At 72.9% G+C, this 55,144-nt stretch carries 52 protein-coding genes and 1 pseudogene (2 of these 53 cut by a window edge); 23 read left to right on the forward strand and 30 right to left on the reverse strand.

Features of this window, described 5'->3' with window-relative positions; genetic code table 11:
- Positions 1-2,436 carry the 3' portion of a S8 family serine peptidase gene (locus ACFYO8_RS08635; RefSeq protein WP_354867505.1) on the forward strand. The gene continues 1,962 nt to the left of window position 1, outside the view, so the window shows 2,436 of its 4,398 coding nt (coding positions 1,963-4,398); its start codon lies off the left edge, out of view; the stop codon is at positions 2,434-2,436.
- Positions 2,437-2,619: 183 nt separating this feature from the next.
- On the opposite strand, the gene ACFYO8_RS08640 is transcribed toward ACFYO8_RS08635, so the two are convergent.
- Complete coding sequence (locus tag ACFYO8_RS08640; RefSeq protein ID WP_354867507.1) at positions 2,620-3,111, reverse strand: winged helix-turn-helix domain-containing protein; 492 nt, start codon at positions 3,109-3,111, stop codon at positions 2,620-2,622.
- A gap of 268 nt (positions 3,112-3,379) precedes the next feature.
- Between ACFYO8_RS08640 and ACFYO8_RS08645 the strand changes: the two are divergent.
- A pseudogene (locus tag ACFYO8_RS08645) lies at positions 3,380-3,586 on the forward strand (hypothetical protein); the annotation flags it as partial.
- A gap of 30 nt (positions 3,587-3,616) precedes the next feature.
- Here ACFYO8_RS08645 and ACFYO8_RS08650 read toward each other — a convergent pair.
- Positions 3,617-4,651, reverse strand: a complete 1,035-nt coding sequence (locus ACFYO8_RS08650; RefSeq protein WP_354867510.1) for a sigma-70 family RNA polymerase sigma factor — start codon at positions 4,649-4,651, stop codon at positions 3,617-3,619.
- 96 nt (positions 4,652-4,747) lie between these two features.
- On the opposite strand from ACFYO8_RS08650, the gene ACFYO8_RS08655 reads away from it, so the two are divergent.
- Together ACFYO8_RS08655 and ACFYO8_RS08660 are read left to right on the forward strand one after the other, a co-directional pair.
- The gene (locus ACFYO8_RS08655) at positions 4,748-5,569 is read left to right on the forward strand and encodes an alpha/beta fold hydrolase (protein ID WP_354867512.1); all 822 of its coding nucleotides are present in this window, start codon (positions 4,748-4,750) and stop codon (positions 5,567-5,569) included.
- 73 nt (positions 5,570-5,642) lie between these two features.
- On the forward strand, positions 5,643-5,870 hold the full coding sequence (locus ACFYO8_RS08660; RefSeq protein WP_269700829.1) for a hypothetical protein: 228 nt from the start codon (positions 5,643-5,645) through the stop codon (positions 5,868-5,870).
- A 48-nt stretch (positions 5,871-5,918) separates the two neighbouring features.
- Here ACFYO8_RS08660 and surE read toward each other — a convergent pair whose 3' ends face one another.
- From surE to ACFYO8_RS08675, 3 genes are read right to left on the reverse strand one after another with little or no spacing between them, the layout of a single operon-like run.
- Positions 5,919-6,749: a 5'/3'-nucleotidase SurE gene (surE, locus tag ACFYO8_RS08665; protein ID WP_354867514.1), complete on the reverse strand. Its 831-nt coding sequence runs from the start codon at positions 6,747-6,749 to the stop codon at positions 5,919-5,921.
- Positions 6,739-7,665 (reverse strand): 1-phosphofructokinase family hexose kinase, encoded by a 927-nt coding sequence (locus ACFYO8_RS08670; RefSeq protein ID WP_387187906.1) that lies wholly within the window; start codon positions 7,663-7,665, stop codon positions 6,739-6,741. Before ACFYO8_RS08670 ends, surE begins: the two co-directional genes overlap by 11 nt.
- Before the next feature lie 56 nt (positions 7,666-7,721).
- Positions 7,722-7,934 (reverse strand): hypothetical protein, encoded by a 213-nt coding sequence (locus ACFYO8_RS08675; RefSeq protein WP_262012149.1) that lies wholly within the window; start codon positions 7,932-7,934, stop codon positions 7,722-7,724.
- Positions 7,935-8,115: 181 nt separating this feature from the next.
- On the opposite strand from ACFYO8_RS08675, the gene ACFYO8_RS08680 reads away from it, so the two are divergent.
- Entirely contained in the window at positions 8,116-8,820 is a 705-nt protein-coding gene (locus tag ACFYO8_RS08680) for a hypothetical protein (RefSeq protein ID WP_354867518.1), read from the forward strand.
- Between the two features lie 40 nt (positions 8,821-8,860).
- Here ACFYO8_RS08680 and ACFYO8_RS08685 read toward each other — a convergent pair whose 3' ends face one another.
- The 6 genes from ACFYO8_RS08685 to ACFYO8_RS08710 form a co-directional block, all read right to left on the reverse strand.
- Positions 8,861-9,049, reverse strand: coding sequence for a hypothetical protein (locus tag ACFYO8_RS08685; RefSeq protein ID WP_354867520.1), 189 nt, complete (start codon positions 9,047-9,049; stop codon positions 8,861-8,863).
- A gap of 360 nt (positions 9,050-9,409) precedes the next feature.
- Complete coding sequence (locus tag ACFYO8_RS08690; protein ID WP_354867522.1) at positions 9,410-9,910, reverse strand: hypothetical protein; 501 nt, start codon at positions 9,908-9,910, stop codon at positions 9,410-9,412.
- Positions 9,911-10,015: 105 nt separating this feature from the next.
- A complete protein-coding gene (locus ACFYO8_RS08695; RefSeq protein WP_354867524.1) occupies positions 10,016-10,960 on the reverse strand; it encodes an FAD-dependent oxidoreductase in 945 nt (314 codons plus the stop codon).
- A 67-nt stretch (positions 10,961-11,027) separates the two neighbouring features.
- Entirely contained in the window at positions 11,028-11,924 is an 897-nt protein-coding gene (locus ACFYO8_RS08700) for a hypothetical protein (RefSeq protein ID WP_354867526.1), read from the reverse strand.
- Positions 11,925-11,972: 48 nt separating this feature from the next.
- Positions 11,973-12,587: a dihydrofolate reductase family protein gene (locus tag ACFYO8_RS08705; protein WP_354867528.1), complete on the reverse strand. Its 615-nt coding sequence runs from the start codon at positions 12,585-12,587 to the stop codon at positions 11,973-11,975.
- Between the two features lie 82 nt (positions 12,588-12,669).
- On the reverse strand, positions 12,670-12,852 hold the full coding sequence (locus ACFYO8_RS08710) for a hypothetical protein (RefSeq protein WP_354867530.1): 183 nt from the start codon (positions 12,850-12,852) through the stop codon (positions 12,670-12,672).
- A 90-nt stretch (positions 12,853-12,942) separates the two neighbouring features.
- Here ACFYO8_RS08710 and ACFYO8_RS08715 point away from each other — a divergent pair, with 90 nt between their 5' ends.
- A complete protein-coding gene (locus tag ACFYO8_RS08715; protein WP_354867532.1) occupies positions 12,943-13,320 on the forward strand; it encodes an ADP-ribosylation/crystallin J1 in 378 nt (125 codons plus the stop codon).
- 5 nt (positions 13,321-13,325) lie between these two features.
- Here the strand turns inward: ACFYO8_RS08715 and ACFYO8_RS08720 are convergent, their stop codons facing one another.
- Complete coding sequence (locus tag ACFYO8_RS08720) at positions 13,326-14,063, reverse strand: VOC family protein (protein WP_354867534.1); 738 nt, start codon at positions 14,061-14,063, stop codon at positions 13,326-13,328.
- Between the two features lie 144 nt (positions 14,064-14,207).
- On the opposite strand from ACFYO8_RS08720, the gene ACFYO8_RS08725 reads away from it, so the two are divergent.
- The 3 genes from ACFYO8_RS08725 (at position 14,208) to ACFYO8_RS08735 (ending at position 16,490) form a co-directional block, all read left to right on the forward strand.
- Entirely contained in the window at positions 14,208-14,633 is a 426-nt protein-coding gene (locus ACFYO8_RS08725) for a hypothetical protein (protein ID WP_354867536.1), read from the forward strand.
- A gap of 126 nt (positions 14,634-14,759) precedes the next feature.
- Positions 14,760-15,899, forward strand: coding sequence for a zinc-dependent alcohol dehydrogenase (locus ACFYO8_RS08730; protein WP_354867539.1), 1,140 nt, complete (start codon positions 14,760-14,762; stop codon positions 15,897-15,899).
- Between the two features lie 18 nt (positions 15,900-15,917).
- Positions 15,918-16,490, forward strand: a complete 573-nt coding sequence (locus ACFYO8_RS08735; protein ID WP_354867541.1) for a hypothetical protein — start codon at positions 15,918-15,920, stop codon at positions 16,488-16,490.
- Here the strand turns inward: ACFYO8_RS08735 and ACFYO8_RS08740 are convergent.
- Positions 16,487-17,203: a hypothetical protein gene (locus ACFYO8_RS08740; RefSeq protein ID WP_354867543.1), complete on the reverse strand. Its 717-nt coding sequence runs from the start codon at positions 17,201-17,203 to the stop codon at positions 16,487-16,489. The genes ACFYO8_RS08735 and ACFYO8_RS08740 overlap by 4 nt on opposite strands.
- 239 nt (positions 17,204-17,442) lie before the next feature.
- On the opposite strand from ACFYO8_RS08740, the gene ACFYO8_RS08745 reads away from it, so the two are divergent.
- The 3 genes from ACFYO8_RS08745 to ACFYO8_RS08755 are packed head-to-tail and all read left to right on the forward strand — an operon-like array spanning position 17,443 to position 18,582.
- Positions 17,443-17,775, forward strand: coding sequence for a metalloregulator ArsR/SmtB family transcription factor (locus tag ACFYO8_RS08745; RefSeq protein WP_354867546.1), 333 nt, complete (start codon positions 17,443-17,445; stop codon positions 17,773-17,775).
- Entirely contained in the window at positions 17,772-18,242 is a 471-nt protein-coding gene (locus ACFYO8_RS08750; protein WP_354867548.1) for an SRPBCC domain-containing protein, read from the forward strand. Before ACFYO8_RS08745 ends, ACFYO8_RS08750 begins: the two co-directional genes overlap by 4 nt.
- Complete coding sequence (locus ACFYO8_RS08755; RefSeq protein WP_354867551.1) at positions 18,220-18,582, forward strand: nuclear transport factor 2 family protein; 363 nt, start codon at positions 18,220-18,222, stop codon at positions 18,580-18,582. The genes ACFYO8_RS08750 and ACFYO8_RS08755 overlap by 23 nt, the downstream gene beginning before the upstream one ends.
- Here the strand turns inward: ACFYO8_RS08755 and ftrA are convergent.
- Positions 18,555-19,544 carry a transcriptional regulator FtrA gene (gene ftrA, locus ACFYO8_RS08760; protein WP_354867554.1) on the reverse strand — a complete coding sequence of 330 codons (990 nt, stop codon included), beginning with the start codon at positions 19,542-19,544 and terminating at the stop codon, positions 18,555-18,557. The genes ACFYO8_RS08755 and ftrA overlap by 28 nt on opposite strands.
- A 62-nt stretch (positions 19,545-19,606) precedes the next feature.
- Here ftrA and ACFYO8_RS08765 point away from each other — a divergent pair, with 62 nt between their 5' ends.
- Entirely contained in the window at positions 19,607-20,071 is a 465-nt protein-coding gene (locus ACFYO8_RS08765) for a rhodanese-like domain-containing protein (RefSeq protein ID WP_354867557.1), read from the forward strand.
- A gap of 54 nt (positions 20,072-20,125) precedes the next feature.
- Positions 20,126-20,704, forward strand: coding sequence for a dihydrofolate reductase family protein (locus ACFYO8_RS08770; RefSeq protein WP_354867559.1), 579 nt, complete (start codon positions 20,126-20,128; stop codon positions 20,702-20,704).
- Here ACFYO8_RS08770 and ACFYO8_RS08775 read toward each other — a convergent pair.
- Positions 20,686-21,396 (reverse strand): helix-turn-helix domain-containing protein, encoded by a 711-nt coding sequence (locus tag ACFYO8_RS08775; RefSeq protein ID WP_354867561.1) that lies wholly within the window; start codon positions 21,394-21,396, stop codon positions 20,686-20,688. The two genes, ACFYO8_RS08770 and ACFYO8_RS08775, sit on opposite strands and share 19 nt — an antisense overlap.
- 151 nt (positions 21,397-21,547) lie before the next feature.
- On the opposite strand from ACFYO8_RS08775, the gene ACFYO8_RS08780 reads away from it, so the two are divergent.
- Positions 21,548-22,012: a VOC family protein gene (locus tag ACFYO8_RS08780; RefSeq protein ID WP_354867564.1), complete on the forward strand. Its 465-nt coding sequence runs from the start codon at positions 21,548-21,550 to the stop codon at positions 22,010-22,012.
- Positions 22,013-22,018: 6 nt separating this feature from the next.
- On the opposite strand, the gene ACFYO8_RS08785 is transcribed toward ACFYO8_RS08780, so the two are convergent.
- Positions 22,019-22,921: a sulfotransferase domain-containing protein gene (locus ACFYO8_RS08785; protein WP_354867567.1), complete on the reverse strand. Its 903-nt coding sequence runs from the start codon at positions 22,919-22,921 to the stop codon at positions 22,019-22,021.
- Between the two features lie 242 nt (positions 22,922-23,163).
- On the opposite strand from ACFYO8_RS08785, the gene ACFYO8_RS08790 reads away from it, so the two are divergent.
- Entirely contained in the window at positions 23,164-26,433 is a 3,270-nt protein-coding gene (locus ACFYO8_RS08790) for a hypothetical protein (RefSeq protein WP_354867625.1), read from the forward strand.
- Between the two features lie 3 nt (positions 26,434-26,436).
- Here the strand turns inward: ACFYO8_RS08790 and ACFYO8_RS08795 are convergent, their stop codons facing one another.
- A complete protein-coding gene (locus ACFYO8_RS08795) occupies positions 26,437-27,432 on the reverse strand; it encodes a DUF3800 domain-containing protein (RefSeq protein WP_354867569.1) in 996 nt (331 codons plus the stop codon).
- Between the two features lie 76 nt (positions 27,433-27,508).
- On the reverse strand, positions 27,509-28,078 hold the full coding sequence (locus ACFYO8_RS08800) for a DUF4240 domain-containing protein (RefSeq protein WP_354867572.1): 570 nt from the start codon (positions 28,076-28,078) through the stop codon (positions 27,509-27,511).
- Between the two features lie 93 nt (positions 28,079-28,171).
- Here ACFYO8_RS08800 and ACFYO8_RS08805 point away from each other — a divergent pair, with 93 nt between their 5' ends.
- A complete protein-coding gene (locus ACFYO8_RS08805; protein ID WP_354867575.1) occupies positions 28,172-29,113 on the forward strand; it encodes an ATP-binding cassette domain-containing protein in 942 nt (313 codons plus the stop codon).
- On the forward strand, positions 29,110-29,856 hold the full coding sequence (locus tag ACFYO8_RS08810) for an ABC transporter permease (protein WP_354867577.1): 747 nt from the start codon (positions 29,110-29,112) through the stop codon (positions 29,854-29,856). Before ACFYO8_RS08805 ends, ACFYO8_RS08810 begins: the two co-directional genes overlap by 4 nt.
- Here ACFYO8_RS08810 and ACFYO8_RS08815 read toward each other — a convergent pair.
- From ACFYO8_RS08815 to ACFYO8_RS08830, 4 genes are read right to left on the reverse strand one after another with little or no spacing between them, the layout of a single operon-like run.
- On the reverse strand, positions 29,840-32,977 hold the full coding sequence (locus tag ACFYO8_RS08815) for a BTAD domain-containing putative transcriptional regulator (RefSeq protein WP_354867628.1): 3,138 nt from the start codon (positions 32,975-32,977) through the stop codon (positions 29,840-29,842). The genes ACFYO8_RS08810 and ACFYO8_RS08815 overlap by 17 nt on opposite strands.
- Before the next feature lie 51 nt (positions 32,978-33,028).
- Positions 33,029-33,715: a hypothetical protein gene (locus tag ACFYO8_RS08820; protein WP_355096482.1), complete on the reverse strand. Its 687-nt coding sequence runs from the start codon at positions 33,713-33,715 to the stop codon at positions 33,029-33,031.
- Positions 33,712-34,539 carry an ATP-binding cassette domain-containing protein gene (locus tag ACFYO8_RS08825; RefSeq protein ID WP_355096484.1) on the reverse strand — a complete coding sequence of 276 codons (828 nt, stop codon included), beginning with the start codon at positions 34,537-34,539 and terminating at the stop codon, positions 33,712-33,714. The genes ACFYO8_RS08820 and ACFYO8_RS08825 overlap by 4 nt, the downstream gene beginning before the upstream one ends.
- A complete protein-coding gene (locus ACFYO8_RS08830) occupies positions 34,536-34,874 on the reverse strand; it encodes a PadR family transcriptional regulator (RefSeq protein WP_355096486.1) in 339 nt (112 codons plus the stop codon). Before ACFYO8_RS08830 ends, ACFYO8_RS08825 begins: the two co-directional genes overlap by 4 nt.
- Positions 34,875-35,020: 146 nt before the next feature.
- On the opposite strand from ACFYO8_RS08830, the gene ACFYO8_RS08835 reads away from it, so the two are divergent.
- Positions 35,021-35,944 (forward strand): hypothetical protein, encoded by a 924-nt coding sequence (locus ACFYO8_RS08835; RefSeq protein ID WP_355096488.1) that lies wholly within the window; start codon positions 35,021-35,023, stop codon positions 35,942-35,944.
- 59 nt (positions 35,945-36,003) lie between these two features.
- Here the strand turns inward: ACFYO8_RS08835 and ACFYO8_RS08840 are convergent, their stop codons facing one another.
- Together ACFYO8_RS08840 and ACFYO8_RS08845 are read right to left on the reverse strand one after the other, a co-directional pair.
- Positions 36,004-38,076, reverse strand: a complete 2,073-nt coding sequence (locus ACFYO8_RS08840) for an N-acetylmuramoyl-L-alanine amidase (protein ID WP_387256888.1) — start codon at positions 38,074-38,076, stop codon at positions 36,004-36,006.
- A 20-nt stretch (positions 38,077-38,096) separates the two neighbouring features.
- Positions 38,097-39,545 carry a VCBS repeat-containing protein gene (locus ACFYO8_RS08845; protein ID WP_354874972.1) on the reverse strand — a complete coding sequence of 483 codons (1,449 nt, stop codon included), beginning with the start codon at positions 39,543-39,545 and terminating at the stop codon, positions 38,097-38,099.
- Positions 39,546-39,846: 301 nt separating this feature from the next.
- Here ACFYO8_RS08845 and ACFYO8_RS08850 point away from each other — a divergent pair, with 301 nt between their 5' ends.
- Positions 39,847-40,905: a LacI family DNA-binding transcriptional regulator gene (locus ACFYO8_RS08850; protein WP_354874974.1), complete on the forward strand. Its 1,059-nt coding sequence runs from the start codon at positions 39,847-39,849 to the stop codon at positions 40,903-40,905.
- Here ACFYO8_RS08850 and ACFYO8_RS08855 read toward each other — a convergent pair.
- The 6 genes from ACFYO8_RS08855 to ACFYO8_RS08880 are packed head-to-tail and all read right to left on the reverse strand — an operon-like array spanning position 40,895 to position 51,691.
- Positions 40,895-42,529: a fucose isomerase gene (locus ACFYO8_RS08855; RefSeq protein WP_354874976.1), complete on the reverse strand. Its 1,635-nt coding sequence runs from the start codon at positions 42,527-42,529 to the stop codon at positions 40,895-40,897. The genes ACFYO8_RS08850 and ACFYO8_RS08855 overlap by 11 nt on opposite strands.
- 53 nt (positions 42,530-42,582) lie before the next feature.
- The gene (locus ACFYO8_RS08860) at positions 42,583-43,575 is read right to left on the reverse strand and encodes a substrate-binding domain-containing protein (protein ID WP_354874978.1); all 993 of its coding nucleotides are present in this window, start codon (positions 43,573-43,575) and stop codon (positions 42,583-42,585) included.
- A gap of 25 nt (positions 43,576-43,600) precedes the next feature.
- Entirely contained in the window at positions 43,601-44,695 is a 1,095-nt protein-coding gene (locus tag ACFYO8_RS08865) for an ABC transporter permease (RefSeq protein ID WP_354874980.1), read from the reverse strand.
- Positions 44,692-46,290 (reverse strand): sugar ABC transporter ATP-binding protein, encoded by a 1,599-nt coding sequence (locus tag ACFYO8_RS08870; protein ID WP_354874982.1) that lies wholly within the window; start codon positions 46,288-46,290, stop codon positions 44,692-44,694. Before ACFYO8_RS08870 ends, ACFYO8_RS08865 begins: the two co-directional genes overlap by 4 nt.
- Entirely contained in the window at positions 46,287-48,410 is a 2,124-nt protein-coding gene (locus ACFYO8_RS08875) for a family 43 glycosylhydrolase (protein WP_354874983.1), read from the reverse strand. The genes ACFYO8_RS08870 and ACFYO8_RS08875 overlap by 4 nt, the downstream gene beginning before the upstream one ends.
- Entirely contained in the window at positions 48,410-51,691 is a 3,282-nt protein-coding gene (locus ACFYO8_RS08880; protein WP_387256890.1) for a DUF2961 domain-containing protein, read from the reverse strand. The genes ACFYO8_RS08875 and ACFYO8_RS08880 overlap by 1 nt, the downstream gene beginning before the upstream one ends.
- Before the next feature lie 362 nt (positions 51,692-52,053).
- Here ACFYO8_RS08880 and ACFYO8_RS08885 point away from each other — a divergent pair, with 362 nt between their 5' ends.
- The 3 genes from ACFYO8_RS08885 to ACFYO8_RS08895 all read left to right on the forward strand — a co-directional run.
- Positions 52,054-53,574, forward strand: coding sequence for an FG-GAP-like repeat-containing protein (locus ACFYO8_RS08885; protein WP_387256892.1), 1,521 nt, complete (start codon positions 52,054-52,056; stop codon positions 53,572-53,574).
- A gap of 32 nt (positions 53,575-53,606) precedes the next feature.
- Positions 53,607-54,605 (forward strand): esterase family protein, encoded by a 999-nt coding sequence (locus ACFYO8_RS08890; protein WP_354874097.1) that lies wholly within the window; start codon positions 53,607-53,609, stop codon positions 54,603-54,605.
- A gap of 150 nt (positions 54,606-54,755) precedes the next feature.
- A protein-coding gene (locus ACFYO8_RS08895; RefSeq protein ID WP_355094987.1) for an XRE family transcriptional regulator crosses the window boundary here: on the forward strand, positions 54,756-55,144 show its 5' portion. The gene runs 247 nt beyond the window's last position; only the first 389 of its 636 coding nucleotides appear in the window; the start codon lies at positions 54,756-54,758; its stop codon lies off the right edge, out of view.

The following is a 55,144-nucleotide window of genomic DNA, read 5'->3' on the forward strand; positions in this document are numbered from 1 at the left end:
CCGGAGGCGTGCGCCACAGCCCCCGGCTACACCGTCAGCTCCGACGGTGAGTACGAGACGTTCGACGGCACCGATGTGCCGGACGGCTGGACCGTGGTGGACAACGCCGGCACCGGCCAGGTCTGGGAGTTCACCGACACCGGTGAACGCGGCAACCGGACCGGCGGCAGCGGCAACCTCGCCGTCATCGACAGCGACAACTACGGCAGCGGCGGGCGGCAGGACACGTCGCTGGTCAGCCCGGTGGTCGACCTGACCGGCGTGACCGCGCCGGTGGTCCGGTTCAACCAGGACTACAACTGGCTCAACAGCGACCGCGCGGACGTCGACCTGAGCCTGGACGGCGGCACCACCTGGAGCAACGTGCTCCGGCAGGCCACCGACGTACGCGGACCCCGGGTGACCGAGGTGCCGATCCCGCAGGCGGCCGGCCAGTCGCAGGTGCAGGTGCGCTTCCACTACTACGAGGCGAGCTGGGAATGGTGGTGGCAGGTCGACAACGTCCTCATCGGCAGCAAGCTCGTCTGCAAGCCGGTCAAGGGCGGCCTGGTCCTCGGCCACGTCCGGGACAAGAACGACAACGGCTACGTCAACGGCGCGACGGTGACCAGTAAGGACAACCCGGCGGACAAGGCCACCACGGTCGCCACGCCGGACGATCCCGAGCTGCCCGACGGCTTCTACTGGATGTTCTCGTCGCTGACCGGGACACACCCGTTCACCGCCAGCGCCGGCAACTACGTGAGCCAGACCAAGCAGGTCACTGTCGAGGAGGACTGGGCGACCGCGGCCAACTTCCAGCTCGCCGCCGGCCGGCTGTCGGTGAAGCCGACTTCGATCACCGGCACGGTCCGGATGCCCAGCGGGAAGGTCAGCAAGACCTTCACCGTCACCAACACCGGCGGCGCACCGGTCACCGCCGAGTTCAGTGAGCGCGACGGCGGGTTCGTGCTGCAACGGGCCGACGGCTCCCGGCTGTCCGAGCAGGCGATGCTCGGCTCCACTGGCGCGCCGGTGCAACGGCTGAACGTCGCCACGTCGTTCGCGGCGCGCTCGTCGGGCAAGTCGTCGAACGCGACCGTCGCGGCCGCACCGCAGGCGGATCCGTGGACCACCATCCCGGGCTACCCGGCGAACGTGATGGACAACCGGGTCGTCAACGTCGACGGCGTCGTCTACTCCATCGCCGGTGGTGACGGCACCACGTCGAGCGCCAAGAACTACAAGTACGACCCGATCGCCCAGGCGTGGACCGGGATCGCCGACCTGCCCGGCGCGCGTAACGCCATGACCGTCGGCGTGCTCGACGGCAAGATCATCGCTACCGGTGGCTGGGGTGCCGCCGGTCCGGACGTCGCCACCTTCTCGTACGACCCGGCGGCGAACACCTGGACCCGCAAGGCCGACAACCCGGCGCCGCGCTCGGCGGCCGGCCAGGCGGTCGCGGGCGGCAAGCTGTACGCGATCGGTGGCTGCACCACCGCGAGCTGCACGCCGATGTCGAACTCGGTGGTCCGGTACGACCCGGGCGCGAACACCTGGGAGACGCTGCCGGCGTACCCGAAGTCCGTGGCGTTCCTGTCCTGCGGCGGGATCGACGGCACCGTCTACTGCACCGGCGGTAACGACGGGTCGGTGTCGCAGAAGGTCGGTTACGCCTTCGACCCGGGTGCCAACGCGTGGACCGCCATCCCGGACGCGCCGGCCGACAGCTGGGCCGCCTCGTACGCGGTGGCGAACGGCAAGCTCCTGGTCGTCGGCGGGTCGCAGGGCGGCGCCATCACCAACGCCGGCTTCGCCTTCGACCCGGCGACCAACTCGTGGGCCAACCTGCCCAACGCCAACGCCCCCCGCTACCGGGGTGGCGCGGCCTGCGGGTTCTACAAGATCGGCGGTTCGTCGGGCGGCTTCACGGCCACCAAGGACAGCGAGGTCCTGCCCGGCTTCGGCGAGTGCGCCGAGGGTGGGGCCGACGTGAGCTGGCTGACCGTCGACAAGTCGAAGGTCACGCTGGCGCCGGGTGAGACGGTCACAGTCACTGTCGGCATGACCGCGAGCGTGGACCAGCCGGGCACGTACTCCGCGTCCGTGGTGATCAAGGAGGACACCCCGTACACGGTGGAGCCGGTGGCGGTGACCATGATCGCGCAGCCGCCGACCACCTGGGGCAAGCTGTCCGGCACGGTCTCCGGCAAGAGCTGCCAGGGCGCCACCGCGCCGCTGGCGGGCGTGACGGTGCAGGTCGACTCCTGGGCGAGTTCGTACACCTTCACCACCGACGCCCAGGGCCGGTACGCCTACTGGATGGACCGGCGCAACAACCCGCTGACGCTGATCGTCGCCAAGGACGGCTGGAAGCCCCAGACGCGCCAGACGAAGATCAACAGCAGCACGCCCACGGTAGAGGACTTCACCCTCTCCCCCACCCGCTGCTGACCCAGCACCCGACAAGGACGGCCCGCCCGGTGCACGCACCGGGCGGGCCGTCCCATGTCCACCCCCTTTCCCGCCGATCTCGCACTTGCCGCCCCGGCAAGGGCACACAAAAGCCCCACCCGAGGGGCCGGAACTGCAAGATCGACGGCGCGAGCGGGTGGGGCGGGGAAGGGCGGGGCGGGGTTAGGGGGTGAGACGGAAACCCACGCCTCTTACGGCGTGGATTTCGGCGGGGGCGTCGAGGCGGCCCAGCTTACGGCGTAGACGGCGGACCACCGAGTGCATGTCCGAGCCCCGTCCGAGGTGGTCGTTGCCCCAGACGGCGCGGTGCAGCCGGGCGTACGTCCACACCTGGCCGGGCGTGTCGGTGAGGCAGACAAGCAGGTCGTGCTCCAGCGGCGTCAACCCGATCTCCCGCTCCCGCCAGCGCAGCACCCGCCGGTCGGAGTCGACCGCGAGCTCCCGCCGGGGCGGCTCGGCCGGCGCCTCGTCATCCACGGGCGGGTGCGGCGCCACGGCGAGCGCCGGCCGGCGCACCATGTCGAGGAAGCGGCGGGCCTGATGGGCGCTGGACACGATCAGGAACGACTCGGTGCCGCCGAGCAGTTGGGCGAGCTGCCGGCGCTCGGCCGACGAGGTCGCGATGCCGATGACCAAGGACGGGATCCCTGTCATCCGTTCCCACCTTTCCGGCAGGTTGAACCACAACGCCGGGCGGTCGCCAGGCACGGCGATGCGGAGGCACCTGGCTTGCGGAGTTCGACCCGAGGGATGCGGGAGCTGCGGTTTCGTGAGGCTTCGGGGTGAACTACCGGGATCATATAGCCGGGCACCGATGATTGGTATAGCAGTTAACGTCTATGTAACTGCGTGCGACAAGGTGTTCGAGGCGCATTGCGCCGACGCGCGCGTACCGATGAGAGCCGGGACGTACGGCGGTCCAATGCCTGTGATCACCCACCTGCTCCGCCTGGCCGACGGGACGCCGACCCGCGCGGAGATCGCGGCCCGCTGCGCCGAACTGGCCGAGGCGCTGCGCGGCCGCGACCGGGGCGTGGTGGTGTGCGACGTGTCCGCGGTGACCGCGCCCGACCTCGTCACGGTCGAGGTGCTGGCGCGGCTACGCCTGACCGCCCGGCGGTTCGGCTGGCGGCTCGAGGTACGCGGCGCGTGCGAAGGCCTACGCGAACTGGCCGGCCTGCTCGGGCTGGCCGGCGTCCTCCTCCAGCCGGGCGGGCAGCCCGAACAGCGGGAACAGCCGGTCGACGTCGTGGAAGTTGTTGAGCGACGTGATCCGCCCCCGGGAGACGCCGATCACGATCAACGCCCACGGCACATGACCTGAGCCGTCGGGGTCGCACCGGTACTGGCCGAACGCCGGCATGCCGTTGGCGGCCGTCGGCACCAGCCGGGAGCCGCGGCAGCCGCTGCCGGTGCCGGCCATCCACGCGGCGATGTGCTCGGGACCGCGCAGCCACAGCGGCAGCGGCGGCATCGACAGCGTCGCGTCCTCGTGCAGCAACGCGGTGAGCGCCGCCAGGTCGTACGCCTCGAAGGCGCGCACGTAGCGGGCGAGCAGGGCCTGCTGCTCGCTGTCGAGCGGACGGCGCACCTCGGCCCCGGTGTCGGCCGAGGCGAGCGTGGCGCGCGCCCGTTGCAGCGCGCTGTTGACGCTCGCCACCGACGTGTCCAGCAGTTCGGCGGCCTCCTGGGCCGACCAGGCCAGCACCTCGCGCAGGATCAGCACGGCCCGCTGTTTCGGCGGCAGGTGCTGCAACGCAGCGACGAACGCCAGCCGGACCGACTCCCGGCCGGCGACCACCTCGGCCGGGTCGGCGGCCTCGGGCAGCACCCGGTCGTCGGGCGCCGGACCGAGCCAGATCTGCTCCGGGCGCGGCTCGCCGGGATGGGTGGCGGCGCCGACGCCCGCCGGACCGAGGTCCATCGGCCGGATCCGGCGCTGCGCGCTCGTGGACATGGTGAGGCAGACGTTCGTGGCGATCCGGTAGAGCCAGGTCCGCAGGGCGGACCGCCCCTCGAACTTGTCGAAATTGCGCCAGGCCCGGACGAACGTGTCCTGCACGGCGTCCTCGGCCTCGAAGGCCGAACCCAGCATCCGGTAGCAGTAGCCGGTCAACTCCGACCGGTACGCCTCGAGTTGCGCCTCGACGGGAACACTCGCCACCTCGCTCACCTCGCCGAACCTAGCCCACATGCAGCGACAATGCGAGCACGTTCGATCCCGCGCCGATGATTCCGTGCCGCCCGCCCGGTCCACCAGCCGTCAGGTCACCACGTCCGAGGAGCACCGATGACCACAGCGCAGCGCGACGAGACCCACGCCCCCGGGCGGTACGCCGACGTCAACGGCGTCCACCTCTACTACGAGACGCACGGCGAAGGCCGGCCGATGATCCTGCTGCACGGCGGCCTCACCTCGGGTGAGATGTTCGCGCCGATCCTGCCCGCGCTCACCGCGCGGCACCAGGTGATCCTGGTGGATCTCCAGGGGCACGGCCGCACCGCCGACGTGGACCGTCCGCTCGACATGGCGCTGATGGCCGACGACGTGGCCGCGCTGATCGACCACCTCGGGCTGGACCGGCCGGACGTGGTCGGCTTCTCCCTAGGCGGCGGCGTCGCGCTGCACACCGGGTTCCGGCACCCGGAGAAGATCGGCCGGCTGGTCGCCGCGTCCGCGCACATCCGCCGCGACGCCGTGTACCCGGAACTGCTGGCGCAGCAGGGCCAGGTCGGCGCCGCGGCGGCCGAGTACATGAAGGACACCCCGATGTACGAGCTGTACCAGCGGGTCGCGCCCCGTCCGGAGGACTTCCCCCGGCTGCTCGACAAGATCGGCGAGGCGATGCGGACGGACTTCGACTTCACCGAGCAGGTCCGGGCCCTGCGGGTGCCGACGCTGGTGGTGGCCGCCGATGCGGACATGGCCCCGCCGAGCCACTTCGTCGAGGTGTTCGGGCTGCTCGACGGCGGCCGGCGCGACGGCGGCTGGACGGGCGAGGGCCGTCCGGCGGGCGGGCACGCGCTGGCGATCCTGCCCGGCCTGACCCACTACGACATCGACCAGTCGCCGCTGTTCGCCGCGGTCACCCTGGACTTCCTCGACCGCTGACGCCGGCCCCGCGCGGTTGCCGCGTCCCGTCCCGGGGTACCGCTTGCGCAGAAGCACCGGTGAGGAGGACGAGATGACCGACCCCAGGTACGCACCGATCGGGCTGGCCACTGCCGGGCAGCTGGTCCCCGACGACGGGGAGACCGGCGGCGGTGAGGTCGTCGGCGCTGACGACGCGGCTGCCGACGCCGCCCGCGCCGGCGCCGACGTGGACCTGTCCCGGGCCGACCGGGACAGCGACGGCACCCCGGTGGGCGCCGCCGACGCCGAGGCCGACCGCCGGCGCGCGGCAGGCGAGTGACGCTCTCCGCCCCGCCACCCGTACGACGGTGGCGGGGCGGAGCCGTCCTCAGCCGTCGACCGGCAGCTCCACGTCGGGCAGGTGCCCGAGCGCCCGGATCGCGGTGACCGCGGCGTACCCGTCGGCCAGCCAGGCGATGTCGGTGCCGGGGACCGCGCGGACCGCGTTCTCCTCCACCGCCGTACGCACGAAGCCCTCGCCGCGCTCGGCGACCGACACCTGCACCTGACCGAACGGCGCCAGGGTCGCCCGGCGCAGCCCGGCCACCTGGGCAGCCGGCAGGTCGGGCACGTTGAGGTTGAGCACCGTGCCCGGGGCCGCGTCGGCCAGCCAGGGCAACAGCGTCCCGGCCAGCTCGGCGGCGCTCGACCAGTGGCGGGACTCGTCGTCCACGCTGTCCAGCACCGCGATCGCCGCACCGCCGCTACCGGCGCTCGCCACCGCCGCGGTGAGCACGTCGAGCGACACGGCGAGCGCGCGGATGCCGTTGTTCCCGGCGGTCAGCGCCGCGCCGACGGTGCCGGAGTGCAGCACCGCGTGGCCCGCGTTGGCGCCCCGGTTGATGCCGGACAGCAGCAGGTCCGGCACCGGCCCGAACACGCCGAGCCCGGCCAGCACCGCGATGTACGCCGGGGAGGCGGCCACCGCGTACGCGGGCACGCCGGGCAGCCCGTCCAGCTCGGTCTCGCGGAACACCACCCGTCCGTCCTCGGTCACCGCGGACAGTGCCGCGCTCATCCCGCTCGCCTCGTGCCGCGGCGCGGCGACCACCACGTCCAGCCCGCGTTCGTACGCGGCGCGGGCAAGCGCGCGGATGCCGGGGGCGTGCACGCCGTCGTCGTTGGTCACCAGCACCCGGGGTCGCCGGTCAGCTGTCATCGTCACCACCGTCCAGCGGGGTCAGCCGTACCCGGCCGGCCAGCTCGCGTACCGCCTCGGCCCGGCCGGTGCCGAGGCCGTGCCGGGTCACGTTCAGCGCTCCGGCGGCGGCGCCGACGTGCAGCGCCTCCCGCAGGTCTCCGCCCCGGGCCAGCACCGCCGCCACCCCGGCGGTCATCGAGTCACCGGCGCCCCGGTGGTCGGCCAGCTCCAGCGGCGGGGCGTGCACCAGCAGCGGCTCGCCGTCCTCCGGCAGCGCCAGCGCGGGCTCCCCGGCCCGGCTGATCAGCACCGTACGCGCGCCGCGCTCCTGACACCGGCGGCCGGCGTCGCGCAGCTCCTCCACGCTGTCGTCCTTCGCCAGTCCGTCGTCGAGCAGTTCCTCGTGGCTGACCTTCAGCACGCTCACCCCGCCGTCGAGCACCGCCTCCAGGTACGGCCCGGACAGGTCCGCCACCACAGTTCCGCCGTTGGCGCTCAGGTCGGAGGCGAGCCGGCGGTAGATGTCCGGGTCCACCACCTGCGGGTCGGCCGGCCCGCTGAGCACGCTGACCGGTGCGCGCAGCCCTTCGGTGAGCGTCACCGTGTACAGCTCGTCGATGTCGTGCCGCACCATGGGCGCGCCCGGGTGCTCGGCGATCTCGGTCCGCTCGCCGTCGCGCCGGTCGTGCACGTACCAGCCGGTGCCGGACTCCCGCCGCACCACCCGTACCGTGACGTCCTCGTCGTCGAGCAGCTTGCGGACCGCGTCGCCGACCTCGCCGCCGAGGCCCACACACATGGTCACCGGCACACCGAGCGCGGCGATCATCCGGGTCTGCCACACCCCCTGCCCACCGGGGTGCAGATGCAGCTCGGACGCGTCGCCCTGCTGCTCGATCGTCACCGTCAACAGCGGCGCCGGGGCGAACACCATCACCTTCTGGTCCATCCGCCAGTGTTGCCCGCTGACCGGCCCGGTAATCACCCAGGTCAGCGCGGGCGTGCGGCGGCACGGCGACGCCGCAGGTACGGCAGCGCGAACAGGTAGAGGCCGCTGATCAGGAGCAGGGCGAGCGGGAGCAGCGGCACGTAGGAGACCCACACGATCGGGTCCTTCTGGGCCAGCGCCACGAACGTGACCACGACGGTCACGGTGAAGGCGACGGAGAACCAGCGGTGCAACTGGCGGATGCGCGTGTCCATCGGTCGACGACCTTTCCCGGTGGCCGCCCCGGCGGGTGGCCCGTGCCGGCAACGCTAGGTCCGCCCGCCCGCGCGATGCTTCTCGATTCCTGACCGGTACACGCTGTCGCGCCGCGCGTGGGACGGATTGACCGGTCGCCCTACCCTGCCGACAAGAGCAGCCGATGCCACGGGGGCAGGCATGCAGATCATCGAACACAGCATCATCGGCACCCGCTCCGCCGTGCTCCGTCTACGCCGGCCCGGCAGCCGGTTGGAGTTCCTGGTGTTCCCGATGCTCCACGTGGCGAGCCCGGGGTTCTACGCGGCGGTCACGAAACGGCTCCGCGAATGCGACCTGCTCGTCGTCGAGGGCGTCAGCGGCCGCTCGGTGGTCGGCTCGGCGTTGACACTCACCTACCGGGCCATGCCGGCCAACCGGCGCTCCGGCCTGGTGACAGACCCCATTCCGTACGCGTCTCTCGGGGTCGAGGTGCTCAACCCGGACGTGTCGGCGGAGGAGTTCAGCAAGAGCTGGCGGACGATGCCGCTGCGGTTGCGCCTCCAGATGTGGCTGGTGATCCCGTTCGTGACGGTGATGCAGTTCTTCGGCGGCACCCGGCGTCTGCTCTCACCAGAGATCGAGATGAACGACCTGCTGTCGGCCACCGACGAGCGGTACGCCGACCACGAGTTCACCGAGCACGCCGAGCGCGCGTTCGGCGGCGAACGCGACGAGCGGCTGCTCGCCGAGTTGTCCGAGCTGATCCGTGCCCGGTCGGCGGAACGCATCGACGTGGCTGTCGTGTACGGCGCCGGGCACGTACCGGCGATCGTGCGCGGGCTCTTCGAGCTGCATGGATACCGTCCACGCGCCGCCGAATGGCTGACCGTCCTGGAACGGTGACCACCTCGCTCGGGCGGCGTGGCCCCGCATGCGAACCCGCTCAGTCAGCGGCCAGCTCGGGCCGATGCTCCTTGATCCATTTCCGCACATCCGACTTCAGCCAGACCTTGCCCTGCACCAGGTCGGCCACCGGCTCCGGGAAGTTGCGGTGACTGGTGATCACGTAGACGCGCTGCTTGCTGATGCCACCCAGCATCACGCGGATCTCGGCTGCGCCCACCAGCTCCATAAGCCGGACGCTAGACAGTTGCCCCGGCTCCTTGACTCAGGTCAACGCCTCGGTCACCGTATGGGGTATGCCGACTTCCTCGCCGACACAGGGCCGCCCACCCAGAGCGATCCGGCCCCACGTGGCGATCCGGCCGCTGTGGCTGTGCCGGGTCTGCGCCGGGCCGTGGCCGTGTCAGCCCGCGCGCCTGTTGTTGCTGCTGGAGTACCGGCGCGACCGGGTGGCACTGTCGATCTACATGGCCGGCTGCCTGTTCGACGCCGCCGCGGATCTGCTGAGACTCAACCCCGCTCCGGGCCTCCCCCCGACGAACTGTTCCACCGGTTCGTCGCGTGGACGAGACACTCCTGACCGGACGGGTCACTCCCGTCCCGCCGTGCCCGCGGACCAGTGGTCCACCCGCATCCGCGGCGACGGCGGGCTCGCCGTGTCGGAGCGCCGCACGAACCCGGCGACCGCGAGCGCGCTCATCGTGGTGGCCACGGCGGCGGCGAGCACCAGGAGGGTGGTCTCCACCTGCACCGTCCGCATGTACTCGCCGCCCTCGGCGGTGGCGGACGCGTAGCGCACGACCGCGAGCGGGTTGAGCAGCACCGCCGCGATCCCGGCCACCCACGCCGCCGCCGGTAGCCGCTCGGCGTCGGAGCCGGTGACCCGCCGGGCCGCCCACCCACCGAGGGCCGCGAACGTGACGAGCAGCGTGACCGTCAGCAGCCAGAGCACGGCGGGCAGCAGGTCACGCAGGGGCACCACGGCGTCGAGCAACTCCACCAGGAAACCGGAGCCGTCGTGGGTCACCAGGCCGATCCGGTGGCTGTAGGCGGCGAGCGCGACGAGCGTGCAGCCGATGTGAACGGTCATCAGGGCGACGAGGGCGGACAGTGCAGCGCGGCGGGCGGACACCGGGCCGAGGTTACCGCCCACCCGGTGCGGCGGTGGACCGGCGACGTGCCTGCGCCGGGACGGTCAGACACTCAGGGCCAGGTCGGCCACCTCGGCGGCGCAGCCCCAGGACAGCGTCACCCCGGCACCGCCGTGCCCGTACGCGTGCACCAAGCGCCCGTCGGCGGCGTCCACCTCGACCCGGGGGCCGCCGTGCCGGGCGGGCCGCAGCCCGATCCGCTCCCCCAGCACCGGCGCGTCCGCGAGCTGCGGCACCAGCGCCACACACCGGCGCCGGATCGCCGCCGCCTCCTCCGGGTCGGGACGGGTGTGTCCCACCCCGGCCTCGTAGGTGCCGCCGAGCACCACGTCGTGGCGGCGCGGATGCACGTACGTGACGCCCGCCGGGTCGTCCTCGTCGCGTACCGAGACGGTCAGGCCGGGGTTCGCCACCAGCAGGACGTGCCCGCGCGCCGGGTACACGCCCGGGTCGGCAGCGAGCCGTCCGGCGGCCAGGCCGGTCGCGTTCACCACGACCGGCGCGAACTCGTACGCCTCGGCGAGCGTGCCCAGCGCGCGGCGGACGACCCGGCCGCCGCCCGCCTCCAGGCGCTGCCGCAGCCAGGTGAGGTAGCTGGTCATCTCCACCGACGGGGCGGTGAACCGCAGCAGCGCGGTGTACGGCGGCTCCGCCGGTTCGATCGTCAGGTCGCCGCAGGCGTCGGCCCACCAGGGCGGTCCGGCGCAGGGGTGGCGCAGCCACATCCGGGTGGGCCGGTCGACCACCCCCGGCACGCTGTCGGCCGCCTGGCGGCGCAGCTCGGCGTGGGTGTCCCGCGCCCAGCGCAGCACCCGCGGATCCTCCTCCGTGTGGCTCGGGTACCAGACCGCGGCGGCCACCGCCGAAACCGTGTCGGCCGGGTCGTGGGCAGTCAGCACGGTGACCCGCGCGCCGCGCCGCTGGAGCGTCAGCGCGGTCGTCATCCCGACCACCCCGCCGCCGGCCACCACCACGTCCGCCTTCGTCATGACCCGCTCCCGTCGCCCGTACCGTCGTTGCCGGCCACGCTCATGATGACGGAGGTCCCGCAGGACGTCAGCCGGCCGATTCCGGGGCGGGCACCGCCGGTGCGGTGCGGTCCGCGCCGGTCAGGCCGGCGACGAGGAGCAGGTACGCGGCCAGCTCCACCGCCGCCGTGAGCGCCGGCACCGGTTGCGGCATCGCCGACGTGGGGGTGATGACGTACCAGGCGAACAGGGCGGTGCTGTCGGCCGGGTACGGCAGCGGCACGGCCTCGATGCCCGCATCGAGCAGCGACAGCGCGAGCACCGCCAGCAGCGTCGCGCCGGTCGCGGCGAGACGTCGGCCCCGCCCGGCCAGCAGCACGGCGAGCCCCAGCGCGGCGAGCGCGAGCGCCAGCGGCGGCAGCACCGCGAGGACGAGCGCCGCCACGACGTCGGCCTGGTCGTAGTACGCCGGGCCCTCCACCCGGGTCAGCGTGGTCTCGGTGCGCGTCTCCACGATGTGGGCGGCGACGGCGAAGCCGATGTCGGTGAGCCGGACGGCCGCGTACCCGACGACGGGCGCGGCGGCCGCCGCCGCGACGATCAGGTGCCGGCGCCGCCCGCGGCCCCGGAAGACGACCAGCAGCACCGCCACCGCGACCAGCGCCGCCCAGCTGCCGGCGAACGTCGCGTCGAAGCCGGCCGTGCGGTCGATGACGGTGTAGCCGCTGCCGTACACCGTCCAGCCGATGTCTGCGGCGCCCGGCTCGGCCGGCATGGTGCGGACCGCGTCCACGATCAGCGGCGCGAGCGCCACCGGCACCACCCAGCGCGGAGGTGGCAGCCCGGCGACGACGGCGTACGCGAACAGCAGCGTCAGGCTCAGCACCTCGGCGCCGCGCCAGAGGGGTGCGGCCACCAGGACGCCGACGACGTGGGCGACGGCGGACACCGCCGCGAGGAGCAGCAGCAGCGGGGCGCGACGCACGCGGCGGATCCTTTCACGACACACCGATCCGCCGCCGCCCCGTGCTCGTCAGCCTCCCGCCGGCACCTGGTCCTTGACGTCGTCGTAGCCGACCGCGCCCGGCGCCGGGGCCGGGGTGTAGATCACCCGGATCACGCCGGTCGGGTACGCCTCGGTCGCGGCCACCCGCAGGTGGTACGGCGCGTCGCCCTCGTCGAACAGCCGGCGGCCCTTGCGGGCGGCCACCGGGTGCACCAGCAGCCGCAGCTCGTCCACCAGGCCCGCGGCGAGCAGTTGCTGCACCACCGAGATCGACCCGGGGATGAGGATGCCCTTGATGCCGGCGTCGGCCTTGAGCGCGGTGACGGCGTGGATCAGGTCGCCCTGGATCAGCTCGGAGTTGCGCCAGGAGAACTCCAGCGGCTGGCGCGACACGACCACCTTGCGCATGTCGCCGAGCTGCTTGGCGAACGGCGCGTCCTCACCGCCGGCGGCCTCCCGGTCCGGCCAGGCGCCGGCGAAGCTGTCGTATGTCTCCCGCCCGATCAGCAGCACGTCCGAGGTGTCGTAGTCCTCGGTGACGGCCCGGCCCATGTTGTCGTCGAAGTACGGGAAGTGCCAGTCGGGGTCGATCTCGGCGACACCGTCGGCCGAGATGAACAGCGTGGAGATGACAGTGGCCATCGTGGTTCTCCTTCGCAGTGGGTTCGACGGTTGACCGCCGCAACTGGTCAAACTCATCTGCCCCCGACGACGTCACCCGGGATCAGAACGCGAAATCCGGTGGGGCGCCCTCGCCCACCCGCCCGAGCGTCATGGTGCTGGCGGCGATGACCGCACGCAGGCCCGTCTCGTCGAGCCCTTCGGTCTTCCAGGCGAAGGTCCGCCGGTTGCGCTCCAGGACGGCCAGCAGCGCCTCGGCCTCGGTCTCGCTGGTCACATCGTCCATCTCCGAAGCATAGGCAGCCGGCGAAATCCGCGGGGGGCGGCGACGGTCCGTCCGGTACGGTTCGCGGACGAGACGCGAGAGGGGCACGCGATGACGGAGACGACGACGCTGTGGCGCCCGACCGGCCCGCGGGAACTCGACCTCGTCCGCGTCTCCAGCTGGCGGGCCTGGCCACCCCGGCTGCCGGACCAGCCGATCTTCTATCCGGTCCTCAACGAGCAGTACGCCGTGATGATCGCCCGGGACTGGAACGTGGCGGCCTCCGGCGTCGGCTACGTGACGCGTTTCCACGTCGACAGCGCGTTCGTCGCCCGCTACCCGGTCCGGCAGGCCGGCGGCCGGGACATCCTGGAGCTGTGGGTGCCGGCCGAGGAGCTGGACGAGTTCAACCGGCACATCGTCGGGTCGATCGAGGTGGTCCACGAGTTCCGGCCGGACGGGACGGGTCGGCCGGCCGTCGGCCCGTGATCCCGTCAGGCCGGGGTGAGCAGGCAGAACTCGTTGCCCTCCGGGTCGACGAGCACCCGCCACCGGAGGTCGGCCCCGCCCAGGTCGGCGTCGGTGGCGCCGAGAGACCGCAGGCGGGCGGCCTCGGCGTCCAGGTCGTCGGACGGGTACGGGCGGACGTCCAGGTGGACCCGGTTCCACCCGGTCTTCGCGTCGGGTGTGCGGACGAACCGCAGGTAGGGGCCGACGCCCTTGGCGGAGCGCAGCACCGCCTCCTGGTCGGTCATCTCGTGCACGGTCCAGTCGGTGGCGCGGCCCCAGAAGCCGGCCATGGCGCGCGGGTCGGCGCAGTCGACCACCACGGCGCCGACGAGACCGGTGTCCGCGTACCGCGGGTTCGGCTCCCGTACGCAGAACTCGTTGCCCTCCGGGTCCGCCAGGACCGTCCACGGCACGTCGCCCTGGCCCACGTCGGCGGGGGTGGCGCCGAGAGCGGTCAGGCGCGCGACCAGCTCCGCGTGGTGCGCGGCCGAGGTGGTCGCGAGGTCGACGTGGACCCGGTTCTTCGCCGTCTTGGGCTCCGCGGAGACGACCAGGTCGACGTACAGGGTGCTCGGATCCGGGTAGGTGAGGCCCTCGGGTTCGAGGTTGGTCACGCCGGGGCCCTCGCTGGACATCTCCCAGCCGAGCACCTTCGCCCAGAAGCCGCCGAGCGCCACCTCGTCGTGGGCCTTCATGTTGATCTGTACGAACCGGGTTGCCATGGCGGCGATGGTAGGCGGCACGCCAGGTTGCCGTGGCCCCGGCAGGTGATCAGGAATCGAGAAGCACACCGTCACCGCCGCGCCCTAGCGTTGTCGTCGGGCGGTCGGCACCACGCGGACCGCGAGTCACGAGGGGGAATCGAGATGTCCGACGGGTTCAGCGCCGAGGAGCGCGCCGCGATGAAGGAGCGCGCCGCCGAGCTGCGCGCCGAGGGCAGGAAGGGCGCGAAGAAGGCCGACGACCTCCAGGCGGTGCTCGACCGGATCGCGCAGATGGCGCCGGAGGACCGCGAGCTGGCCGAGCGCGTGCACATGACGATCACCTCCGCCGGGCCGGAGCTGTCGCCGAAGACCTGGTACGGCATGCCCGCGTACGCCGACGCGGCCGGCAAGATCGTCGTGTTCTTCCAGGACGCGGGGAAGTTCAAGTACCGCTACTCGACTGTGGGCTTCCAGGAGGCGGCGAACCTCGACGACGGCGACATGTGGCCGGCGTCGTTCGCGCTGCTGCGGTGGAGCCCGGAGGTGGAGAAGAAGCTCACCGAGCTGGTACGGGCCGCCGTGTCCTGACCGCGCGGCCCGGTGATCCCCCTCCCGTTTGCCCCTCGTCCTCCGGGGTAGCCCTTCCAGTGCACCGGACGACCCGGGGCGAGTCGAACAACGGCACGGGCATCCGGGAGGCGTCGAGTGCGAGCAATGGTCTACCGCGGTCCGTACCGGGTGCGGGTGCAGGAGAAGGACCGGCCCGTCGTGGAGCACCCCAACGACGCGATCGTGCGGGTGACGCGGGCCGCCATCTGCGGCTCCGACCTGCACCTCTACCACGGCATGATGCCGGACACCCGGGTCGGGATGACGTTCGGTCACGAGTTCGTCGGCGTGGTGGACGAGGTCGGGCCGTCGGTGCGCAACGTCAAGCCGGGCGACCGGGTGATGGTGCCCTTCAACGTGTACTGCGGGTCCTGCTTCTTCTGCGCCCGGGGCCTCTACAGCAACTGCCACAACGTGAACCCGAACGCCACGGCGGTGGGCGGCATCTACGGCTACTCGCACACCTGCGGCGGCTACGACGGCGGCCAGGCCGAGTACGTCCGGGTTCCGTTCGCCGACGTCGGGCCGAGCCCGATTCCGGAGTGGATGGACGACGACGACGCGGTGCTGCTCACCGACGCGCTCGCCACCGGCTACTTCGGCGCGCAGCTCGGCGACATCGCCGAGGGTGACGTGGTGGTGGTCTTCGGCGCCGGCCCGGTGGGCCTCTACGCCGCCAAGTCGGCGTGGCTGATGGGCGCCGGCCGGGTGATCGTCATCGACCACCTCGACTACCGGCTGGAGAAGGCGGCGTCGTTCGCGCACGCCGAGACCTACAACTTCGCCGAGTACGACGACATCGTCGTGCACATGAAGAAGATCACCGACCACCTGGGCGCGGACGTGGCGATCGACGCGGTCGGCGCGGAGGCGGACGGCAACCTGCTGCAGCACGTCACCGCGACGAAGCTGAAGTTGCAGGGTGGTTCGCCGGTGGCGCTGAACTGGGCCATCGACTCGGTACGCAAGGGCGGCACGATCTCGGTGATGGGCGCGTACGGGCCGATGTTCAGCGCGGTGAAGTTCGGCGACGCGATGAACAAGGGGCTCACGCTGCGGATGAACCAGTGCCCGGTGAAGCGGCAGTGGCCGCGCCTGTTCGAGCACATCCGCAACGGCTACCTCAAGCCCAGCGACCTCGTGACCCACCGGATCCCGCTGGAGCACGTCGCCGAGGCGTACCACATCTTCTCCGCCAAGCTCGACGGCTGCATCAAGCCGCTCATCGTCCCGAACGCCGCCTGAGAGGACCGGGAGCCGACCATGCCGTACACGCCGGACAAGCCCAAACTCGCCGAGTCCCCGGACGAGCTGCGTGCCCGCATCCCCGGGTGGGGCGCCGACCTCGACCCGGCGGACCGGCCCGCCGTGCCGAAGGAGCGCTTCGCGCCGGAGGTCACCGGCGCGCACTGGGAGTTCCCCGAGCGGCAGCCGGAGAAGTGGCCGCGCGAGCGGTCGATCGAGCACGCGTTCCTGACGCCCGTCTTCGGCACCTCGTGCCCGCCCAAGGGGCTCTCCGGCGTGATCCGCCGTTACTCGTACCGCCGGTTCAGCGAGGGACGCGCGGCACACTGGCTGCTGCTGCTCGCCGCCGACCGGGTCGACACGGCGGAGAGCAGACTGGGGTCGCTGTTCAGCCGCCACCCGGACAACCCGGTCACCGAGACCGGCGTGCTCAGCGAGGTCACCCACCACGGGCTCTCCTCCCGGCTGCGCGGCAACCGGGTCGACCGCGTGCATCACCCGCTCGACCCGGTCGTGGTCGCCGCGCCCTGGGTGCTGGCCGGTGGCGTCGCGTACCTGCTCGTACGCCGGGCGACGCGCCGCCGCCGCTAGCGCTGCCAGGAGTCGAGGCCGCGGACCGCGGCCTGGGCGATGTCGTCGGCCAGGCCGGGGTCGGCGCTGGTGCCCTCCCAGCCCTGGTCGTGCACGACAGTGACCGCGTCGGCGACCCGGATGACGATGATCTGGCTGGTGCTCCGCCCCTGGGCCGGGCTTCCGTCCGGGTCGGTCGCCGGCCGGCTCACGGTCATCAGCAGCGCCTCGTCCCCGGTCCCCGCCATCGGCCGGGACGCGACGGTGACGCTGCCGCCCGCGGCCGGGAACGACCGGCACTCCGCGACCGCTCCCCGGACCCGGCGCAGGTAGTCGGCCGCGCCGGCGCCCTCGAAGGCGAAGACGGTCTGGTGCAGCGTGCCGTAGGGGACGTTCTCCGGCGGATCCTTCGGCTGCTTGTAGGTGCTCATCATCGCGGCGCTCGCGGTGACCGACCGTCCACCGCTGCGGAACTCCTTGTCGCACAGCTCGGGCAGCGCGCCGGCGACCTCCGTCGGCTGGGCGGCGGTCTTGCGCAGCTCCGGCGGCAGGTCGGCGAACGCGGACGTCGGAATCGTCACGGGCCCGCCGGACGACTGTGACGCCGACGGCGTGACGGCCGTCGGACCGGAGGTCGGCGCCGAGGTGCGTCCCCCGGCGCCGCCGTCGTTCCCCCCGCCGTCGCCACACGCGCCGGCCAGCAGCGCGGTGACGAGCAGGGGTACGCCACGCATCCGCCTACGGCGACCCGGTGTCCTCACGTCGACCTCCGTCCCGTGCCCGTCCCGACGACGTTCCCGGCGCGGCGGCGCCCGAAACAGCACCGCCACTCCCCCGACGCCCGGCCCCGCCACCGGTTTCCGGCCGCTCCGACGAGCCGACAGCGGGGCTGTGCGGCTGCCGGTGCGACACGACGACACGACATTCGCAAAGATGTGCTTGCGCAAATGATTGTTTGCGCTAGCGTGCGGGCATGCGCTCCGACCCGGACCTCGACCTCGCCTTCGCCGCCCTCGGCGACCCGGTCCGCCGCGCCCTGGTGACCCGCCTCGCCCGCGGTGAGGCCACTGTGGGCGAGCTGGCCGAGCCGTTCGACCTGACGCCGCAGGCCGTCTCCCACCACGTCGGCGTGCTGCGCCGGTGCGGCCTGGTCGAGCAGCGACGGGAGGGCACGCGCCGACCGTGCCGGCTGCGCGGCGACCGGCTCGCCCGCCTGAGCATGTGGATCGACGAGCAGCGCCGCGCCTGGGACGACCGCCTCGACGCGCTGGAGACGCACCTCTCGGGCCCGGAGGCGACCCGGTGAGGGCAGTCACCGAACGGCACGGCGACGAGCTGATCGCGCGGCGCCACCTGCCCGCCGCGCCGGACCGGGTGTGGGAGGCGTTCACCTCGCCGGCCGGCATCGCGGCGTTCTGGGGCGGCTCGCACGCCACGGTGCCGCAGGCGTCGGTGATCGTGGACCTGCGGCCCGGCGGGGAGTTCGCGCTCGACACCCGGGCCCCGGACGGCCGGACCGGGCGGCTGCGGTTCGTCTACGTACGTGCCGACCGGCCGCGTGAGCTGGTGTTCGACGAGCCGGTCACCGGCCTGCGCACGACGGTGACGCTGCGGCCTGCCGGGGACGGCACCGACCTCACCGTGCACCAGCGCAAGCTCCCGCCCGAGCTGCGCACCGACCAGGCGGCCGACGGGCTCGCCTCGATCCTCGACGCCCTCGCCGCCCACCTGCGACACGAAGGAGACAGCAGTGACCCGACCAACCCAGCGTGAGCTGGTCGCCGAATACTTCGACGGCTTCCGGACCAGTGACCACGAGCGCATCCTCGCCACCCTCACCGACGACGTCGAGTGGGTCATCCACGGCCACCGGACCACCCGGGGCCGGGCGGAGTTCGACGGCGAGATCGAGAATCCGGCCTTCACCGGCAGCCCGCACCTCGACGTCGAGCGCGTGCACGAGGACGGGCCGGTCGTCGTGGTGACCGGCGAGGGCCGGGGCGTCACCGTCGAGCACGGACCGTTCCGGTTCGCCTTCAACGACCTGTTCACGTTCCGGGACGGGCTCATCGCCCGCGTCGACTCCTACGTCGTCCCGCTGCCCGGGGCGTGAGCCCCGGACGTCCTGGTGAAGGTCCGGCGGTACGCCGACGGCGAGGTCCGCATCGCGGCGGTGAAGTGGTGCCGAAACGTCACCGCCGTCTCGAACCCGACCGTCGCGGCGACCTCCCCGATCGGCGCGGTGGTGGTCTCCAGCAGCGGCAGGCTGGCCTGGACGCGCCGGTCGATCAGCCACCGGATCGGGGTGGTGCCGGTGGCCCGCGCGAAGTGCCGCAGGTAGGTGCGGGACGACATGTGCGCCCGCCGCGCCAGCCGGGCCACCGTGATCGGGGCGTTCAGGTTCGCCAGCGCCCAGGACATGCTCGCGGCGAGCCGGTCGTCCTCCGGGTCGCCGGGCACCGGCGCCTCGACGAACTGCGCCTGGCCGCCGTCGCGGTGCGGCGGCACGACGAGCCGGCGGGCGACGGCGTTGGCGATCGTCGGGCCGTGGTCGCGGCGTACCAGATGGACGCAGAGGTCGAGACCGGCCGCGCTGCCGGCGCTGGTCAGGATGTCCCCGTCGTCCACGTAGAGCACGTCCGGGTCGACGCGTACCGCCGGGTGGCGCCGGGCGAGCAGGTCGGCGTACCGCCAGTGGGTGGTGGCGCGACGGCCGTCGAGCAGGCCCGCGCCGGCCAGGGCGAACGCGCCCGAGCAGATCGACACGATCCGGGCGCCGCGCCGGTGGGCCGCGCGGAGCGCGCCGGTGAGCGCGGGCGACGGGTCGGCGTGCACGTCGGCGACGCCGGGCACGATCAGCGTGCCGGCGGCGGCGAACGCGTCGAGGCCGTGGCGGGTGTGCAGCGTGGCGCCGCCGACCAGCCGCACCGCGCCGGGGGTCTCTGCGCAGACGGTCAGCTCGTACCAGGGCACGTCGAACTCCGGACGGGGCAGGCCGAAGACCTCGGTGACGATCCCGGTCTCGAACACCGACATGCCCTCGTACGCCAGCACCGACACGGTGGCACGGTTCATGGCGGGATCTTAGCGAAGGGCGTCGCTCGCGCCACTGGAGCGGCCGGGCGGCGGCCAGCACGATGGGTGCCATGTCGAACGTCCTGCGCATTCCCGCCGCCCGTCCCGCCGACGCCCTCGCCCACTTCGCGGCCCGGCTCTCGTTCGAGGCCGACGTGAGCGACGTGCACGCCGATCTGGAGGCGGGCGTACCGGGCCTGGTCGTGGTCGACTCGCGCTCCCTGCCGGCGTGGCGGCAGGGACACCTCCCCGGCGCGGTGCACCTGCCCACCGCGGAGATCGCCGCCCGGGCGGGCGAGCTGGTCCCGCCGGACGCCACAGTGGTCACCTACTGCTGGGGGCCGGGCTGCAACGGCGCCACCCGGGCGGCGCTGGAGTTCGCCCGGCTCGGCCGGCCGGTCAAGGAGATGATCGGCGGGTACGAGTACTGGGTGCGGGAGGGCTTCCCGGTACGCACCGAGGCGGGGCTGATCCGGCGGCCCGCCGACGACCTCACCGCCCCGGCCGGTGCGTCGTGCGGCTGCTGAGGCGTGTCGGTTCCGTACAAGACGGCAGCCGGCGGCCGTTCCTAGCATGGCCGCATGCGTGATCTTGTCTACACCGGATTCATGTCGCTCGACGGCGTGGTGGACTCCCCCGGCGGCGGGCCGGGCGAGGACCACCGCAGCGGCGGCTGGGTCGTCAAGGACGTCGAGTTCCTGCCGGAGGCGTTCTCGCTCAAGGGCGAGGAGTTGGAACAGACCACGGCGCTGATGTTCGGCCGGCGCAGCTACGAGGCGTTCGCGCCCACCTGGCGCGACTCCGAGGACCACGCCGCCTACCGGGACCTGCCCAAGTACGTGGTGTCGTCCAGCCTGCCCGAGGACGCCCTGGTCGACGGCTGGGGGCCGACGACGGTCCTGCGGAGCACCGCCGACGTGGCCGCGCTCAAGCAGGGCGACGGCGGCGACGTCTTCATCCACGGCAGCGCGGAACTCGCCCGCCGTCTCGCCGAGGCGGACCTGATCGACAGGTACCACCTGCTCGTCTTCCCGGTGCTGCTCGGCGCCGGCAAGAGCCTGTTCAGCCAGGCCGACCGGGACAAGCAGGCGCTGCGTCTGCGCGACTGCGCCGCCTACCCCAACGGCGTCATCAAGCTGATCTACGACGTGACCCGCTGAGCCGGGTCCAGCGCGATCGCGCCACCGGCGCCCGCGCGCAGCTCACCGGCCGTCCGCCCGACGTACCGGCGCAGCGCGCGGGCCAGGTGCGGTTCGTCCACGTACCCGAAGGTGGTGACCGCGTCGGCGGGCGGGCTGCCGGCGGCCAGCAGCACCGCGGCCCGGCGCACCCTGTCGATCTGCCGCACGGCGCCCCGGGTCAGCCCGGTCGCGGCGCGGAACCGGCGTTCCAGGGTGCGTGGTGAGGCCGGCGGACGGCCGCCGCGAAGCACCTCGGTGACGAGCGGGTCGCGGACCACCACACCGGCGCGGACCAGCCGTTCGACGAGCGATTCGGCGTCGTCCGGGCCGGGCGTCTCCCACCGGCCGCCGTCGAGCCGGAACGTCCGGCGCGTCGCGTCGGGCAGTTCGGCGCCGCTGTCGACGAGCGCCGGCGTGGGTACGAGCCGCAGCGAGGTGCCCACCGCGAACTCGATGCCGACGAACGTCGCGCCCTCGGGCACCGGTGCCGCGCCGGTGGCGGTCTCGGGGCCGGAGACGGCCGCGTACGAGTGCCCGTCACGCCGCCAGAAGACCAGGCCCCAGCACGGGCTCGCCACCGAGGTCATCTCGGTGACCCGTTCGCTGGTGCAGGTCCAGACGGTGTCGATCCAGGCCGAGTCGGACGGGCGCGTGGTGAACCGCAGCTCCACAGCAGGAGCATAAGGCGATCCAGGTGCGGACCATCCGCTCACCGCCTCGCGGGATCCTTCGCATTCCGGAGAGGATGGTCGAGATACGGAGGTCGAACGGACAGGTTGGGCGAGCGTTGCGCGCAGTGTGCCGAATCGCTAGCGTCGCGGGATGACCGACGAGCCACCGGTACGGGTCGCGCTGCGGGTCAGTGACGTCACGGCAGCCTCGACGTTGTATCAGAGTTTCGGTTTTGTCCCGGTGGGCACGGTGCCTGGCGCTGATGGTGGTCTCGTCATGGCAATCCTCCGGCGGGGCCCGTTGCAGTTGCTGGTCGACGCGCTGGTTGGCATCCCGTTCCCGGACAGCGCCCGGGAACGTCGGACGAAGACCGGCCCGCGCGGGCTCGGCGTTGTCATCGGGCTCGAGGTTGACGACATCGACGAGGCGGCCCTGCGGTGTGAAGCTGCCGGCTGCGTCATCAGTGCCGGTCCGGAGAACGCACCGTGGGGAGAGAGGTACGTCGAGTTCGAGGACCCGTTCGGCTATGCGTGGAAGTTCTTCCGGGTGACCGACTCGACGCATGACGGCTTGCAGTCCGTCCACGATCTGTGGTTCGGGCAGGCAGGCTCGTGACGCGCCCTACCGGGTAGCGGACCCCTGGCCGTTCCGCTCGTCGGTCACGTCGTCGCGGGCGGGATAGCCGAGGATCTCGGCGAGGTCACCGGCGGCGGCCGTGTACGCGGCGTAGACGTCGTCGTCGAAGTGGTTGCGCCAGTCGCCGGACGCGCCCTTGCGGTAGTGGGAGATCCGCCCCGGGGTCTCCTTGCTCTTCTTCATCTTGCTGAAGCTGTAGCGGGCCAGGAGGGCCTCCAGCTCGGCCGGCGGCAGGGTGATCCCGCAGTGCCGCATGAGCTGGTCGACCTCCTCGGTCTGCCGTTCGCCGGTCAGGTCCTCGTAGCGGAACAGCCGGAACGTCTCGTCGCTCGGTGCGACCCCCCAGGACCGCATCTGCGCGAACTGCTTCTTGTCGCGCAGCCGGTCGATGACGTAGAGCATCCCCTCCTTCTTCGGCAGTTCCTGGAGGGCCTTGCGCGCCTGGGGGATGTCGCCCATCGGGGCGTGCGAGTTGCGCAGGGAGAAGTAGCTGGACACCACCACGTCGCGCGGATCACGGATCACGAAGAACGCGCGGTAGCTGCCGGCCTTGGGCACTGCCTCGAACCGCTTGTGGGAGAGGAAGATCGCCAGGCCGATGCGGCCGGCGGGCACCGGCGCGGTCGCCCCGCCGGAGTAGAAGCGCGGGTCGTAGGGCAGCAGCCCGCAGTGACGGTAGACGGCCGGGTCGCTGAACAACGCCTTGATCCACTGGCTGCCGGTCTTGCGGACCGTGCAGTGGAAGATGTTGTCGAATTCGCTGCGTTCCACCACCGGCACGGCGAGTCGCATGCGGGCGTTACGCGCTTCCATCTGTGCCCGCCGGGCCTTTACGCGCAGGGAATTCGGCGAATTGTGCTTGGCGAATTCGACGGCCCGGTTAATCATCGTCCAACCTCATCAGGACCCTGCGGAGCAGGGGCGACACGAACACGTTTCCGCACGTCACGCAGGTGAAATCCGCAGCCTTCGCCTGCTCCGCCCCGCGCCCCGACGCGCCGCTAGGAATATCCCCGACGGTCCGATTAATGTCAATCCCGGGCGGCTGAGAGTAAGCTGAAAATCTACAATTTCCATAGGAATTGCGGAATGGTTTGACGGGGCGGCAGCGGTGGCCGGCCACCGGCACAATGATCACCGTGCTCAAAGCCACCCGCGCTCTCCTGACGTCACTCGATCCGCTGTCCCACCGCGACCGGACGCGACGCCTCGTGGCGTGGGCACGCACCGCGCCCGACCGTGCTCAGGTCTGCGCCGACCTGCGCGAACGCGGCACCTACGAGCGGCGTCTCGCGTTGCTCGCCGCGTTGGCCACCCAGGACACCGACGCCGTCCTGGCGGCGACGCACGACCCGGAGCCCTCGATCGGCGCCACCGCGCTGAACGCGGCCGTGCGGGCCGGCGTGACGCCCGCCGACCTGACCGACCGGCCGGCGAACGCGCGGCGGCGGGTCTACCGGGGGCTGCGCCGCCGCCCGGCACCGGCCGTCGCCGACGCGCTGATCATCGGGGTACGCGAGCGGTTCGGTGACCACGAGGCAGCCGCGCTGCTGCCGGCCTGCGGCCCGGAGACGGTACGGACCCTGCTGCCCGACCTGGAACACGCGCTGAACCCGGAACGGCTGATGCGGTGGCACGCCGGCATCGTGCTGGCGCGCACCGGTGAACGGCTGGCCGCGGCCCCACCGGAGTCGCGCAGGCGGATCTGGACCGAGGTCGCCGGCGCGGTGCTGCGCGGCGATCCCGCGCGGGCGCTGGACCTGCTCGACGAGTACGCGCCGGAGGAGTCGCTACCCGGCCCGCTCGTCGCGTACGGGCGGCTCGCCGCACACGACGCCCGCCGTGTCGTACGCCTGCTCACCTCGCCCGGCCGCGCGACCTGGCTGGCACGGATCGTGCTGCCCCGCGCGCTGCTGGGCCGCCTCGCCGCGCTGCCCGTGGACGATCTGATCCCGCTGGCCGCCCGGTTGCGCGAGCACGACCGGGCGCTCGCCGCGTTGCTGCGCGCCGTGGCGCCGAGCCGCCGCGCCGAGCTGTACCACGGCGCGCTGGCCGACACCGACACCACGGCGCTGCTGCCGGGCGCCGAGGTGATGGAGGTGCTGCCGGCGCCGGTACAGGCACGCGAGGCGACCCGGGTGCTGGTCCTGCCGTCGGTCCGCGAGCGGGAGGAGCAGGTGCGGTTCTGGAGCGCGTACCTGCCGTGGCCGGCGGCCTCCGCGTCGGCGAGCGCGGCACTGCGCTCGGGCGACGCGGACGAACGGGCGGACGGCTGGCGGCTGCTGGTGGCGGCCGCGCGGCGCTCCCGCGACCCGCGGACGGTGGCCCAGGTGGTGGTCCGCCTCGGCCGGCTGCGCAACGAGCAGGACCCGGTACGCGCGGCCGCGCTCACCGCGCTGGCCACAGTGGCGCCGCTGCTCACCGCCACGAGCGCGGCCGGGCTGACCGGGCTCACCACCGACGCGGTGGACGCGCGGGACACCTCGGCGGCCACCACCACGGCGTTGAGCCGGCTCTCCGTCGACGTGCTCACGCATCACGTGGACGTGCCCGAGCTGGTGGAGTGGGCACTGCTCACGATCGACGTGGTGAGCAGCGACGCGACGGTGCCGGTGCTGCGCCGGCTCGACACGGTGCTGCGCCACGGCCAGGAGAGGGTGGTGTTCGACCGGCTGCGCGGCCGGATCGAGGGCGGCATGGCGCGCGGCCGGTACGGGCTGCTGTTCGCGCTCACCGAAGCGCTCGGCCGGCGGGCCTGGCGGCTGCCGGAGCTACAGGACATGCTGCGCCGGGCGATCGGGCCGGACACCCTGCCCTCGGTGGCCCGTGCCGCGGTGGAGCTCTGGCTCGCCGATCCGCGTACCCGCTCGCGGCGCGTCGCCGAGGTGCTGGACGTGGACGCGTCGGCGGTGGCGATCCACGGGGTGTGGACGACCGTCTGCGCGTCCCGCACCGACCTGCTCGACCGGGCGCTGGACCGGCCCCCGCGCGGCCGGTTCGTGGAGCGCGGCCTGCGGTGGGTGCCCGACACGGCGCCGTACGCCCAGCGCTGGCTCCCCCGCCAGCAGGAGCGCTTCGTGGCGCTTCAGGCCCGCGTCGTCGCCGACTCCGGGCAACGGGTCTGGCGGCGGGCGGGGGCGATCCGGGCCGCCGCCGGGGCCGGACCGGCCGGACGTGAGCTGGTGCTGCGCCACCTCGACGCGTCCCAGGTGCCGGTCGCCGAGGCGGCGCTCGGCGCGCTGGTCTGGACCGACCGGCCGGACGAGGCGTTCCCGGTGCTGCTGCGGTACGCCGACGGAGAACGGGCACGTGTCGCGCTGTACGCGGCCGGACGGGCCGCCCGGTACGTCCCGCCGGCCCGCCTGGCCGAACTGCTGGGCGGGGTGCTCACCGGCGCCGCGAAGGTCACCAGCCGCAAGGAGGCCGCCCGGCTCCTGGCCCGCTACACCCACACCGACGTGATGGTGACGCTCGGCGCGGCGTACACCGATCCGGACACGCACCGCGACGTGCGCGCGGCGATCGTCTCCGCCGCCCGGCAGCGGCTGGGGTCGGAGGCGGCCTGGGCCGTGTTGCGGGCGGCGGTGCACGCCAGCCGCGAGGAGCGGCGGGCGGTGCTCGGCGCGTTCCCGTCCGGGATCTCGGAGCGTCACCGCCGCGCCTACGCCGACCTGGTCGCGGCGGCGTGCCGGGCCGAGGACCGGGAGGTCAGCCGCGCCGCGTTCGCCGCGCTCGGTGAGTGGTGGCCGTGGCTGACCGGCGTCACCGACCTGATAGTGGACCGGCTCACCGACCCGGACGAGACGACGCCGAGCATCGGCGTGGCGAACCTGCTGCGGGCCGGTGGCGACGCGGCGTTCCGGGCCGCGCTGACCCGGCTGGTGGAGCGGGACGCGGCCGACGACGACCCGGGCGGCCCGGTGACCGACCGGCCGGCCCGGCGGCGCATCGACGTGCTCGCCGTCGGCGCGGCCCTGTGGTCCCGCAGCCGGCCGGCCGACGTCGACCGGGCCGGACTGGTCGAGGCCGCGCGGTGGCTCGCCGGCCGGGACGGCTTCCTGGGTACGGCCACCGGCCTTCTCGTCGGCATCGGCCGGATGGACAACCTGGACGAGGTCGCCGCGCTCTGCGCGGGCCGGCCCCTGGTCGCGGTCCGCACTGCCGAACACGTCGGCGCGCGCCTGCGCGACAGGCGGCGGCCCGACCCGGCGGCGCTCGCCGACACCATCGCCCGCCTCGCCGGGCGCGGAGACCTCGCCGGTGGGCTGTTCGCGGTGGCGCTCGTCGCGCACGGCTCGGAGTTCGGCTGGAAGACGCCGTGGCGGGAGCTGCTGACCGGGCTACGCCGTCACCCGGACGCCGACGTGCGGGAGGCCGCGTACGCGCTCGACATGAGCTGACGGCTACCCGGCGTCGGAGGCCGGGGCCAGCAGCGGGCGCAGCGGCCGGTCGCCGGGGACGCCGGGCATCCGGCGGGCCACCCCGGCGAGCAGGTCGGCGGCCTGGACGCGCGGGTCGTCGCGCGAATCGGTCATCACCAGCCCGGCCAGCGGTGACGGGCCGGCCGGGTCGCCGGCAGCCAGCGCCGCCTGGAGGCGGCGCAGCCGGTCCTCGGTGAGCGCGCTCTGCTCGTCGTGGATCACCAGCACCCGCCGCCGTCCGGCGCTCCAGTGCAGGACGGTCTCGGCCAGCGCCGGCAGCAGCGGCTCCAGCGGCGGCGGGATCGTCCGGTCGCCCGCGTACAACCGGGCCTGCACGGCTGCTACCCGGGCCGGATCGAGCGCGTCGAGAACCGCGCCGACCTGTGCGTCGCCGACGTGGCGACGCAACGCGTCCCGCGCGGCGAAGAACCGCTCGACGCTCCGGTCGTCCGCCCGGTCCCGCCGCTTGGTGCGCAGCATCTCGACCACGGCGGCGAGGAAGACCGCCCAGCCGGGTCCGGCCGCCCGCCCGGCCCGGTGCAGCGCCGTCGCGGCCGGACGCCGGTCACCGGCGAGGCGGGTGCCCGCCGCGTACGACGGTTCGGCCAGCAGCAGGTCCACGACCCGGGTGGCGAGGAAGAACTCCTTGTCGACCAGGTGCACGTGCGCCCGGCCGCGCAGCGCCGCCAGGAGCCACGCCGTCACCTCGGCGGCTTCGCGCCGGCGCAGGAACTGCCGGGACTTGACCTCGTCGGGGGAGAACCGGAACCCGGACCGCAGCGTACGGATCAACTCGGCGGCCTCGTCGCGGCTCAGGTCGACACTGGCGTGGACGATCACCGGGGTGGCCGGGTCGAGCAGGTTGGTGCCGGAGAAGCCGGACTCGTCGCAGGCGATCTCCAGCACCGCGCCGGTCAGCGCCTCGCCGGGTGGCAGCCCGCCCTGGAGCGGCAGCCTCGCACCCGTCGACCCGGCCATGCCGACAATGCTCGCCCACCGGCCCGCGGCGGACCAGCGGTTAACCCGGATCGGGTCGGAGGCGGTGCGCACCGCCTCATTCCACCGGCCGGTAGATCGCCGCCAGGCGCGGCAGGCGGGCGTGCATCTGCTCGTCGTCGTCGAAGTCGAAGTCGTCACCGGCCGGGTCGGCCGGCGTGCGGTCGGGAGCAGCGCGGTCGGCGGCGTCGAGCGCCTCCCAGAACGCATCGGTGCCGCCGCCGGTCGCCACGGCGTACGCGTCGCCCGCCGCGCTCAGCACCGCCTCGCACTCGACCGCGTCGTCGTCCGGGTCGACACCGGCCCCGGCGAGTGAGTCGGGATCGGCGACGGCCCGCTCCCAGACCGCCCGCCCCTGCGCGACCAGCCAGCCGCGGAAGTAGTCGAACCCGTCGTCCGAGCAGCCGCCACGCATCAGGTAGGCGGCCGCCCACAGGTCCCAGCGCCATCCCTCCTCGGTCACGTCGTCGTATGCCTGCTGGAAGCCCACGATCGCCGCCGGACTCCGCGCCGACAGCTCCGCGACCAGGTGCCCGGCCACCGCGTCGGCCCCCTCGGCGGTCACCGTCTCGCGCCCCGCGGCGCGACGTGCCCGCTCCACGATCTCCCAGAACGTCTCCCGATCCACGGCGGGACCGTACGCCGGCCCACCGACAAACTGTCAGCGGTCGTGTCAGCGCCGTGTCAGGGCGGTGGCGGCACGGCCGCGCACGGTGGTCGCATGACGAGTTCAGCGATCGCGGTCTCCGGATTGCGCAAGGCGTACAAGGACCGGGTGGTGCTCGACGGCATCGACCTGGACGTCCCCGCCGGGACGATCTTCTCGCTGCTCGGCCCGAACGGGGCCGGCAAGACGACAGCCATAAACATCCTGACCACCCTGATCCGCGCCGACGCCGGGTCGGTGCGTGTCGCCGGGCACGACGTGGCCACCGAGGCCGGGTCGGTACGCGCGGCGATCGGGGTGACCGGGCAGTTCGCGGCGGTGGACGAACTGCTGACCGGGCGGGAGAACCTGCAACTCATGGCCGACCTCGGCCCGCGTGACCGGGTGATCGGCAAGCGGGTCATCGCCGAGCTGCTGGAACGGTTCGACCTGGTCGAGGCCGCCGGCAAGCTGGTGTCGACGTACTCCGGGGGCATGCGCCGCAAGCTGGATCTGGCGATGACGCTGGTCGGCGAGCCGCGGATCATCTTCCTGGACGAGCCGACGACCGGGCTGGACCCGCGCAGCCGCCGCACCATGTGGTCGATCATCAGGGAGCTGGTGGCCGACGGCGTGACGGTCTTCCTCACCACCCAGTACCTCGACGAGGCCGACCGCCTCGCCGACCGGATCGCGGTGCTGGACCAGGGCCGGCTGGCCGCCCAGGGCACGCCGGAGGAGCTGAAGCGCCGGATCCCCGGCACGCACGTGCGGTTGCGGTTCGGCAGCGTCGCCGAACTCGACGCGGCGGCGCTGGTGCTGCCCGACGCCGTACGCGACGAGGAGGCGCTGGCGCTGAGCGTGCCGACCGACGGCGGGACCGCGGCGCTGCGCGCCCTGCTCGACCGGCTCGACGCGCACGCGATCAGCGCCGGCGACCTGTCCGTACAGACCCCCGACCTCGACGACGTCTTCCTGGCCCTGACCGGCCGTACCCCGGAGGTGGCCGCGAAATGAGCAGGAACCACTCGGTCGTCATGCTGCGCCGCAACCTGACGCACCTGCGCCGCAACCCCACCTCGGTGTTCAACGCGGTGCTGATGCCGATCATCGTCATGCTGATGTTCGTGTACATGCTCGGCGACGCGTTCTCCGTCGGCGTCGACTACGTCGACTACGCGACGCCGGGCCTGATGCTGCTGGCGGTCTGCTACGGCCTCGGCGGCACCGCGACCGCGGTCAGCTCCGACATGACCAAGGGCATCATCAACCGGTTCAAGGTCATGCACGTCTCCCGGGGCGCGGTGCTGACCGGCCACGTCGTCGCCACCGTGCTGACGAACGTCATCGCGGTCGCGGCCCTGGTCGGTGTGGCGTTCCTGCTCGGCTTCCGCCCGGCCGCCGGTCCCCTGCACTGGCTCGGTGCGGTCGGCATGGTGGTGCTGCTCAGCGTCGCCGTCAGCTGGTTCACCGTCGCTCTGGGCCTGTTCGCCAAGTCGCCCGAGTCGGCGGGCATGGCCGCCGTGCCGCTGATCCTGCTGCCGTTCTTCAGCAGCGCGATCGTGCCCGCGGACAAGATGGGGCCGGGGCTGCGGCAGTTCGCCGAGTACCAGCCGTTCACGCCGATCATCGAGACGCTGCGCGGCCTGCTGGGCGGCGCTCCCTCGGCCGGCGACGTGGTCCCCGCGATCGTCTGGTGCGCCGGCATCGCGGTGGTCGGCTACCTGTGGGCGCGGTCCACGTTCACGAAGCGAGCGTGACCTCGGCCAGCCGCTCCCAGCCGGTCTCCCGGCCCTGTGCGACCGCCTCGGCGAACCCCGCGTCGCCGAGGCGGTCGCGCGCCGCCGCCTCGATCCGGGACGCGTCCGGGTGGGCGAGGTCGGGCAGCCCGCGTACCGCGACGGCGGCGCCGAGCAGCCGCGCCGCCTGGTCCGGCCGGTCCAGCCGCAACGCCAGGTCCGCCACACCGACGAGCACCTGCGCGGTCAGCGGCGCGTAGCCGCCCTCGCGCGCCGCCCGGCACGCCGCCGCCCGATGGGTACGGGCCTGCTCGACGTCCTCGGCCAGGTAGCCCAGCAGATCCTGGGTGCCCGCCCGGACGCCAGCCAGGTCCGCCTCGTCGCCGAGCAGCGCCGACACGGCCCGCAGTTGCGCGTACGCCTCGTCCGCGTCGCCGTCGTGGCGGGCCAGGTACGCCCGGACCAGCGCCAGCTCGGCCAGCGCGCCCGGCCACGCGACCCCTGCGGCGAGCCGTTGCGCCTCGGCCACGGCGGCGGCGCTCGCGGCCTCGTCACCGCCCAGCCGGTACAGCCAGGCCAGCCGCGCCCGCATCCGGATCACGTCCTCGACGGCGCCGACCTCGGTGACCGCCGTGACGGCCTGCTCGTAGTAGTCGCAGGCGGCGGCGACGTCACCGCGCACGGCGATCAGCTCGGCCAGCTCGCTGAGCGCGAACGAGATCCCGAACCGTTCACCCACCGCCCGGAACTCGGCCAGCGCCTGCCGCAGGCACGCCTCCGCCTCCGCCGCCTCGATCCCGAGGATGACCCGCAGCTTGCCCAGGTGCAGCCGGGCCAGCGCGCGTACCCACGGGTCCTCGTGGTCGAGCAGCGACTCCCAGGCGGGCAGCAACGCGTCCGGCTCCCGCAGCATGCGCTCCATCGGCACGACCAGGGCCAGCTCCGGGTGCCTGCCCCGGCCCGCCCGGCTCAGCCGGTACGCCCGGTGGATCCACTCGGCCGCGTGCTGCCCGTCGCCCGGCCCGGAGCTGAGGAACAGCACCACCAGCGCGTACACCACGGCGCGGTTGTCGTCGGGCACCTCACCCGGCACCTCGGTGGCCGCGACGACCAGCTCCATGCCCTCGGTGCGGTGGCCGCCGAGCCACCAGTACCAACCGGCGCCGGCCGCCAGCCGCATCGCCTCGCGCGCCTCGCCGGCCGCCAGCGCGCCGCGCATCGCGGCGGTGATGTTGTCGTGCTCGGCGTCGAGCCGGGCGAGCCAGGTGAGCTGATCGGCGCGGCGCAGCCACGGCTCGGCCGCCTCGGCCAGTTCGGTGAAGTACGCGAGGTGCGCGTGGCGGACGAGGTTCGTCTCCCCCGCCTCGGCGAGCCGCTGCGCGGCGTACTCCTTGATCGTGCCGAGCATGCGGTAGCGCGGCGCGACGCCACCGGCGGCGACCAGCAGCGACTTCTCGGTCAGCGCGGTGAGCAGGTCGAGCACCTCGCCCGGCTCGACGGCGCCGCCGGCGCAGACCCGCTCGGCCGCGTCCAGGCTCGCCCCGCCGGAGAACACCGACAGCCGGCACAGGACCGCGCGTTCGGCGTCGGTGAGCAGTTCCCAGCTCCAGTCGACAATCGCGCGCAGCGTCCGGTGCCGGGGCAGGGCGGTCCGGCTGCCGCCGGTGAGCAGCCGGAACCGGTCGTCGAGCCGGGTGGCGAGCTGGTCGACGGACATGCTGCGCAGCCGCGCCGCGGCCAGCTCGATCGCCAGCGGCATGCCGTCGAGCGCACTGCAGACCCGCGCCATCGTCATCGCCGTGCCGGCGTCGGACGCGAGGTCCCGGCGGACGGCGGCGGCCCGGTCCCGCAGCAGGCGGACTGCGGGCGACGACTCGACCTCGGCGACCGTGGCGTCGCCGTCCGGCAGGCCCAGCGGCGCGACCGGCCACAACGCCTCCCCGGTGATGCCGAGCGGTTCCCGGCTCGTGGCCAGGATCCGCAGCCGCCGGCACTCGCCGAGCAGCCGGTGGGCCAGCGCGGCCGCCTGCTCCACGACGTGTTCGCAGTTGTCCAGGATCAGCAGCATGTCCCGGTCCCGGATCGCCGCGACCAGCCGGTCGGCCGGCTCCGCGTTGCCCGGGTCGCCGAGCAGCGCGTCCCGCAGGCCGAGCCCGGAGATCGTCGCCTGCACCACGTCCCCGCCGGCGCTGACGGCGGCGAACTCCACCAGCCACACGCCGTCCGGCAGGTCGCCCGTCATCCGGCGCCCGGCCTCCGTGGCCAGCCTGGTCTTCCCGGATCCGCCGGGGCCGGTGAGCGTGGTGAGCCGGTGCGCGGTCACCAGCTCGCCGACCGCGACCAGATCGGCGTCCCGGCCCACGAAGCTGGTCAGTTCGGCGCGCAGGTTGGTGCGGCGGGTGTCCTCGCGGCGTACCGTCCCGCCGCGCAGCAGGGTGACGTGCAGCGCCGACAGCTCCGGCGACGGGTCGACGCCCAGGGCGTCGGCGAGCGCGTCGGCGGTGCGCTGGTAGACGAGCAGCGCCTCGGTGTCCCGGCCGGCCGCGGCGAGCGCGCGCATCAACGACATGGCGAGCCGCTCGCGTACCGGATAGGCGGCCGCCAGGTCGGTCAGCTCCGGAATCAGATCGGCTTCCCGGCCGAGCCCGATCTCGGCGTCGTACCGGTCCTCCGTCGCGGCCAGGCGCAGCCGCTCCAGCCGAGTGGCTGCCGCGTCGAGCGCCGGACTGTCGGGCAGCCCGACGTCGCGCAGCGGGTCACCACGCCACAGGCCCAGCGCCTCGCGCAGCAGGCGTACTCGCTGCGGCCCGTCACCGTCGCGGGCCCGGCGGACGAGCCGTTCGAACCGCACGGCGTCGACCGCGTCGGGCTCGACGGCCAGCCGGTAGCCGTCCGGCAGCCCGTCGACGGTGCCCGCCGGCAGCGCCTTGCGCAGCCGGGACACCAGCCGTTGCAGCGCGTTCGCGGCGTCGGCGGGCGGCTGCTCGCCCCAGATCCAGTCGACGAGCGACGACTTCGGGACCACCCGGCCGGGCTGGAGCGCGAGGGCGGCCAGCAGCCCGCGCAGTCGCGCGCCCGGCACGTCGGCGACAACGCCGCCGTCCGTGGTGACCTGGAACGGCCCGAGCAACCCGATCTGCACCCGCCGATCCTGCCACGCCCGGCGACCGGGTTTCGTCCGCCGCCGCCGAGGTCAGGTCGCGAGCCGCAGGTGCCGCCGCTGTCGCAGCCGCACCGCGGCGGCCGCCACGACCAGCAGCGTGAGCGCGACAGCGAAGACCAGCCCGTGGGTGAGGCCGCGGGTGAGGTAGCCGCCGTCGGTGTGGTCGACGGCGTACGTGGCGAGCTCGCGGCTGAACCAGAACGGCAACGCGCGGGTGGCGCTGCCCGCCGGGTCCATCACCATCTGGAGGCCGACGACGGTCAGCAGCACCAGCGTGCCCTCCAGCTCGCGCGGCAGCACGGCGCTCAGCAGCAGCCCGAACGGCACCGACACGAACACGGTCAGCGCCATGATCAGCGCGATCGCGCCGTACCGCACGTCGCGCTGGTCGGCCAGGACGAGCAGGAAGTACGGGGTGGAGAGCAGCACGCCGACGGTCCAGAGGGCGAGCAGCCGGCCGAGCACCAGGTGCCGGCTACCGTAGCCGGAGAGCCGCAGGCGCGGTTCCATGCCCCGCGCCGCGCTGCCCGCGAACAGCGCGGCGGTGCTGAGCGCCCAGGCCAGGCCGAGACAGACGAAGCGGATCGACTGCCCGAGAAAGTCGCCGCGGCGGCTCAGGTAGAAGGCCAGCGGCATCAGCAGCAGGATGACCAGCACGGTACGGCGGCGCAGCAGCTCGCGCAGGGCGGCTTCGGCCACCACGAGGGTCCGGCTCATGCCTCACGCTCCCCGAGCATCGCCAGGTCGAGCACGACGTCGACCCGGTCGAGCTGGTTGAGCAGGTGCGTGACGACCACGACGGCCTTGCCCGCGTCGCGCCAGCGCCACACCTCGTGCCAGAAGTCGAGGTACGTCCCCCTGTCGAAACCCTGGTAGGGCTCGTCGAGGAGCAGCACGTCCGGCTCGCCGAGCCGGGCCAGCACCAGGTTGAGCTTCTGCCGGGTGCCACCGGAGAGGTGCCGCGCCTGGGTGCGTCTCGGCGGCGTCCACTCCAGCCCGGCCGCCTCCGCGCGACCGGCCCGCCGGGCGGCCGTACGGCCCAGCCCTCTGCCGGCGCCGATCAGCACGAAGTGCTCGTCGGGGCTGAGGAACTCGGCGGTGCCACCGTCCTGCGGGCAGTAGCCGAGCGTGCCGTCGACCTCGACGGTTCCCGCATCCGGGCTCAGCAGGCCGGCGCAGATGCGCAGGAACGTGCTCTTGCCGGCGCCGTTGGCACCGACCACCGCCGCGATCTCCCCCGCTCGGACGGTCAGGTCGACCCGGTCCAGGACGGTCCGCCCCCGGTAGCGCTTGGTGATGCCCCGGGCCCTGAGCCGCACCGGTCCCGGTTGACGGCGCGGCGGGCGTACGTCGGGACCGCCGAGGCTGTCGACCACCGCCTGCGCGTACGCCTCCGGCGCGCCGAAGACCCGCAGCGGCGATTCTCCGCTGTCGAGCAGGTGGGTGGCCGCCTCGGCGACGACGTGACCGGTCAGATCGGGCCCCACCCCGTGCCGGCGCAGCTCGCCGGTCAGGGCGGCGAGCCAGAGGTTGTGGTTCACCGCTTCGGCTCCTCGCTCAGTATCCCGCCCACGCTCGACGCGAAGGCGCTCCAGTCGGTCGCGGCCTCGCGCAGGACCACGCTGCCGGCCGGGCTGATCCGGTAGTACTTCCTCGCAGGGCCGGTCCCGCCCTCCCGCCAGTGCGCGGTGAGCAGGCCGGAGCGCTGCAACCGCAGCAGCACCGGGTAGAGGGTGCCGCCCTGCACGGCGCCCAGCCCGTGGGCCCGCAACGCCTGGGACAGTTCGTAGCCGTAGGACTCGCCCCGGCTCAGCAGCGCGAGCACGCAGAGGTCGAGCACCCCGCGCAGCCACTGCGCCCGCCGTTCCTGGTTCATACCGCTCCGCAGTGTCCCGATGAGACGATCACGGACGAAAACAGTAGCGCCGCTACCTAGGTGGCGCAACCATCTAGTACGGGCATCTCCGGTGCGCCGATCCTGATAAGTTGCGCGCTCCACACGGGTTCGACGGGGGAACGCGCATGTCCGACACGGGGGCCGGATCGGGTCAGGAAGCGACTGGGGACGCGGAACAGCGCCCGGAGAACGCCTGGATGCCGCCGGCCGGCGAGCCTCCCGCCGCTCTCGGCCCGCCATCCCATGCGGGCCCGAGCTACGGGCCGCCCGCGGCGGGTCCGCCGTTCGGGCCGTACCCGCCGCCCGGCCCGCCGTCGCCCGGGGGCCGCAACCGCGGCCTGGTCATCGCCGTCGCGGCACTGAGCGTCCTGCTGCTGGTGGCCTGCTCGGGCCTGGTCGTCGGGGCGTTCCTACTGCGTTCCTCCGAGCGTCAGGCGGCCGAGCCGCAGCCGGCCGCACCGCCGGTGACCCCCTGGCAGTCGTCCGGCGCGACACCCGCTCCGGGAGCGACAGCGGGCACGGAGCCGTCGACGCGCGGGCCCCAGCCCAGCGACTTCCCGGCGGCGCAGATCTCCGATCTGAACAACGTGTGCGACGGGGTCTTCTACTACCCGCAGTCGCCGAAGCGCACCGGTGCCGCGCCGCATCCGGTGGCGCTGCTCGTCGGCACCGACCTGGGCACGGACCGCCGGCACGACCGGGTCTACTACTACGACGAGGGCCTGTCGAAGCGGGTGGAACGGACCTGGGCGTCGGAGGACCTGAAGACCGTGCAGATGGTCGCCTGCCTGGACCGCACGAGCACCGGCGCGACGATCCGCAAGTGCCGCTACGACGACCCGAAGCCGGACACGCTGACGCTGCTGAAGGCCACCTACCAGCTACGCGTGTACGAGGTGGCGACCGGCCGCAAGCTGCTGGACAAGACCATGGGCGGTGACGACCAGCAGTGCCCGTACGTGGTCCTGTACGGCCTGGACAAGAAGATCTACGCCGAGGTCAGCCACCGGTCGATCCTCGGTGCGCTGCGGAACTTGGTGAAGCGGTAGGCGGACGACGACGAGCGACGCCGGCCCCGATCGGGGCCGGCGTCGCTTCCTGTCGGCTGTCAGAGGGTGGTTTCGCCGGTGAGGCCGAAGTAGTCGTGCCATTTGGTGGAGGGGTTGAAGGTGGTGCCGGTGGAGAGGGCGACGTAGATGTCGTTTGTGGTGTTTTTGGTGAAGACGATGAGGTCGTCTTTGCCGTCGCCGTTGGTGTCGCCGAGGTAGGGGAATTCGCCGGTGAGGCAGAAGTGGTCGTGCCATTTGATGGTGGTGCCGGTGAAGGTGGTGCCGGTGGAGGTGGCGGCGTAGACGTCGGCGTCGGGGTTGCAGGTGAAGGTGACGATGTCGTCGCGTCCGTCGCCGTTGATGTCGCCGACGCGGGGTTGTTCGGTGCCGACGGCGAACAGGTCGTGCCATTTTTGTGGTGGGCCGAAGGAGGTGCCGGTGGACAGGGCGACGATGACGTCGGATGCCGACGCGGGGCCTTGGGTGAAGGTGATGATGTCGTCCTTGCCGTCGCCGTTGACGTCGCCGAGGGCGGGAAACTCCCCCGCGATGGAGAAGTAGTCGTGCCATTTGACGGCGGTGCCGGTGAAGCCGGTGCCGGTGGACAGGGCGACGTAGACGTCGGCGTTGGTGTCGTGGGTGAAGGTGATGATGTCGTCGCGTCCGTCGCCGTTGACGTCGCCGATGGCGGGGACTTCGGTGCCGGGGGCGAACCAGTCGTGCCATTTGGTGGAGGGGGCGAAGCTGGTGCCGGTGGACAGGGCGACGTAGACGTCGGCGTCGGTGCCGTGGGTGAACACGATGGCGTCGTCGCGTCCGTCGCCGTCGGCGTCTCCGGTCAACGGTGTTTCTCCGGACAGGGCGAACCAGTCGTGCCATTTCACCGAGGTGCCCGCGAACGACGAACCCGTCGACGTCGCCACATACGCGTCGGCGAGCGGGCCGTGGGTGAACGCGACCACGTCGTCACGGCCGTCACCGGTGAAATCCGTGGGCGACCCACCGAAATACCGGGCGGCCGATCCTCCGCCACCCTGGTTCACCAGTGAGAGGTAGTAGTTCCAGTTCCAGTTCGGCCCCGGGTCGGTGTGGTCGTTGCCCGGGATCTCGTTGTGCCCCTTGATGCCGGTGCGGTTCTTCGGGATGCCGTACTTGTCGCACAGGTAACGGGTCAGCGCGGCCGAGGAGCGGTACATCGCATCGGTGAACCAGGCCGGGTTGTCGACGTACCCCTCGTGCTCGATGCCGACGCCGTAGGCGTTGCCGGACCGGGCGTGGTACGCGGTGTCGCCCTCGCGGACCATCTGGGTGATCTCGCCGCTGCTGGACTTCACCACGTAGTGTGCGCTGACCCCCGCTGACGGGTTCTGGAACCAGCTGATCGTGCCGGCGTACGAGCCCTGGGTGACGTGCAGGATCACGGTGGTGATCCGGCTGGACCGGCCCACGCCGTAGTTCGCGCCGTTCGCGGCCACCCACCGCGCCGCCGGGTACTCCGGCACGGCGGCGGCGAGCGTACGGGACGGGGAGCCGGCCGGGGCCACAGTGGCGAAGCGGCCCCGCTCCGGCTCCACCCGGTACGCCCGCACCGCCACCGCGCCCGGAATGCCCTGCTGCACCAGCTCGTAGATGCCGTCCGCGTACAGCCGGGCGGTGGCGTCGTCGGCCCCGCCGCCGTACCTCGCCACCACCGGATACCAGGCGGTGACCCGGTCCCGGTCGCGCGCGGTCAAGCCCTCCGCGTCGGCCAGTTCCCGCAGCACCGCCGCGCCGCCACGGATGTTCACCGGCGTGACGGTCCTCAGGCGTGCCACCGGCTCGCCGGTCAACGCCGCCGCGCGTTCCAGGCTGTGCTGGGCGGGGTTGCTGACCAGATGCATCACCCCGTAGCCGTTGGCCTGGCTCGGCTTGCCGCCGTGCGCGTCCAGGCGGGACTCGCCGTAACCGACAGCGACGAGCACGTCCCGGGGCACGTCGTACTCCTGTGCCGCCCGCACGAAGGCCGCGTCCAGCGCGGTGCGGGCCGGCGGCGTCGCGGTCGCGGACGCCGGCTGAACCGCGACCGCGCCGACGAGCGCCGCGGCCAGCAGGGCGACGCCGGCGCGCCGCCGTCTCCGTCGTGTTCCGGCCACGGGGGCCTCCCATCCTGAGGTCACAGCGTCACCTCACCGGTGAGGCCGAAATAGTCGTGCCACTTGCTGGAGGGACCGAAGGTGGTGCCGGTGGACAGCGCGACGTAGACGTCGTTCGTGGCGCCCTTGGTGAAGACGATGAGGTCGTCTTTGCCGTCGCCGTTGGCGTCGCCCAGGTAGGGGAATTCGCCGGGCAGGCAGAAGAAGTCGTGCCACTTGACGGTGGTGCCGGCGAAGGTGGTGCCGGTGGAGGTGGCGGCGTAGACGTCGGCGTCGGCGTTGCAGGTGAAGGTGACGATGTCGTCGCGTCCGTCGCCGTTGATGTCGCCCACCCGGGGCTGCTCGGCGCCGACGGCGAACAGGTCGTGCCACTTCTGCGGCGCCCCGAAGCCACTGCCCGTCGACAGGGCGACGATCACGTCCGCGGCCGACGCGGGGCCCTGGGTGAAGGTGATGATGTCGTCGCGGCCGTCGCCGTTGACGTCGCCGAGGGCGGGAAACTCTCCGGCGATCGAGAAGTAGTCGTGCCACTTCACCGCCGTGCCCGCGAACGATGTGCCGGTCGACAACGCCACGTACACGTCCGCCGTCGCGTTGTGGGTGAACGCGACGATGTCGTCCCTGCCGTCGCCGTTGACGTCACCGACCGCGGCGATCTCCGCGCCGGGGGCGAACCAGTCGTGCCACCTGCCCGGCGACGTGAACGCCGATCCGTTCGACAGCGCCACGTACACGTCGCCGGTGTTTCCGTGCGCGAACGTGACGATGTCGTCGCGCCCGTCCCCGTTCACGTCACCTGTCGACGCGGTCTCCCCGCCGATGGAGAAGAAGTCGTTCCACTTCACCGACGTTCCCGCGAAGCCGGTGCCGGTGGAGGTGCTCGCGTAGACGTCGGCGGAGGCGTTCTGGGTGAAGGTGAGGACGTCGTCGCGGCCGTCGCCGTTGACGTCGGTCGACGACCCGCCGGCCATGCCGTGCGTACGCGAGGCCTGGTTGAGCAGCGACCGCGCCGTCCCCGCCGCCTGGTCGTACCGGTCCGGGAAGCCCGACCGCTGGACGCACTGCGCGACCTGCCCGGCGGTGTAGCCGGGGTTGTTGCGGTCGCAGGTGATGGCGCGGGTGACGTACTGCTGGGTGGCGTAGACCGGGTCCATGATCTGCTCCGGGGTGCCCCACCCGTAGTCCCAGCGCTGCTGGAACACCCCGAGGCTCGACTTGTCGCCGCAGGGCAGGTTGTTCATGTGGGACTCGACCCAGCCCGCCTCGAAGGTGGAGAGCATCACCTTGTCGTTTGCGTTGTACGACAGGGCCACCCGGTAGACGATCACGGTGACGGCGGGGTCGTGGGTGGCCGGAACGGACGGGCAGGCCAGCGTGTCCATCGGTACGGCGGCCGCGGGCGCGCCGACTGCGACGGCCGCCACGGCCGTGCAGAGCGCGACGAGCATCGCCAGCGGAGTTCGTCTCACCGTGCTCCTCGGGGGTGTCGGAGGAAGGACCGGAAGGTTGCCCGCCAACCGGGGTGACCAGGCGGCGCGGGCCCGAGAAATCGATTGCTGACGAGTGTCGTAGTCATCGATGTCGATGTCAATAGCGGCGGCATGGACCGCTGGAAGGACGGGCACGCCCGGCCGGAAATCGATTGCTTGACGGGTATAGGATTCCGAGCGATCTCCCGCGGTGGCGGTCTCCCTCCGGTGGGTCACGGTCCGACGGGCAGACCGCCATGGCCGGCCGGACCAGACCCGGCGACGGACGACGGGAGCGGCGATGACGACCATCTACGACGTGGCGCGTCGCGCGGGAGTGTCCCCCGCGACCGTCTCCCGCGTCCTCAACGGACGGCCCTCGGTCGACCCCGAGATGGCCGCCCGGGTCCGCCAAGCCGCGCAGGACCTCGACTACCGCCCGAACGCTGTCGCCCGCAGTCTGCGCCGTAGCCGGACCAGCCTCTGGGCGGTCATCATCTCCGACATCGGGAACCCGTTCTTCACCTCGATGGTCCGAGGCGTCGAGGACGTCGCGCAGGAGGCCGGCTTCTCGGTCGTGCTGTGCAACGGCGACGAGGACCCGGAGAAGGAGGCGCGCTACGTCGCGGCGGCCCTGGCCGAACGGATGGCCGGCGTGATCATCTCCTCCTCCGGGAGGCCGGCGCTGATCAACCGGCTGGTGCAGGCCGGCATCCCGGTCGTCGCGATCGACAGGCAACCGCGCGGCGTCGCGGTGGACACCGTGCTCGTGGACAACACCCACGGCGCCGAGCAGGCGACCGCGCACCTGGTGGACGCCGGCTACCGGCGAATCGCCTGCATCACCGGGCCACGCCGGATCTCCACCGCCATGCAGCGGTTGCGGGGCTACCAGCGGGCGCTGAAGGCGAGCGGGTGTCCCGCCGGCGAGGAGCTGATCCGGTACGCCGACTTCCGCGAGGAGGGCGGCTACCGGGCGATGGCGTCGCTGCTGGAGGCCGGTGAGCCGCCCGACGCGGTGTTCGCGGCGAACAACCTGATGACTGTGGGCGCCGTCGAGTGCCTGGTCGACAACGGCATCGGTGTGCCCGACCGGTTCGGCATCGTCGGGTTCGACGACATCCCGTGGGCGCACCTGGTCCGGCCGTCGCTGAGCACCGTCGCGCAGCCCACCTACGACCTCGGACGTACCGCGGCCACGCTGCTCGTCGAGCGGATCGCCGACCCGGTCAAGGCGCCCTCGACCGTGGTGCTCCACACCGAGTTGCGGGTACGCGAGAGCTCCGCCCGGTCGGCCGAGGGTCGCGCCGCCGACCGGCCTCGCCCGCGCGGCGCGGCCGCCGGCTCGCTCAGATCGTGACCTCCCCGCACAGGTGCACGCGTACGCCCAGCTCGGCGAAGAAGGCGGCCTTGACCCGTAGGGCGCGGTCGGCGGTCACGGCGTCCGGGGCGTAGACGACGTTCACGTGGTTGGCCTTGTGCCGGGCCATCAACTGGTCACGGTCCACGCCGTGCAGCACGGCGTGCATGATCGGCCACTGCGGGGTGGTGGCGTCCAGCCGCCGCCGGGTCTCCGCCTCGGGCAGCTCCACCACCGTGCCGCGCCCCAGGTCCACGTGCAGGCCGCCGTCCATCAGGAACACCCGCGACCAGACGATCTCCCCCGGCTTCGACACGCCGCTGAGCGTGCCACCGCCGAGCGGGAAGTACATCGGCGGCTGACGCATGCTGTAGGACCTGTCGTAGCCGCCGTTGTGCGACGCGGGCACCGAGCCGGAGATCTCGAAGACCCAGACGAAGTGCTCGCCGTACCGCTGTCCCCAGCGGATGTCGTGCAGCGTGGTCGCCGGGTCCAGCTCCATCGCGGTCCAGATCCGGTTGGTGATCAGCGAGTCCACCGCGACGCCCTCGTCGACCTCGTTGAAGTGCGGCAGTGCCGCACCCGGGTACAGCTCCCGGGAGCCGTCCCGGCTGGTCACCGGCGGGCGTGCCACGTTGTTCAGCAGCCCTTCGGCCAGGTCGCTGGCCGGCACGGTGTCCTTGAGTCCCTGCTGGTATTGGATCCCCACCGCGTCCAGCCCGAAGTCGTCGGCGATGCGCAGCGCGGCGACGTACATCCGGCACTGGCTCAGCAGCTGGGCCCGGGTCAGCTCGGTGGCCTCGTCGACACCGGTGTGGAACGTCATCCCGGCCGCCTCCAGCCAGGCGAGCACCGCCTCCGCCTCGGCGTCGGGCACCCGCGCCATCTCCGCCACCAGCGCGCTCTGCGAGAGGCGTTCCTTGAACACGCCGATCGGGTTGAGCAACTCGTCGTCGATGATGGCGTTGTACATGCCCATGCAGCCCTCGTCGAAGACGCCGATGACGGCCCGCTCGGCGACGAGCTGCCGGGCCAGCGCCACGCCGAGTTCGACCTCCGCGTCCGGCCGCAGCGCCGGCAGCGGGCGTACGTGGCTCTCGTCGTGCACGACCTCGCCGGTCTCCAGCCACTTCTTCAGGCCGTCGCGTGCCCACTCGTCGGTGAAGTCCTCACTCCACAGCGTCGAGTACCGCACCCCCGCCTTGGTGAGGCTGCCGGCGAGGTTGAGCAGGCCCACCAGGCCGGGGTGCTGCCCGCTCCAGTTCGCCACCAGCAGGATCGGCCCGCGGTGGGCGCGCAGCCCGGCCAGCACGTGGTGGCTGTACTGCCAGACCGCCTCGACCACGATCAGCGGCACGTCCGCCGGGATGCGCCGGAACACCTCGATCCCGGCGCGCTGGCTGTCGATGAAGCCGTGGCCGGTGGCCGGGTCGACGTCGTGCCCGCGCCGCACGTGCCAGCCCAGCGCGGTGACGGCGGCGGCGAGGTCCGCTTCGAGCTTCCGTTGTACGGGCCAGCAGGTGACGTTGGCGCTCAGCCGCAGATCGCCGCTGGCCACCGTGTAGACGGTGCGGGGTGGGGCGGCCGGGCGCTCGACCGGCACGGGCAGGGTGTAACGGGTCACGGACAGCTCCCTCGGTCGGCGGGACGGGGCCTCGGCGGGACGGGACAGGGCGCTCAGCGGCCGCCGAACTTCGCGTACGCCTCGGTGGCGTTCTCCTTGGTGATCCGCATGGTGTCCAGCGTGGTGCTGCGCGGGACGTCCTCGGCGCAGTCGACGAGGATCTTCCGGGCCAGCTCGACCGCCTCCCGGCCGCCGGTGGCGTACTGGAACGTGGCGGCGAGGCGGCCCTGCTCGACGGCCTTGATCCCACCGGAGGGCACCGGCAGCGCGTCGATGCCGGTGAACTTGATCCGCCGCTCGGCGCCCGCCGACTTCGCGGCCAGGTAGGCGCCCTCGGCCATCGGATCGTTGTGCGCGTAGATCGCCGACACGTCCGGGTGGGCCTTGATCAGCGCGTCCGCCACCGACTGGCCCTTCTCCCGCAGCCAGTCGCCGGGCTGGGAGGCGACGATATGGATCTTCGGATTGGCGGCGATGCCGTCGCGGAAGCCCTGCGCGCGCTCGGCGGCGGGCGTCGAGCCGGGCAGCCCGGCGATCTCGATCACCTTGCCGCCGTCCGGCAGCAGCGTCGTGGCGTAGAACTCGCCGGCCGCCCTGCCGATCGCCACGTTGTCGCCGCCGACGAACGCGGTGTACGCCTCCCCCTCGACCTTGCGGTCCAGCACGATCACCGGCACGCCCTGCTCGTACGCCTTCTTCACCACGGCGGTGAGCGGCTTGGCCTCGTTGGGCGAGATGACCAGCAGGTTGATCTTCTGGGTGAGGAAGTTCTCCACGTCGGCGACCTGCTTGCTGTTGTCCTGTGCCGCGTCGGAGAGCACGACGCGGAACCCGGGCACCGACTTCGCCGCCGTCTGCACGTCGTTGTTCATCACCTGCCGGTACGGCTCGGCGTTGTTGGCCTGGGACATGCCGATCAGGAAGTCCTTGCCGGCGCCGCAGGCACGGGCCTGCCCGGCGTCGTCGGACGGTTTCTCCACGCTGCATCCGGTCACCGCCAGCGCGCCGGTGACCAGCAGCGCGAGCAGTCTGGTTCGCTTGTCCACGGGTGGCTCCTCGGTGTCGGTCCGGTCAGGCGAGGCCGCGACGCAGCTTCTGCAACGCCGCGGCGAGCACGATCACCAGTCCTTTGATCAGCAGCTGGACGTTGGCGTCGATGTTGTTGAGCGCGAGGATGTTGTTCAGGATGCCGAGCAGCAGCGCGCCGGCCAGCGTGCCGCCCATCGAGCCGGAGCCGCCGGCCAGGCTGGTGCCGCCGATGACGACGGCGGCTATCGCGTCCAGCTCGTATCCGGCGCCGTCGTTCGGGCTGCCCTGGTTGAGCTGTCCGGCGTGCACGACGCCGGCCACCGCCGCCAGGAGGCCGGCGACGGCGAAGACGGCGACCTTGACCCGGGTCACGGGTACGCCGGAGAGGCGGGCCGCCTTCTCGTTGCCGCCGATCGCGTAGACGTGCCGGGCGAACGCCGTCGTCCGCAGCACCACCACAGCGGCCACCCCGATCAGCACGAACAGCACCGCCGGCACCGGGAGCACCCCGTTTATCGAGCCGTTGAGGAGCTCGAAGGCGGGCGGCGCCTCCTGCGGCCCGTCGCCGTAGGCGATCGGGACGCCGAGGCCGCCGGACCAGATCCGGGCGATGCCCCGCGCGACCTGGAGACCGGCGAGCGTGACGATGAAGGACTGGATGCCGAGGCGGGCCACGGCGTATCCCTGGAGCGCGCCGAAGAGCGCGCCGATCGCGAGCACTGCGGCGACGGCGGGCAGGATGCCGAGCCCGGAGTCGACCATGAGGGTCGCCGTGCCGACGGCCGCGAGGCCGAGGATCGCCCCGACCGACAGGTCGATGCCGCCCAGCAGGACGACGAAGGTCATCCCGATCGCGATGATGCCGATCTCGGAGACCGCGCGGACGATGTTGCCGAGGTTGCCGGCGGTGAGGAAGAGGATCTCGCCGTCCCGGCGCGGTGAGGCGAGGATCGCCACGACGAAGACCACGGGCAGCGCGAAGAGGCTCTGCACCGCGAACAGCCGGTCGACGAGTTCCCGGCGGCTGCGTGGCCGGCGCAGCCAGCGGGCGGCGGCGCCACGCAACCCGACCGTACCGGCGGCGGGCGGCGCCTCGGCCACGGCCGGCTCGGGCGGCGGCACGCGGGTGTCGGTCATCGGGCGTCCCTTCCGGCGGCCGGGCCGCCCATCGCCGCCGCGAGGATGTCCTCGCCGGTGCAGCCGCCGGTGACGCGGTCGGCCACGGCCCGCCCGCGGCGCAGCACCACCACCCGGTCGCAGACGCCGAGCAGCTCCGGCAGCTCCGAGGAGGCGAGCAGGATGCCCACGCCGTCGTCGGCGAGCCGGCGCAGCAGCCGGTAGATCTCTGCCTTCGCTCCGATGTCGACGCCGCGGGTCGGCTCGTCCAGCAGGAGCAGCCGGGGTTCGGTGAGCAGGTGCCGGGCGAAGACGACCTTCTGCTGGTTGCCGCCGGAGAGCGCGCCGACCGGTGTGGCCGCCGACGCGGTCTTGATCGCCAGGTCGGCGACCGACCGCGCGACCGCGGCCCGCTCCCGGCCACGTCTGACGATTCCGGCCGTGGTCAGCCGGGCGAGTGCGGCCAGCACGATGCTGCGGCCGACCGGGTGTGCCAGGACGAGCGCGGAGCGGCGCCGGTCCTCGGGGACGAAGCCGACGCCGGCGCGCAGCGCCGCGCGGGGGCCGCGCGGAGCGTACGGGCGGCCGGCCAGCCGGACCGTGCCGGTACGGAGGCCGACGGGTCCGGCGCCGAAGAGCGTCTCCAGCAGCTCGGTACGGCCGGCGCCCATGAGGCCGGCCAGCCCGACGATCTCCCCGGCCCGTACGGTCAGGCTGATGCCGTCCGGCTCGCAGCGGCCGGGCCGGGGCGAGCGGGGACGCACGGCCAGGCCGGCGAGTTCGAGCAGCGGCTCGCCCCGCCCACCGGGGCGGCCGGCCGCGTCGCCCGGCGCGGGCGCGAACAGCGAGGTGGCCCGTTCGCCGACCATCATCGCGACGATCCGCCGCCGGTCCATCCGCCCGGCGGGTACGACACCGGCGACCGAGCCGTTGCGCAGCACCGTCGCGCGGTCGGCGACGACCTCGATCTCCTCCATCCGGTGGGAGATGTAGACGACGCCGACTCCCCGGCGGCGCAGGCCGTCGATGGTGGCGAACAACCGCCGTACCTCCCCGTCGGCGAGGGCGGCCGTCGGCTCGTCCATGACCAGCACGCGGGCGTCCAGGGCGAGCGCCTTGGCGATCTCGACGAGTTGCTGCTCCCCCACGCGCAGCGAGCCGACCGGGCGGCGCGGGTCGATGTCGGCGCCGAGCCGGCCGAGGTGCTCGCGCGCGGTACGGGCCGCGGCCCGCCGGTCGAGCGTGCGCAGCCGGGTCCGGGGTTCCCGCCCGAGCACCAGGTTGTCGGCGACCGACAGCGCGGGCACCAGGTCGAGTTCCTGGTGGATGGTCGCGATGCCGGCGGCCTGGGCGGCGGCGGGCCCGGTGAACCGTACCGGCGCCCCGTCGACGGTGACCTCTCCGTCGTAGTCGGTGACGACACCGGAGAGGATGTTGATCAAGGTGGACTTGCCCGCGCCGTTCTCGCCGAGCAGCGCGTGCACCTCGCCGGCCCGGACGTCGAAGTCGACGCCGTCGAGGGCGGTCACGCCGCCGAACCGCTTGGCCACGCCGGTCGCGGCGACGACCACCCGGCCGTTCCGGTGCGGCGCGTCGCCGATGCCCGCGCCCGTCATGGGATCGCGTTGATCGCGGCGTGTGCGGCGTCGGCGGACGTCACGTCCCGCCGGACCCCGCTCGCGGTGAGGCGCCAGGTGCCGCCCGCGTACTGGCCGGGCGCCCAGGACAGGCCGCCGTCGCGCCACAACGGCTGCCAGGCCGCCATCGCGTGGCCGGCGTCGTACCAGGTGTTGTCGCCGCGCCAGGCCGAGCCCCACCGGTGCACGGCGACCACCGAGAGCCCGTCGCCGGTGCTCATCGTCCAGCGCGGCATCCCGGTGACGTCACCTGTCGGCCGCGCCTCCACCGCCGGGTCGCCGACCGCCGGGAGCGCGCCGTCGATGTTGAACGCCACCTCCCACACCGCCGCTGTCGGCCACCCGTTCACCGACCAGGTGACGTCGCTCTGCAACGCGGGGCCGGTCCACCGGGGCGCGACGGTGAGCAGCCAGTCGGCGGTGACCGGCTCGTCGCCGAACGGGATGCCGACCAGGTTGATCCGGGAGCCGTCGGCCGACACGTCGACCCGGGCCGGGGCGCCGGCCCGGTCGGTCACGTCGAACCGGCCGACCGCGAGGTACGGGCCGGTGCCCCGGTGCGACGAGTCCAGCGCGGGCCGGTAGTTGCCCGCCCCGGCCGGGTCCACCGCCAGCGCGGCGATCCGGGCGCTGGGCCAGGTGCGCACGTCGGCGCGGAGGAAACCGGTGGTCACCGTCCAGCCGCGCGCCACCACGCCGGTCGACCAGGTCAGCGGCGCCAGCCACAGCCCGCCCTGGCCCCAGCCCGCGTGGGTCAGGTACCAGTTCGAGCCGTCCACCACGACCTCGGCGGCGTGCGCGTCCAGCACCGTCACCTTCTCCGCGCCGTCGAAGCGCAGCGGGTCGCGACTGCGGTAGACGGCCGTGCGCCGGTACGCCGCGCCGTAGTCGGTGCCGTCGCAGCAGACGAAGAGGTACCACCAGTCGCCCCGGCGCACCACGAACGGCGACTCGGTCTGCCCGCCCGCCCGGCCGGTCTGCGGCGAGGTGTACGCGATCGCACGGCCGCTCCACGACCGCAGGTCGGTGCTGGTCCGGTACGCCACGACGTGGTTGCCGCCGGACGGGCTGGACGTGGCCGTGTAGTACATGACCCAGCGGTCGCCCACCCGGGTCACCATCGGGTCGCGGCCCTCCCACCCGTCGGTGAACAGCGGGTTGGCGGAACTGCGGGTCCAGGTGAACAGGTCGGTCGAGGTGGCCAGGTGCATGCGGTACCGGGCGTAGTCCGGGTTCCCGGCGGCGTAGAACATGTAGTAGACGCCGTTGTGGTGGATCACGTGCGGGGCCCAGACCCACTGCTCCCCGGCCCCCGGGTCGGCGGTCAGCGCCACCGGCCGTTTCGTCCACGGGCCGGTCGGGGTGGGCGCGGTGGCGTGCCCGAAGACCTTCTCGTCCTGCGGCGCTCCGGGTTCGGCGTGGGTGATGCCGAACAGGTGCCACACGCCGGTCTGCTGGTGCCGCACCAGCGTGTGGTCGTTGTAGTACCAGGTCGTCGACTCGCCCGCGCTCGGGTCGTAGACGCGGGTGGACCCGCCCCGCGCCGGTGTCTCGCCGAGCGTCTCGTACGGGGTGGTGGTGACCGCCGCCAGCGGGCCGACGCGGCGCAGCGTCACCGTGTCCAGCCCGGCGAAGAAGCCGGTCGAGGGCCCCGCGCGGCCGGTCACGGTGACCGTGAGGCGGTGCGTGCCGGTCGCCAGGGACGCCGAGCCCAGCGGCACGGCACCGGTGCGCTGCACCGCACCCGCGTACCCGTCGAAGAGCTGGCCGACCGCCACCCCGTCGACGGCGAAGCGCAGCATCCCGTAGTCGCCGGCGCGGGTGAGCACGGCGCCGAGGTCGTACTGCCCGGCCGGCACCGACGGCAGGGTGAGCGTCACCGAGTCCCCGGCCCGGTCGGCGCGGAACCACAGTTGCCGGCCGCCGGACCAGCTCACCCCGCAGCAGTCGGCCTGCACCTCGGCCGGGGCGGTCGCGGAGACGACAGCGAGGGACTCGGCTTCGAGGCGTACCGGGTCGTCGGCCGGGGCCGGCGCGGCCGGGACGGCGGCCAGGGCCGCCCCGAGCAGGAGCACCGCGAGCACACGTCGGGCGCGCATCACGACACGCTCGGGCGGGGCAGGTCGGCGCCGGGGGCGAACTGGTCGTGCCAGCGGTCGCCCGGCGGCCCGAACCCACCTCCGGTGGAGGGCGCGACGAACACGTCGGCGGTGAGCCCTCGGGTGAACGTCACCACGTCGGCGCGCCCGTCGCCGGTGAAGTCCCCCAACCCTGGTAGTTCGTCGCCGAAGGCGAAGTGGTCGTGCCACTTCCAGGAGTCCTGCACGAAGCGGGTGCCGTCGGACAGCGACACGAACACGTCACCGGTCGTGCCTCTGGTGAACGTGACGACGTCGTCGCGGCCGTCGCCGTCCACGTCGCCCACCGCCGGCAGCTCGCCGCCGAGGGCGAAGTGGTCGTGCCACTTCCAGCCGTCCTCCACGAAGCGGGTGCCGTCGGACAGCGACACGAACACGTCACCGGTCGTACCCCTGGTGAACGTGAGGATGTCGTCGCGGCCGTCGCCGTCCACGTCGCCCACCGCCGGGAACTCGTCGCCGAGGGCGAAGTGGTCGTGCCACTTGACCCCGGGTCCGAAGCCCGAGCCGGTGGAGAGCGCCACGTAGACATCGGCCGCCGCGCCGCGGGTGAAGGTGATGATGTCGGTACGCCCGTCGCCGTTGACGTCGCCGACGGCGGGGATCTCGGCGCCGACGGCGAAGAAGTCGTGCCATTTCGCTCCGGCGGCGTAGCCGGTGCCGGTGGAGAGGCCGACGTACACGTCGGCGCTGTCGCCCCGGGTGAAGGTGATGATGTCGGCGCGGCCGTCGCCGTTGACGTCGCCGGTGAGCGGCACCTCCGCGTCGACGGCGAAGAAGTCGTTCCACGGCCGGCTGTCCGGCACGAAACGGGTGCCGTCGGACAGCGATGTGAACACGTCGGCGGCGCCGCCGCGGGTGAAGTCGACAGCGTCGTCACGCCGGTCGCCGTTGGCGTCGCTCGTGTTGCGGCCCCGGGTGGTGGCGGAGACCTCGGCCGACGGTGCCGCGGCGTTGCCCGACCCGTCGACTGCCACGACCCGGTAGTAGCGGGTCTGGCCGGCGGGCAGCGGCCCGTGCCGGAACGCGGTGACGCGCGTCGTACCGGCCAGGTTGGCGGCGGTGACGGTCACCCCCGGGTTCGGGGACGCGTAGACCCGGTAGGAGACGACACCGACGTCGTCGGTGGACGGGGACCAGGACAGCCCCAGCGCGTGCACGCGCCCGCCGGCCAGGGCGAGGCCGGCGACCGGCGCCGGGGCGGCGGTGTCGGTGAACGGCGTCACCATGCTGTCGGCCAGGTACCGGGCGGCGGTCCAGGGCGGCGTGCCGGCCGCCGGGGTGAGCTGGACGGTGACCGAGGACCGGCCCGCCGTCAGCGCCGCGGGCAGCACGAACTCGTCGGCCAGCCAGCGTTGCCGGTCGTTGCCCAGCGGCTGGAGCCACACCCCGGCCGGGTTGCCGTCCACCGACACGGCCGCCTGCTGGTAGCCGCCGGCCTGGTCGCCGTGGCGGCGCAGCCGTACTCCCTGGTTGGCCGGGTCGATCGCGAGCCGGAAGCGGACCGGGGCCGACGTGGCGCGGACCTGGCCGGTCTGCGGGAGGTTGTCGTCGTCGCCCTCGAAGCTCGCGGTGAGCGTGGTCTGGGTGGCCGCCGAGTCGCTGTAGGCGTGCGCGGCGCGGCTGGCGGCGTCGCCGGTGACGAGGGTGTCGGTCCGGCGCGTGGTCACGGTGCGCTGGGTGTAGAGGAACGCGGTCGAGGCGTACTCGGCCGGCATGTCGTTCGCCGGTCCGTGCTCGATGCCGAAGCGCAGCGCGGCGCCGTACGCGACCGCGTCGCCGATCATCAGCCGGTACGCGGCGTCGCACTCGTCGGCGCATCCGCCGCCGCGTACCAGGTGCGCGGTGTTGCCGGTGAAGACGCCGCTGTACTCGCCGCGGTTGAAGTACCACCCCGACTCGTAGAAGTCCTCGGTGCCGGTGCCGTGGATCTGCGGTGTCGGCGACCCGTCCACGTACACCCGCTCGTCGCCCTCCAGGTAGTTGCGGGTGTTGCCGCCGACGATGTGGCCGCGCATGGTCTGCGAGACGCCCACGAACCGGCCCCGCCCGGACTGGTCGGCGATGATCCAGTCGGCACCGCCGACCGTCTCCGCGCGCCGCGACTGGGTGGTGAAGTAGCCGGAGCTGCCGTCGGCGGCGAGCCGGGACGTCCACTCGGCGCCGGGTGCCGAGGTCACCTCGACCTCGACGCCGCCGACGGTGGTGCCGGTCGTGTTGACGAGCGTCAGGGCGGCGGCGGTGCGGAACGGCATCGGCCACCAGGCGCTGTACCAGCCGCCGGGCGCGGGGTCCATGGCGAACATCAGCGACCGGACGCTGCGCTCGCCCAGCCCGCCGCCGAAGAACTCACCGACCGGGCTGTCCACGGTGGTCCGCCCGTCGAAGGTCATCCGCAGGCGCAGTCCGGCGAGCGTCGGGGCGCCGGCCGCGGCGTCGGGTACGCGCAGCTGCAGCGCGGTGATCGCCCGCGGCCCGGTCAGGGCGGCGACTGACACCTGCCCCCGCGCCGGGGCGGTGACCGCCGCGCGGGTGGTGGAGGCGCCGGCCTGAGCGGGCTTCGGGTCTCGGGTGCCGGCGGCGCGCAGCAGGGCGACCACGTCGGCGGCCGGGTCGGCCGGGTCGAACCGGGACACCCCGGCCGCGTCGGCGAAGGTGCGGTAGGTGACGTGGTGGAAGAGCGGGTTGTTCTGCGTGGTGATCCGCATGGACTCCCGGTACGGCATCGGCACCTTGACCGTGACGCCGCCGGAGGTCTGGTCGGCGGTGCTGACGAGGGGCGCGACGAAGGGGCTGCCGAGGCGCCCGTCCACCAGGGCCTGGAGGTCGGCCTGGACGACGACGCCGTCGAGTTCGACGCGGATCCAGCCGGTGGCCCGGACGTTGCCGTCGTCGCGGGTGAACCAGATGGACTGCACCTCGCCGGGGCCGCGCGCCTCGGCGATCACGCAGCCGTCGCTGCGGCGCAGGCAGGACCAGGTGCCGACGAAGCCGTCGTCGTTGGAGCCGTCGCGGCCGAAGCTGGAGAACTGGTGCGTACGGGTGCCGGCGGCCAGCTCCGGCAGGCGGTCGAGCCGCCGGTAGGCGTCCCAGCCGACCGGGCCCTTGTCGTCGGCGACGGCGAGGGCGGGGGCGAGCGCCGGCGCGGCGGCCGGTGTGGCGGCGGACGAGGTCGCGGGCACGGCCACGGCCAGCAGCGCGACTGCTGCGGCGCCGGCCCAACGGAGGATGCGAAGCCTCATCGGTGTCCCTTCCGAGCGGCCGTGCGAGCGACGAGAAATCGATTGCTGGGGAGTTAACTGCCAGACTTCCACGGTTGTCAATACCTTCGGTCCGGCTTTCCCCCGGCCGGGCGGCCCGCGCCCCGCGAAGCCGACGGTGAAGGAAGTTTTCCACCGGTCGAGCCACCCCGGCGGGTATTGACAGACGCCGAAGCGTGCGGTTTCACTTCTCCTCAGCGTCGCCCGTCCCGCCGATCGGGACGAGACGCCGCCTCCTCCGACGTGACCTGTCAGGGCCCGCGCCCATCGCGGCACCGGCCCCTGCCCCGACGTGCCCACGCGCCGCTTCCGACCGTGCATCCCCTCCGGTGAGGAGTCACCGCATGTCCAGGTTCCCGAAACGTGCCGCCCGGCGCGCCCTCGTCGCGCTGCTCACCCTGGCCGCCGCCACCCTCACCGCGGTGACGGCCACCCCGTCACCGGCGATGGCGGCGCCGAACTTCAAGGCGCCGTTCCCCTGCGGGCAGCGGTGGACGTACAGCCACCACAGCGCCGAGGTACGGCAGGCACTGGACTTCGTCCGCAGCGACGGCACCACCGGCGGTACGCCCCAGGTGGCGTCCGCCGCCGGGGTCGCCCGGCGCTACTCGCAGCCCAGCGGCGCCGGCAACTACATCGTCATCGACCACGGCGGCGGGTGGACCACCTACTACTTCCATCTCAGCGCCTATTCGGTGCCCGACGGCGCCTACGTGCAGCAGGGGCAGCAGATCGGGATCACCGGCAGCACCGGCAACTCCTCCGGCGCGCACGTGCACTACGAGCAGCTCTACGACGGCGTCGGGCAGGTCATCTCGATAAACGGGGTCTCGCTCGCGCCGTATCCGGGGCAGTACAACCAGAGGTTCCTGGTCAGCGACAACTGCGGCACGCCGTCACCGACGCCGGCCCGGTATTTCGGTGGGTCGCCCACCGACTTCACCGGTGACGGCCGTGACGACGTGGTCACGTTCACCCACGGTTCGCTGGCCGACGCCTACGTCGCCACCTCGACGGGTTCGTCGTTCGCGGGTACGTCGGTGAAATGGCACGACTGGTTCGCCCTGTCCGGAGAAACCCCCCTGACCGGAGACGTCAACGGCGACGGACGCGACGACGCCATCGTGTTCACCCACGGCACCGACGCCGACGTCTACGTCGCCCTGTCCACCGGAACATCCTTCGCCCCCTCCACCAAATGGCACGACTGGTTCGCCCCCGGCACCGAAGTCCCCGCCATCGGCGACGTCAACGGCGACGGACGAGACGACATCATCACCTTCACCCACGACACCAACGCCGACGTCTACGTCGCCCTGTCCACCGGCACCAGCTTCACCGGCACCGCCGTCAAATGGCACGACTACTTCTCCATCGGCGGCGAATACCCCGCCCTCGGCGACGTCAACGGCGACGGCCGCGACGACATCATCACCTTCACCCAAGGCCCCGCCTCCGCATCCGACGTCATCGTCGCCCTGTCCACCGGCACCACCTTCGGCCCACCCCAGAAATGGCACGACCTGTTCGCCGTCGGCACCGAACAACCCCGCGTCGGCGACATCAACGGCGACGGCAAAGACGACATCGTCACCTTCACCTGCAACCCCGACGCCGACGTCTACGCCGCCACCTCCACCGGCACCACCTTCACCGGCACCACCGTCAAATGGCACGACTTCTTCTGCCTCACCGGCGAATTCCCCTACCTCGGCGACACCAACGGCGACGGCAAAGACGACCTCATCGTCTTCACCAAAAACACCACAAACGACATCTACGTCGCCCTGTCCACCGGCACCACCTTCGGCCCCTCCAGCAAATGGCACGACTACTTCGGCCTCACCGGCGAAACCACCCTCTGACCCCCGAACGTCACCGAGTCCCAGGAGGACCCATGTCGCACGACCGGACCGCTCCCCCCACCGTGAGCCGCCGCCGGCTGCTCACCGGCGCCGCCGCGGTCGCGGCGACCGGCGCCCTCGCCGGCGCCTTCACCGCGCCGTCCGCGGCGAGCGCCGCCGCCCGCGACGGGTACGGCCTGCGCATCGTCGCCCGCAACGAGAACGGCGGCCGGTTGCAGTACTTCCGCTTCGCCACGGACGCGATCGAGTGGGACCCCGCGGTCAACGTGCTGCTGCCCGACGGCTACCACACCAGCGGCAAGCGCTACCCGGTGCTGTACCTGCTGCACGGCGGGCGGCAGGACTTCCGCACGTTCCACCTCCAGGACAACATCATCAACCTGACCGCCGGCCGCGAGATCATCGTGGTCATGCCGGACGCCTCCACCGGCTGGTACTCCAACCCGGTCAGCAGCAACGCCGGGCCGCGCAACTGGGAGACGTTCCACATGGCCCAGTTGCTGCCGTGGATCGAGGCCAACTTCCGCACGTTCCCGGAGTACGACGGGCGCGCGGTGGCCGGCTTCTCGATGGGCGGCTTCGGGGCGCTCAAGTACACCGCGAAGTACTACGGCCACTTCTGCTCGGTCAGCTCCCACTCCGGGCCGGCGAGCCTGCGCCGGGACTTCGGTCTCGTCGTGCACTGGGCCAATGTCACCTCGGCCGCGTTCGACCTCGGCGGCGGCACCGTCTACGGCGCGCCCCTGTGGGACGAGGCCCGGGTCAGCGCGGACAACCCGGTCGAGCGCATCGAGAGCTACCGCAACAAGCGGATCTTCCTGGCCGCCGGCACCTCACCCGACCCGATCAACTGGTTCGACCAGGCCAACGAGGGTCAGGTGCTGGCCGGGCAGCGCGAGTTCCGCAGCCTGCTCGGCCGGGCCGGCATCCCGCACGAGTGGCGGGAGGTGCCGGGCGGCCACTACTTCCGCCACGAGTTGTTCGTCCAGGACCTCGCCGGCATGCTCGGCCGGCTGCGCCGCGCCGGCTGACCCGTCCACCAGGGATGACGTGGCGGAGACGCACCGGCGGTGATCGGAATTGACGGCGCATCCCCCTCGCACATTCGCCGGGATGTTCGATAGCATCGAACATCCCGGGCGGGTCCCCCGCCACCGCGACAGGAGGTCCCCGTGCGGCCCATGGACAGTCAGCCGCCGTCGGAGCAGGCCGGCTCCGGTGGCGTACCGGACGAGAGCACCCCGGCGGGCGTGGTGGGCGGCCGGATCCGGCGCTACCGCAAGGAGCGCGGCCTGACGCTGCGCGGCCTGGCCTCCCGCTCCGGGCTGTCCATCGGCTTCCTGTCCCAGGTCGAGCGCGGCATCTCCTCGATCGGCCTGACCGCGCTGGGCAGCGTCGCCAAGGCGCTCGACCGGTCGGTGGCCGACTTCTTCGACGCCGGCACCCCCTCGCCGGACAGCACCGTCTCCTCGCTCCCCCGGCACTTCACGCTGACCAGGGCGGAGACATCGGCCACGCAGTACGTGTCCGGGCAGCAGACCTACCGCATGCTCTCCGACCGGGGCCCGGA

Source organism: Micromonospora sp. NPDC005257 (genome assembly GCF_042872445.1).
Lineage (GTDB): Bacteria > Actinomycetota > Actinomycetes > Mycobacteriales > Micromonosporaceae > Micromonospora.

Bases quoted from the DNA above. Each gene is read 5' to 3' on its own strand.
- ACFYO8_RS08640 (WP_354867507.1), bottom strand. From the start codon at position 3,111: ATGACAGGGATCCCGTCCTTGGTCATCGGCATCGCGACCTCGTCGGCC.
- ACFYO8_RS08650 (WP_354867510.1), bottom strand. From the start codon at position 4,651: ATGTGGGCTAGGTTCGGCGAGGTGAGCGAGGTGGCGAGTGTTCCCGTC.
- ACFYO8_RS08655 (WP_354867512.1), top strand. From the start codon at position 4,748: ATGACCACAGCGCAGCGCGACGAGACCCACGCCCCCGGGCGGTACGCC.
- ACFYO8_RS08660 (WP_269700829.1), top strand. From the start codon at position 5,643: ATGACCGACCCCAGGTACGCACCGATCGGGCTGGCCACTGCCGGGCAG.
- surE (WP_354867514.1), bottom strand. From the start codon at position 6,749: ATGACAGCTGACCGGCGACCCCGGGTGCTGGTGACCAACGACGACGGC.
- ACFYO8_RS08670 (WP_387187906.1), bottom strand. From the start codon at position 7,665: ATGGTGTTCGCCCCGGCGCCGCTGTTGACGGTGACGATCGAGCAGCAG.
- ACFYO8_RS08675 (WP_262012149.1), bottom strand. From the start codon at position 7,934: ATGGACACGCGCATCCGCCAGTTGCACCGCTGGTTCTCCGTCGCCTTC.
- ACFYO8_RS08680 (WP_354867518.1), top strand. From the start codon at position 8,116: ATGCAGATCATCGAACACAGCATCATCGGCACCCGCTCCGCCGTGCTC.
- ACFYO8_RS08685 (WP_354867520.1), bottom strand. From the start codon at position 9,049: ATGGAGCTGGTGGGCGCAGCCGAGATCCGCGTGATGCTGGGTGGCATC.
- ACFYO8_RS08690 (WP_354867522.1), bottom strand. From the start codon at position 9,910: ATGACCGTTCACATCGGCTGCACGCTCGTCGCGCTCGCCGCCTACAGC.
- ACFYO8_RS08695 (WP_354867524.1), bottom strand. From the start codon at position 10,960: ATGACGAAGGCGGACGTGGTGGTGGCCGGCGGCGGGGTGGTCGGGATG.
- ACFYO8_RS08705 (WP_354867528.1), bottom strand. From the start codon at position 12,587: ATGGCCACTGTCATCTCCACGCTGTTCATCTCGGCCGACGGTGTCGCC.
- ACFYO8_RS08710 (WP_354867530.1), bottom strand. From the start codon at position 12,852: ATGGACGATGTGACCAGCGAGACCGAGGCCGAGGCGCTGCTGGCCGTC.
- ACFYO8_RS08715 (WP_354867532.1), top strand. From the start codon at position 12,943: ATGACGGAGACGACGACGCTGTGGCGCCCGACCGGCCCGCGGGAACTC.
- ACFYO8_RS08720 (WP_354867534.1), bottom strand. From the start codon at position 14,063: ATGGCAACCCGGTTCGTACAGATCAACATGAAGGCCCACGACGAGGTG.
- ACFYO8_RS08725 (WP_354867536.1), top strand. From the start codon at position 14,208: ATGTCCGACGGGTTCAGCGCCGAGGAGCGCGCCGCGATGAAGGAGCGC.
- ACFYO8_RS08730 (WP_354867539.1), top strand. From the start codon at position 14,760: ATGGTCTACCGCGGTCCGTACCGGGTGCGGGTGCAGGAGAAGGACCGG.
- ACFYO8_RS08735 (WP_354867541.1), top strand. From the start codon at position 15,918: ATGCCGTACACGCCGGACAAGCCCAAACTCGCCGAGTCCCCGGACGAG.
- ACFYO8_RS08740 (WP_354867543.1), bottom strand. From the start codon at position 17,203: ATGCGTGGCGTACCCCTGCTCGTCACCGCGCTGCTGGCCGGCGCGTGT.
- ACFYO8_RS08745 (WP_354867546.1), top strand. From the start codon at position 17,443: ATGCGCTCCGACCCGGACCTCGACCTCGCCTTCGCCGCCCTCGGCGAC.
- ftrA (WP_354867554.1), bottom strand. From the start codon at position 19,544: ATGAACCGTGCCACCGTGTCGGTGCTGGCGTACGAGGGCATGTCGGTG.
- ACFYO8_RS08765 (WP_354867557.1), top strand. From the start codon at position 19,607: ATGGGTGCCATGTCGAACGTCCTGCGCATTCCCGCCGCCCGTCCCGCC.
- ACFYO8_RS08770 (WP_354867559.1), top strand. From the start codon at position 20,126: ATGCGTGATCTTGTCTACACCGGATTCATGTCGCTCGACGGCGTGGTG.
- ACFYO8_RS08780 (WP_354867564.1), top strand. From the start codon at position 21,548: ATGACCGACGAGCCACCGGTACGGGTCGCGCTGCGGGTCAGTGACGTC.
- ACFYO8_RS08785 (WP_354867567.1), bottom strand. From the start codon at position 22,921: ATGATTAACCGGGCCGTCGAATTCGCCAAGCACAATTCGCCGAATTCC.
- ACFYO8_RS08790 (WP_354867625.1), top strand. From the start codon at position 23,164: ATGATCACCGTGCTCAAAGCCACCCGCGCTCTCCTGACGTCACTCGAT.
- ACFYO8_RS08795 (WP_354867569.1), bottom strand. From the start codon at position 27,432: ATGGCCGGGTCGACGGGTGCGAGGCTGCCGCTCCAGGGCGGGCTGCCA.
- ACFYO8_RS08805 (WP_354867575.1), top strand. From the start codon at position 28,172: ATGACGAGTTCAGCGATCGCGGTCTCCGGATTGCGCAAGGCGTACAAG.
- ACFYO8_RS08810 (WP_354867577.1), top strand. From the start codon at position 29,110: ATGAGCAGGAACCACTCGGTCGTCATGCTGCGCCGCAACCTGACGCAC.
- ACFYO8_RS08820 (WP_355096482.1), bottom strand. From the start codon at position 33,715: ATGAGCCGGACCCTCGTGGTGGCCGAAGCCGCCCTGCGCGAGCTGCTG.
- ACFYO8_RS08830 (WP_355096486.1), bottom strand. From the start codon at position 34,874: ATGAACCAGGAACGGCGGGCGCAGTGGCTGCGCGGGGTGCTCGACCTC.
- ACFYO8_RS08835 (WP_355096488.1), top strand. From the start codon at position 35,021: ATGTCCGACACGGGGGCCGGATCGGGTCAGGAAGCGACTGGGGACGCG.
- ACFYO8_RS08850 (WP_354874974.1), top strand. From the start codon at position 39,847: ATGACGACCATCTACGACGTGGCGCGTCGCGCGGGAGTGTCCCCCGCG.
- ACFYO8_RS08865 (WP_354874980.1), bottom strand. From the start codon at position 44,695: ATGACCGACACCCGCGTGCCGCCGCCCGAGCCGGCCGTGGCCGAGGCG.
- ACFYO8_RS08870 (WP_354874982.1), bottom strand. From the start codon at position 46,290: ATGACGGGCGCGGGCATCGGCGACGCGCCGCACCGGAACGGCCGGGTG.
- ACFYO8_RS08875 (WP_354874983.1), bottom strand. From the start codon at position 48,410: ATGCGCGCCCGACGTGTGCTCGCGGTGCTCCTGCTCGGGGCGGCCCTG.
- ACFYO8_RS08880 (WP_387256890.1), bottom strand. From the start codon at position 51,691: ATGAGGCTTCGCATCCTCCGTTGGGCCGGCGCCGCAGCAGTCGCGCTG.
- ACFYO8_RS08885 (WP_387256892.1), top strand. From the start codon at position 52,054: ATGTCCAGGTTCCCGAAACGTGCCGCCCGGCGCGCCCTCGTCGCGCTG.
- ACFYO8_RS08890 (WP_354874097.1), top strand. From the start codon at position 53,607: ATGTCGCACGACCGGACCGCTCCCCCCACCGTGAGCCGCCGCCGGCTG.